Source organism: Maribacter sp. 1_MG-2023, from assembly GCF_030547005.1.
Lineage (GTDB): Bacteria > Bacteroidota > Bacteroidia > Flavobacteriales > Flavobacteriaceae > Maribacter.
The window spans coordinates 57,672-115,342 of record NZ_JAUOPN010000003.1 but is presented as its reverse complement, the minus strand read 5'-3'; the positions used below and the strand labels follow the sequence as shown (position 1 = coordinate 115,342).

Here is a 57,671-nt window from a genome sequence, read left to right as displayed (position 1 = left end):
CTTACGTATGAAGACAATCCTGATATTGCAGATGATGAGGTGACTTTTGTTTTTACGCGCTAAGAAAGAGCACGTCATTTAGAGTAGCTATTTTTAAATATTTCTTTTATAATAGCGTTTGTTAGCATAAACCCCAAATTATGTATAAGAAGAGTATTGCTGTTATCTGTTTGTTTACATTATTTACGGCTTGCGATAAGCTCGATGAGTTGACAAAGTTTGATATGGAATATAGCCAACGCGCTACCATACCTTCTTCGGCAGTAATTGATTTACCTTTCGATGTATTTACTGCGGAAATGGAGACGAATTCAGAATCTACTTTTGAAGTAAACGATACCCGAAAAGACCTTATTGAAGAAATAAAGTTGACCGAATTAGAATTGGTTATAATTTCGCCAGAAAGTACTGATTTCAGCTTTTTAAATTCGATAGAGGTATATATCTCTGCGGATGGATTAGAAGAAATTAGAATTGCAAGTTTAGACGAAGTTCCTGAAGATGCTGGTAATAAAATAACTTTAGATACCTCAGATGCAGATTTAAAAGAATATATTAAGAGTGATGAATTCAGTTTACGATTGAACACCGTTACCGATGAATTAATGAGTACGGACCATGAGTTGGAAGTAAATTCTACCTTTTTCGTCGATGCCAAAATAATAGGACTTTAATTTAATAATGCCTTAACGCAACTATTTGCTAAGTTGGGTATCTTGTAATTAGTTAAAAGTCTTCGTGCTATGGAAAGATATGCCCTTTTGTTCTTGTTTCTAGTTTTTCTTGCCTCTTGTGCTAATGACGATGACTTCGGTTTAGAGTCAACACAATTTGTATTTTCAGAACAAAAATGGGAGTTAACTCAAATGTCTGGCAGTTTTCAAAATTCAGAAACTACAGGCGAAGAAATGGAATGGCAAGAATATTATATTTTCTCACCAGAAGGTACTTTTGTAAAATCAAGAACTATTGGTGATGAGCTAGTTGAGGCTACGGGTAGTTTTGAGGTCGTAGAATATGAAAATGATCTTAATCACTACCTAGAACTTAATTTTGAAACCGGTAATGAACTAGCAGGTAATTGTACAGGTGATAGTAAAGAGCTTTTAATGTACAGAAATTCAACTATGATTTCTAGCCTGTGGATGGCGTGCGATGGACCTGGTTTAGATTATTCGCTTTCAAAGAAATAAATCTCTTATATTTTTAATTGCAATTCTTCAATTTCAGACTCCTTATTGCTATAGGTATTCACAAAAGTATTTTTAACCCTTTCAGAATTCAGAAAATAAGGTATCCAGATAGCAGAAGAAATAATGGCTTTAAAAATATCTGAAGTTGCTGTAGGGTCGGGAATATCGAATTGATTCATAAGAAAGCTTTCGATTAACGTAATACCCAAATTGCAACCATAAAATATGATCATCATTTTTGGGGCAGCTGTTCTTTTTTGTAAAAACAAGAGTATGGTTAATACAGCGAATGTTAAGAAGGTAAAATTATAGAAGAGCTCAAAACCTAAGTATGCTTCTAGCATTTTTGCATTTTCATAACCGGCATATTCGAAACCGTCCCAAATAGTTTTATCAAAATACCCATTTTGGTAAATATTATAAATGAGTATAACAGGTGTCAGAACTAAACCGATTAATGGAAGAATTAACCAGCCTCCAAATTCTTGTCCGGGTAAAGATGCTTCTTCGTCCTTTTTTGGGTTGTAGCTTTTGTAAAGTTTAATAGCGAAAAAGATGCTTAATGCAGTTGATAATAACATTATAAAAATGGATAACCAACTAATTCCCGACTCCGATTCGTTATCGCCATAGGTTAGTTGTAATCCAATTTTATCTCTAAGATCGTCATGTTCTTTAATAAATGATCGTGTATCGGCAGCTGGTATAACATCTTTCTTTAATTCATATTCATAATTTAAAGTTATCATGTTCCCTGTTTGCTTAATCGTCTTCGAAAAGCTGTAATAATCATTATCTATTTTGATGTCTTTTAAATTTAATGACCAAGGTTCTGGTAATAATATGCGTGTAGTTTGTGTAAAACTAAAAGGAGCTCCAGCACTATATGGCATTTCTCTTTCTAAAGAATTATTGTAGCTAATTAATCCGTCTAAGACTAGTGAATTGGTATCAAAGTAGATAGTTTCATCGTTTTCTATCGTGCTCCAAAGACCTTCAATATCATAGTATTCGTTTGTGGTAAATATATTTTCCCATGGTCTTGAGTCATCTAAATAAGTTACTTTTTCACTTGAAGAAATTGAAGGGTATAAACTACTATAGAAATTTAGATATTCTTTATTTATACTTTCTTCCTTATTGTTTTTAAAATAGGCTCTGGTATTATCTGCTCTACTGCCAAAGTATTCTGTTTTTACTTCAAATTTCGCGTCACCGCCAATTTTGTTTACGGTTATATCTTCAACAATTCTAATACGCGAATTAGTTTTGTGCGGTATCTTTTTTAATGCTGTACTACCCTCTTTTAGTAGTAGTCCCTTTTTATAATCGGGTGTGTATAAATGATAAAGGTTACCGCCTTGGCTAGAAATAGTAGGGTCTACGAAATACTCCTCACCGCCATGTTCGAAGTAGACAATACAATGGTCGAACATTAGGTGGCTAGGCAAAAATTTATCTAAATTTTCACTTGATTTTGTGTTGACCAAAATAGGAAAAGAACTAACACCTTGGTTTTGTAATAAAGTCGCCAGTAGTAAAGATTTGTCTTTGCAATCGCCGTATCTACGATCTAATACGACATCAGGTTTAGTAGGTTTAAAGGCTCCAATACCAGATTCAAACCCTAAATAGCGAATATCATCTTGCACAAACCTAATAAGCTTGATAATAACATCTTGTTTAGAATCTAGCTCTTTATCTATAGTTATAGGGTTCTTCAAATGTTCTTTAGGAAATTTGTAATATGGCGTCATTAACTCTACGACACTTTTCCAATTATTAAAGGTTGATACAGAAATACGCTTTTGTGAGTTATACCAATAAGGGGTGTTACTATCATAAGTTACATATTCACCACTATTATTTATCCAAGTATATTCTTTGCCTAAAGTGGTGTTATTTACTTTCGGTTCATTAGCGCCGTTAAACGTTTTATATGTGATGGGGTTGTTAGAATCGGTTAAAATTCTATTATAAACACTATTAACTGGTGTGGTATATTCCTCATAGATAAGGTTAGAATAATTGTCTTCATTTATGGGATTAAAACCTTTGATAGAGTAAGAATATTCAATGATGTCATCAACACGAATATCTGATAGGTTAATAACAGAAGTTAATGACCCGTCATATAGTGAACGTTCTAAATTGGTTTCTCTTTGAAAGGTGTTTATAAATGATTTTTTTAATTTATCAATGATTTCACCATTTCGAATAACTTGTGCTTTATGGAATTCTATTGTTTGATATTCTGGGTCGTAAGATGCGCTAATGTCAGACATTTCCTGAATACCATCACTATTCAAAATTTTAAAAGCATAGTGAACAAACTGTTCTTTTTTAATTAAATTATCTTGATAATCTAATAACAAGTACTTGTAGGCGCCTTCTTCTTTAGCGTCTTTTTTGTTTGTAATTGATATAGGAGTAACCCAATTAGGAGTTGAGGTTTTTTTTGCTTGTTGAGCGTTTGCGAAAAGAGATGCAAGTAAGAAAAGAAAGATATAAATATGAAGGCGCATTAATTCTTGTTTACGTTAAATATGGTATAAGTAAGAAATATCTTAAGTAAACAACGTAGCGCTTTTGTAAAACGTATAAATGTAATAACCTACAGTACCATCAAATTGCACCCTCTAATATCAGAATTATCGAATCTTCCGATAATTTCAAAAGTGCCGTCTTGGTTTATTTTACCTAAATCTTGAGTAGCGATAAAGGAGCAAGAATTGATATTTGCCAAATCGATTACATTGATTCCGCCAGACTTGCCATTGTTTAAATAGCTAAGTGGGTCTTCGGTATCTCGTACTAAAATCTTCATCCAAGCTGGGCAATCGAAAACGCCGTTTCCTTGAGAATATGCTTGCGATAAAAGTTCTGTCATTCCGTATTCAGAATGTATATTTTGAACTCCGAATCCTGTTGATAGTAATTGATGTAATTCTTGGCGTACAATTTCTTTTCTACGACCTTTCATACCACCAGTTTCCATAATAATGGTATTGTTTAAAGACATTTGGTATTGCTCGGTAAACTCAAGCAAAGCAAAAGAAACACCTATAATCAATATTTTAGTGTCCGTTTTTTGAAGCTCAAGTAGTAGCTCGTGCAGTTGTTCGTATTCATTTAAAAAGAAACCGCTTTCTGGGTGATGCGATTTTTTAATCAGATCATCGGCCATATAAATCAAAGAAGAGCCTGTACGTTCTAAATAGGATGGTAAAAGAGCAAGAACACAATAGTCGGCAATATCGCCGTAAAAGTGGTTAAAAGCCTTTAGGTAGCTCTGCTCGTATAGACTTAAGTCGGTAACAAAGTGCTTACTAGTTTCATTACCTGTTGTGCCGCTACTGGTAAATGTTATTTCTGGTGTATTGGTCGTGCTAAGAATTTCTTTAGACTTAAAGAATTCTATAGGTAAAAAAGGAATTTGTTCTAAAGTTTGAACAGCATCTGGTTTCACATTTAAATAAGTACAAAAATCGTGGTAGACTGCGTTGTTGTCGTATTGAAGCTTGAATATACGCAATGCTTGGGTTAGAAAATCCCCTTCTGTTTGTATATCAAAAATAGCATTATGCTTCATGTTCGGTACCAATTAAGGCAAAGGTACTGAACCAAATTATTTTAATTGTTTTGAGATGAACATATGTAGGTTATTTATTTCACCACTAGCTTACGGGTAATTGATTTTTCGTTTTCAGTTACTTGAACAACATAAACGCCAGGTGAAAGTCTAGATATATTCATAGCCTTTGCAGACAATTTTTCGGTTAAGACTAGCTCTCCGAATACATCATAAACTCTAACTTCTTTTATACTGTTTTTCTGTGTTGTTAAATAAACAACATCAGCAATTACTGGGTTGGGGTATAATTTGAATCCGGCAATTTCATCGTTACGTAGGTCGTTTATATCTATAGTGTCTTGGGCGTATAAGCCAACGGAGACTACCATAAATAGCATAAAGTAGATTTTCTTCATTTGATATTGATTTGGGATCAACACTTCAAAGGTATGGTTAAGTGTAACTTGAACACCGAAAATGTTGTGAAACCAAATTTTTTGTAGGTCAATGAGAAAGTCGAAGTAATTCGTCGTAAAAACGTGTAGTTAACCGATAGTGAATTTTAAAAATACCGAGAAAGAGAGAGGGAGTTATTACTTAACAATCAACTTACGTGTGCACATCTTGTTCTTTTCAAGAACACGCAATACGTAAACACCAGAGTCTAAATCAGAAAGATTCAATTCTTTACCTAAAATAGTAGTCTTCAATAATAATGTACCAAATACATCGTAGATGAAAATTTCTTTAGGTGCGTTAAGGTTGGTAGAAATATAAACTTTACCTGTAGTAACCGGATTTGGATACATACTAAAACCATCAATATCTCCATTGCTTTGGGTACTTTGTCCATAGCTGAAGGAAATAACAAAAAAGAAGATGATTAGGTAAAGGTGCTTCATATATAGCTGGTTACAAATGCTATGCCACAAATATAGGAATTTAACAGTCCTTTTTATTTTTGTAAGAGTAGATATTGTGAAAAGATCGATGAAATGCAATATAATCGATGAAATACACTATTTATGACCTTAACTACCTATTTTATTGTGGTTTTAAGTAGCGTGTAGTCTTTAATTGTAAGAATTATTCTAAACAAAAAAAGCCCGCAATTTGCGGGCTTTTAATTAAATTATAATCTTGTTATTTAGTTACCAGTTGCCCAAGTAAAAATTGCAACATCTACAGCAGTTCCATTAAAAACATCATCTTCAGCTGTAGTAAGTGCAGTCTCGTCAACAAGTACGTTAGCTAATGGACCGTTATCTTTCATATCAACGTTAGTTGTGTAACCAACTAGGCTAACATTTGTTAAAGAAGCTCCAGAAGTCTTTTTAAATTGTAAAGCAGTCCCTCCAACAGTTGATACAGCAGTAAAGTCAATTAACTTCGGATTCCCGTTTGCTTTATCAGCTTCAACCGCAGTAGAAAAACCTTCTTCGCTATGTAATACGTATGCCGTTGTAACAGTACCGTTCCAACCTTCTGTCCAGTCAATAGAATCATCTTGGTTGTTTTCGAAATACAAGTTAGTAGCAGAAACAGTTCCGCCAAAGAACTCAACTCCGTCATCTTCACCATCGATCATAGCAACATTGTCAATAGTTGTTCCAGATCCTACAGCGTAAAGTGTAAGTCCGTTGTACTGAGATTCAGCATCAATTTGAGCACCAGCATTCTTAATTATCAAGTAGCTAATTGAACCAGAATTATCATCATCAGTAGTACCACCATATTTGAAGTTTCCAACTTCAGCAGTTGCATCTACACCTTCAGTAGTAGTTGCATCGCCTAAAATCACTAATCCGCCCCAATCACCAGGGTTATCATTTGTAGAAGTCATAACTACTGGGTTAGCTGCAGTACCTTCTATTGAAATCATACCGCCTTTTTGTACTACAATATAAGTTTCAGTTTCGTCGCCAGACTCAACCTGAGCAGTAATTTTTGTGCCTGCAGGTATTGTAAGCGTAGCGCCATCTTCAACACTAAGGTTTTTAGATAAGAAGTAGTTTATACCTGCATCTAAAGTAAGGTCGCTAGTTAAGTTACCTGTTAAAATGCTGCTACCAACAGCTGCATCTGTATTAACCCAATCAAAAATTGCGATATCAACTGTTGCATTTGCATTGTAGCTAGTATCTGGGTTACCAGCTTCACCTTCTATAATTACGTTAGCCAAAGGACCATCGTCTTTCATATCAATTGAAGTTTCGTAACCACTCAAAGAAAGTCCGGTAATTGTCGCTCCAGAAGTCTTTTTAAATTGTAAAGCAGTACCACCTACTGTAGAAACAGCAGTAAAGTTAATTAGCTTTGGATTTCCGTTTGCTTTATCAGCTTCAACCGCAGTAGAGAAACCTTCTTTAGTATGAAGAACATATGCATTGGTAACAGTACCGTTCCAGCCTTCTGTCCAGTCAATAGAATCATCTTGGTTGTTTTCGAAGTATAAGTTAGAAGCAGAAACAGTTCCGCCAAAAAACTCAACACCGTCATCATCACCGTCGATCATAGCAACATTGTCAATAGTTGTACCTGAACCTACAGCATACAGCGTAAGACCGTTATATTGTGAATTGGCATCAATTTGAGCACCTGCATGCTTTATAATCAAATACGAAATTGAACCAGAATTATCATCATTTGTAGATCCACCATATTTAAAGTTGCCAACTTCAGCAGTTGCATCAACACCTTCGGTGGTAGTTGCATCACCTAATAATACTAGACCACCCCATTGACCAGGTTGACCACCTGTAGATTGCATAGTTACTGGAGCAGCAGCTGTACCTTGTACATCTATTTCACCACCTCTTTGTATGACAATGTAAGTTTCAGTTTCGTCACCTGTTTCAACAGTTGCGTTGATTACGGTTCCTGCAGGTATAATTAATTTAGCTCCGGCTTCAATACTATAATTTTTTTCTAATGAATAGGTTTTAGTCGCATCAAGTGTTCTTTCTTCAGTTAATTCTCCTGTTAAAACAGTACTTTCTTCTGGGTTTGTTACTTCGCAAGCAGTACAAGATCCACCACAATCTACTCCTGTTTCATCACCATTTTTTATACCATCGGTACAAGTCGGTGCTACAGCATCTGGTCCATTATCTGGATCATTATCATCACTGCTACAACTGGCAAAGGTAATAGCTGCTGCAAGAGCAAAAACTTTTACAAAATTTTTCGTTTTCAATTTCATAATAAACATTTTAAAAGATTAAAATTAAAGATTAGTGAGTATTGAGTGTTTCTAATTAGAATTTGTAATTAAGCCCTAAGCTTATTCCCATACCGGTAGAGTAAGAGCTAACAGTTTGCTCTAGTTCTATTTCAGTTACTGGGTTGCGAATTAATTGTGTTTGTTTTATTTCTGGATTTAATAAGTTTTTACCTGTAAGGCTTACTTTAATATGCTCACCAAATTCTTTACTGATTTGGGCATTTAAGACTACGAAACCATTTTCAACGATAGCGTCATCATAAAAGATGTCTCTATTGGTTTGGTCAGTAGGTACACCTAAAGAATAAATTTTGTCTGATGCATAATTTGCATTTATAGATGCCGCAAAAGGATTGTCACCAGCAGTATCATAATTTAAACTAGTATTGAAAATCCAATCAGAAGCACCTTGAAGTTCTGTTTTGGTAATACCTTTGTATTGAAAACTTCTTAGTAAATTACCTTCCTCGTCGTAAATTTCTTTTAAATCTTGTTGATGCCACATACGGGTTACATTAAGAACCATATTAAGGTTGTAGCCTGATTCTGAACCATCGTCATCGTTGTAAGTAGGCGTTACTAAATCTAATTTAGTTTCTGCTTCAAGACCAAAAATTTCAGCTTTCTCGCCAGAGTTGAAGTAAGAGAAGATACCTGCAGAACCTCTTTCTCTAACTCTGTTAATTGGGTCAGCTATGTCTTTATAGAATGCAGCAACAGAAACTAGTTGAGCCGCAGATGGAAAGTATTCCCATTTTAAATCTAAATTGATGTCTTTTGAAGCTATTAAGTCTGGATTACCTCTTGTTATTTGACCAGTAGGAGAAACATAGTTAAAAGGTGCAATTTCTTTAAATTCTGGTAATGTAATCGTACGGCTTACTGCTAAACGTAAAGCATTTAGTTCGTTAATAGTATACTTGACATTTAAGCTAGGATAGAAGTTACTGTAATCTTGATTGCTATCTCCTGTTCTAGGTGAAAGATTGCCAATGTCATAGGCCACTTTAATCTCATCTTTTTGAAAACGTAAACCAGCATCAAAGTTCCATTTTTCCAGACCTACATTGAAAGCGAAAAATGCAGCTTTAGACTCTAAAGAACCCAAGTAAATATCTTTTCTTTCATTATTTGCGTTAGAACCTAAAAGATTGATTTCTAATAATCCTGCATCAAAATAAGATTGACGAAAAATACTGCCTAAATCATCTATGGATGGTGGGTTAACCGCATTAGTGTTAACTTCTTCAACACCAACGAATTCAGAACTAAAATCACGTTCTTTATTTCTGTAAGAAACACCAAAGTTTAATTTGAAATTTTGCTTTTCCTCATCAATAATTTTTAATTCATCTTTTAAGTACGCACTGTATTCATTGTCTTCAATTTTTTGACTTGATTTACGTTGTTGAAACCCACCATTTCTACCAAGTTGAACAAGCGTGCCATCTGGATCAAAATTGACTTCGTTTCTAATTCTGTTTGGCTCATCGGCATTTAAAAGGTTATAACCCGCGGCCCAGTGCAGCGTATTTTTCTCACCAATTTGGTGTCTACCTATTAATTGTGTTACTAATAATCTGGTTTGTTTAGTGTTCTGGTCTCTAATGAATTGAAAAAGACCTTCGCTTGGGCTGGTTTCTTCAAAGATTGTTGCCTCGCCGTTACGACCTCCTTCAAAAACATTTTCATCTAGTTTGTTAACGAAAAAGGTGCTTGACTTAATTTTGTTCTTAGCGTTGGCTAAATAGGTAATATCTAACAAACCAGTGTTTACAATTTTCTTTTGATACATTGTTGCATCGGTAATTGAATCATCAATAAAGTTAGAACGGTATTGTCTAAAGACTCCTTCTCTATGCTCAAAAGATCTAGAATGAGAAGCTGTGAAGAATATAGCAAGCTTGTCGGCTATTTTCTTGCCAGCAGCAATTGACATAGAATAGTTCATCGGATTTTCTTGTCGTAAAGTATTCCAACCTTGCTTGGTAATTAATTGTTGCGTAGTAAGGTTTTGGTCGTAGAAACCAAATGTTGTATTTTTTGAATTTGGTGATATTCTGAAATTATCATAAACTCCGCTTTTTATAACGTTTGAATTTACACCACCAGAAACCCCAATTGCAAGTTCACTAGAACCAGCTAATTCTCTAGAAGTAATGTTAACATTACCTGAAGCTTGATCAGCAGATCCATCTACTCCGTACGTTTTACTGATACTTACGTTTTGAAGAACACGAGTAGGAAATAAAGAAAGGTCAATGTTCTTTTTATCAATATCGTCAGAAGGTACAGGAAGACCATTTAATGTAGAAGATAAATATCTATCACCTAATCCTCTAACGAAAACATCTCCGGAAGCTTCACTGCTAGATACACCTGATATTTTTGTAGTGGCTGTAGCAGCATCAGATACTCCAATTTTAGCTAGCTCAACGGCACCAATACTTTCTTTAATTTCGATAGCTCTTTTTTGATCTAGTAATAACGCTGTCTCAGAATCTTTGCGAGCTACTGTAGTTACGGTAACTTCATCTAAAGAAACACCTTGAGATGCACTTAAGGGAACATCTATAGTTGTTACCTTACCTGCTATAACTTCAACATTTGGTATTTCAACTGTTTCGTAACCTAAGTAACTAAAAGATACGGTATATGTACCAGGCTCAATAGCTGATATTTCATATAAACCATCAAAATCAGAAGTGGTTCCTTTAGTAGTACCTTTTAATAATACGTTGGCAAATGGTAATGGTTCGTTGTTTAATTCTTTATCGGTAAGTGTTCCAACAATGCTTCCTGTGTCTTGTGCACTAGAAATAATAGAGATAAAAAGGAATGTAAAAAATAGTAACTTGTTCATTAGATATATCGATTCTTTAATCAGCGGCAAAGAAACAGAGAGGTTGTAATGTTCGGGTTAGATCCATGTTAAACATTTATTTTGTTAATGTTATGTAAACGTTACTACATTAAATCAATGTTAAGTGGCGTTACAGTAATAGTATTATCTTTACTTTTGAGCGAATCAATCTAATTTGAATACCATGAAAAAGAAGGACATTAAGATACTCTTAGTTGATGATGAGCCAGACATTCTAGAGATAGTGGCCTACAATTTATCTGCCGAAGGGTACGATGTGTACACCGCTAAAAATGGTGCCGATGGTGTAGCTAAGGCAAAAAAGAAAATGCCACACCTTATTATACTAGATGTAATGATGCCAGAGATGGATGGTATTGAAGCTTGTGAGATTCTAAGAAGAACTCCTGGTATGGAAAATACTATTATTACCTTCTTAACAGCCAGGGGAGAAGATTATTCTCAAGTAGCCGGTTTTGATGCAGGTGCAGATGATTATATTACAAAGCCTATTAAACCAAAAGTGTTGGTTAGTAAGGTGAATGCACTACTAAGACGAATTAAGAATGAAGAAAACGCTCAAGAAGATATAACTCAGGTAGGCGATATCATTATTAATAGAGAAGAATATAAGATTGTCAAGAAAGGTAAAGAAATCATTTTACCAAGAAAAGAATTTGAACTTCTAGCTTTATTAACTTCAAAACCTAGTAAAGTATTTAAAAGAGAAGTGATTCTTGATAAAGTATGGGGTAATGAAGTGGTTGTCGGTGGTAGAACCATTGATGTGCATATTAGAAAGCTTCGCGAAAAAATTGGAGAAGACCATTTTAAGACCGTTAAGGGAGTAGGATATAAGTTTGTACTCTAAATGGCTGCAAAAGTTCGTTCAAGAAAATCATATCGTTTTGCGTTTCGATCATCGCTTTATATTGTAATAATTGGCATAGCTGTGCTAGCATTATTACAATGGCGATTTAGTACTATTAATTGGAGTATTCTGCTATTTGCAGCGTTGTTCTTTTTTATTATTTCTTTTATCACTTTACAATTAAGAATTGAAAAATTCATCTACAAACGAATCAAGAAAATTTATGACGATGTAGAGTTGTTAGAATCTAGTACTATACTCTCGTACCCTGTTACTACTGACATGAGAACCTTAACTGCGGAAATTGAAAAATTTGCGAAGGATAAGAAAATTGAAATAGACACCTTAAAGATTCGTGAAGAATATCGTAAAGACTTTTTAGGTAATGTTTCTCATGAGCTTAAAACACCTTTATTTACTGTTCAGGGGTATCTAGAAACTTTGTTAGATGGTGCAATTGACGATAAAAATGTTCGTAAGAAGTATTTAATACGAGCCAATAAAGCGGTAGATCGATTAATTTATATTGTAAAAGATTTAGATTTAATAACCAAGTTAGAAGTTGGGCACCTTACTCTTGAAAAGCATTCGTTCGATATTATAGATTTAATACAAAGTGTATTCGACCTGTTAGAGATGAAAGCGGCCAAGAAAAATATAACCTTGACTTTCGATATGGAATATGTTGATCCCATATTTGTTTTTGCAGATAAAGAAAAGATACAACAGGTGCTAACAAATTTATTGGTCAACTCCATTAAATATGGTAATGACAATGGTACAACCGAAGTAAGTGTAGAAGACTTGGTCAAGAATAAGGTAATTGTAAGAGTAACTGATAATGGTGAAGGCATACCTGCGGTTCATATTCCTCGACTTTTTGAACGTTTTTATAGGGTAGATCAAAGTGGTAGCCGTCGCGAAGGTGGCTCTGGCCTGGGTCTAGCCATTGTAAAACATGTAATTGAAGCACACGGTGAAAAAATTTATGTAGAAAGTGCGGTAGAGGTAGGATCGGAGTTTTCTTTTACGCTAGAGAAAAGTATCGTTCAAATAGAGGAAGTACAATAATCGCTAACCCTCTCTTTTTTCTTAGATTTGCCACAGTTTAGATGTAATAATTGTGGGAAGTAAAAATAAATTAAAGAGATTTCAAGAAAACGAGACGTTTTCAAACGTAATTCAACCAACAAGAGAAGAAGTGGTAGGCGGTTTTCCGTTGAAAGGAAAGTGGAATACCCATTTTAAGAATGATAACCCTATTGTCTTAGAATTGGGTTGTGGTAAAGGAGAGTACACCGTTGGTTTGGCGAAAAAATTTTCGAATAAGAATTTTATCGGAATTGATATAAAAGGCGCCCGATTCTGGAAAGGAGCTAAAGAGGCTATTGAAGGAGATTTACCAAATGTTTGTTTTATAAGAACTCAAATCGAATTGGTAGATCATCTTTTTGGTAAAGAAGAGGTATCTGAAATTTGGATCACCTTCCCAGATCCACAGATAAAATATAAGCGTACCAAACACCGTATGACCAATGCTGTATTTTTAGAGCGCTACAAACAAGTACTAAAACCTGAAGGAACCGTGAATCTTAAAACAGATAGTGAGTTCATGCATGGGTATACGTTAGGTCTACTTCACGGTCTAGGGTTAGAGGTGCTTTATGCCAACCATGATGTGTATAAGAATGAGGGTAGCCCTAAAGAAGTTTTAGAAATACAGACTTTCTACGAAAATCAGTATCTTGAAAAAGGAAAGCCTATTACTTTTATTAGGTTCAAGGTAAACTGATTCAATGCAACAATTACCTATTTTATTTGTATTCACTTTTGGTGCGGCCTTCTTCGCATCACTACCCCCTGGTTTGCTGAATTTAAATGCAGCAAAGACAAGTGTAGAAAAGGGAAAAACAAATGGAATAATTTTTGGTTTGGGTGTAGCACTAGCTGTTATGCTACAAACATATGTTGGGGTACGGATTGCAAAACTAATATCTAGAAACCAGCATGTAATAGAAGTATTGCTACAATTGGCATTAGGTATCTTTTTTGTACTGGCAATTGTCTTTTTTATAAAGGGTAGAAAGCAAGAGAATAAGCCATTAATACTTACCGAAACCAAAAAACGAAATAGTTTTTCTAAAGGAGTGTTCTTGGCACTTATTAATCTTTTGGCGATACCTTATTATAGCGGATTAAATACGGTTTTTCACTCTCAAGGATTTATGACCTTCAAAATCATAGATGAGGTTTTGTTTATTCTGGCAGCAGGCAGTGGTACTTTTCTTGCCATGTATTTATATGTGATCTATTTTAATAAGTGGGAGCATAAAACAACGTCGTTCTCTAAGAACAGTAATTTTATTTTAAGCGGATTAATGGTATTGTTATTTGTAATTACCGCTTTTAGATTGTTTAATTAAACGGATGTAGCTGATGAAACCTGAAAATGAGAATTTCTTTGAAAGAGTATATCAGGTAGCGCGGTTAATACCAGAGGGGCGTGTAACATCTTACGGTGCAATAGCCAAATATTTAGGTGCGGCCCGCAGTGCAAGAATGGTAGGTTGGGCAATGAACGCATCGCACAATATGGATGATATTCCTGCGCATAGAGTAGTCAACAAAGCCGGATTACTTACCGGTAAACATCATTTTGACGGCACTAATCTCATGCAACAATTGTTAGAAGGTGAGGGAGTAGTAATTAAAGACTTGCAAATAATTCAATTAGAAAATTACTTTTGGGATCCATTTACAGAGCTCAAAGCAGAATTATAGCGCTATTGAAATGTTAGGGTAAATGTTGTCTTTTCAGTAGATACTACCCTAATTGACCCACCGTGCATTCGCATAATCTGCTTGCTTAAGCTTAAACCGATTCCTGTTCCAGTATTTTTAGTGGTAAAAAACGGAACAAATATTTCATCTAATAACTCCGCAGAAACCCCAGGGCCGTTATCGGTAACCGTAATATATTTTTTACCCTGCACATCTTCTTCAGCTTTTATAATGATGCTACCCTCATCTTGACTTTCAAGCGCTTGTTGGGCATTTTTGCCAAGGTTTAAAAGTATTTGGGTAATCTGTTTTTCGTCAATATAAAGTTCTAGTTTTTCAGGTTCAGATGATACTTCTAAGGTAATATTATGTCCGTTGGTATACTCTTGCAATAACAACCGAACTTTTTCTAAAATCTTGCTAGCGGGTATTAATTCTCGATCAGGTTCAGGTACACTTAAAAATGTGCGGTAAGACTGTACAAAACTCATTAAATCATTTCCTTGTTCTTTGATAACCTCCAAACCTTTTGCCGAATTTTTTATTTGAAGTTCTCCAAATTCTTCGGGCGTAGAAAGCACATTTCCTTTTTTAAAGTATTTTAAGATAGACTCAGAAATAGAAGTAATCGGAGTAATGGTATTCATGATTTCATGGGTTAGAACACGAATTAGTTTCACCCAAGAATCAGTTTCTTTATCATCTAATTCTTTTTGAATATCATGAACAATGACCAATAATAACTGCTTACCTTCAATAGCAATTGGCGTACACTTTAGAGTCAATTCTTTTTTACCTCGTTCATTTCCTAAAGAATATAGCGTGCTTTCAAAAGGCTCTAAAGATTCAAATAGACTATAGAGATTAGGGTCTATTTGCTTTAATTGCTTAACATGATTTAAGGGCCTGTAATTTAATAAGTTTTGTACCGTGGGGTTCGCATATAAAATATGCCCCTTGTCATTGACAGTGAATATTCCAATATCAGCTTGTCTCAATATTTCTTGATAATACTGCTCTTGTGCCTGTTTTTTTACATGAATATCTTGAATCATACCATTCAACATATTTAAGCTTTGGTTGAGTTCTTCAATAGATTTTACACTCAATTTTTCTGGAAAACGTAAGGTAAAATCTTCATTCTTTATGGCATCAAAGAAATAAGCAATTTTTCTATTGGTCTGATTCACGTAATGTATGAGTCCGTATGTCTGTCCTATAAAAACGAGACTAAAAATAACACTGAGCAGGTAATGTTCTTTAAAAAACAGAAATGCGGTGAGTAGTGCACAAACGGCTATCAGAATGATTCTGAAAACAAGCTGATAGTATATACTTTTGCTGACCATTATTTACCCGATTTTTTAAGTTTATTGTAAAGCGTTTGTCTCGAAATACCCAATTGATCGGCAGCAGCACTGTAATTTCCTTCATGGTCATTTAATGCTTTATTGATCATCACCAGTTCCATTTCTTCAAGAGTTTTTGGTCCGCCTTCAATGGTTACCGTAGTTTTGGTGTCCAATAGAAAATCGGTTGGTTTTAATACATTTCCTTCAGAAAGTATAACCGCACGCTCCATGGTATGCAAAAGCTCTCTAACATTACCAGGCCAAGGGTATGTCATTAATTTCTCTTGTGCAGATTGATTTATTTTTAAGTTGGGCTTACCGTATTTGTTGGCGAATTTTTTCAAGAAGAAATCTGATAATACTAACACGTCATTATCTCGATCTCGCAATGCAGGTACCTGTACTTGTATGGTGTTTATTCGGTATAAAAGATCTTCACGAAACAATCCGTCAGAAACCATTTGTTCTAAATTACCATTAGTAGCACATATTAATCTAATATCAACAGTGATAGGCTTGTTTGATCCCACACGTACAACAACCCTATTTTGAATAACAGATAATAGTTTTGCCTGCATTTGTAAAGAAAGGTTACCAATTTCATCTAAGAAGAGTGTACCGCCATTGGCAGCTTCAAACTTACCTGCGCGGTCATCTTTAGCATCTGTAAAAGACCCTTTTACATGACCAAAAAGTTCACTCTCGAATAAATTCTCTGATATGGAACCCATATCTACCGAGATAAAAACCTCGTTATTTCTAGACGAAGATTTATGCAGTTCGCGAGCGATTAGTTCTTTTCCTGTACCATTCTCGCCAGTAACTAAAATATTTACATCTGTTTTGGCAACTTTCTGCACGAGGTTTAAAACACTGTTCAACGCTTTAGAATTCCCGATAATGTAATTTGAATTCTGATTGATAACCTGCTTCAAATTACTCTCTTTCTGTTTGAGATGCTGTACCTCTTTCTGCGACTTTCTAAGCTCGTAGGCAGATTTTACGGTAGTTAATAGTCGTTCGTTGTTCCAAGGTTTAAGTACAAAATCGGTAGCACCTTCTTTAATTGCTTCTACAGCAAGTTCTACGGCACCATAAGCCGTCATCATAATTACCGATATATGTGAAGCTTTCTTTTTTATCTCTCGTAGCCAATATAAGCCCTCATTGCCGGTATTCACTCCCGCAGAAAAATTCATATCTAATAATATGATATCAATTTCCTGTAGGTTAGGGAAAGAGGTAAGCAGGTTAGGGTTCGATATTGTTTGTACACTTTTATATTCAAACTGTAATAATATCTCTAAAGCGCTCAATACACTTTTGGTATCATCTACTACAAGTATTTTAGCATCTATCATGGCAACAATCTATTAACTGATTTAAATCTACACATAGAAGTTTATATTTTCATGGTAGTGTAAAAATTTTTGACATTATCTGTACAACATTTTTACACTGGTAAAATATGTATAATTTTTATTAATATGTAAGTGCTTGATAATCAATAAATTAAAATTATGGCACGCATATAGTATGGAGAATGGCATACCAATAAAGAAATGAATCAAAAATTTATAATAACGATACTTTTACTTCTCTCTATTTGGGGGTCTATAATGGCTCAAGATAGTAGTTGGACATTAGATGAATGCGTGTCTTTTGCATTAGAACATAATTTGCAATTAAACGACTTTAAGTATACCAACCAATCAAATAGAGAAACGTACAGGCAATCTGTTCGTAATTTATTGCCTTCAGTAAATGCATTTTCTAGTTATCGAGTTAACAATGGTAGAGCAGAAGATCCCAATACAGGTACATATGTAAATCAAGATTTTTTCTCGAATAATTATTCATTAGAATCGTCTATAGACTTATTTCAGGGGTTTCAGAAAATCAATGCGATAAAAGCATCTAAGTTGTTGTTAAAGGCGACCCAAGAAGAAGTATTACAACAAAAATATTTATTGGCATTTAGAGTGATGCAAGCTTTTTATGATATTCAGTTTTTTGATGGTCTTGTAAAAATATCAAAGGAACAACTGAATGTATCGCAATCTAATTACAACTTAGTAGAAAGACAGGTAGAATTAGGATTGAAAGCTGGTGCAGATTTGTATGAAGCAGAATCTTTACTGTTGACAGATGAATTAAATGTTACCCAAAGTAAGAATCAGTTGGCTGCTGCGAAATTAACATTAATTCAAGAAATGAATTTGGAGAATACGTCAGAGATAAATATTCAAAAAGATTTACAAGAAATAGTGTCTGAAGTTAAGAGTAAAGAAATGAAATCAGATTCTGTTTATAAAGAAGCAAGGGAATTTATTCCAATGATAAAAGCACAAGAATTTAGAACGGAAGCAGCTAAAAAACAAGTAGCGGTTTCAAGAGGTAGATTATACCCTTCACTATCATTCTTTGCGGGTATTGGAACAGGGTATTTCGAAACTTTTAGAGATACATTAGGTAATACCTTACCATTTAGAGAGCAGTTTAGAGATAATACCTCACAATATGTTGGTGTCAATTTAAATGTACCTATAAGTAATGGTTGGTCTGCAAGATCTAGACTAAAGCAATCTAAAATAGAAAAGATGAGAGCAGAGAACAATCTAAAAACACAAGAACAAGAGCTGTTTCAAGCTATACAGAAACTGGTACAAGATTATAATTCTTTACTGGTAGAGTTGATGCAAAGCAATCAAAAAGTGGAAGCACAAAATCTTACATTTACTATTGCTCAAAAACGATATGAGAAAGGGCTTATCAACGCTTTAGAGCTTTTTACGGCCAAGAATTTATTTGCTGGTGCACAGAATGAAAATTTACAGGTAAAGCTTCGTTCAGAAATTAATAAAAGCACATTAGATTTTTATCGAGGATTAACAGTATTTGATATTCAATCTAACTAGCCCTTAAAAGGGGTCAGTAAAGAGTAGGCAAAAACGAAAAATGAATTACGAATAAGATGGACATAAAATTAGAAAAGAAAAAAGGACTAAAGTTAAAACATTACGGCTACATCGCATTAGGTGCGTTGTTGCTATTGGTGGGCTATCAATTATTATTTGCAAGTTCCGTATCGACTTTCAGAACAGAAAAAGATAAGCTATCCATTGCTGAGGTTTCTGCAGGTAAATTCGATGACTATATTACTATTAACGGTAGTGTTGCACCAATAGCCACAATTTATATGGATGCCTATGAAGGTGGACGTGTAAGTGAGAAACTTATAGAAGAAGGTGCCATGGTAAAGAAAGGTGATATCATTTTGAAGCTAGAGAACATGAATTTGTACGAGCAGATTTTGGCTAGCGAAAGTAACTTAGCTTTAAAGCAAAATGACTTAAGGTCAACCAAAATGAGTTTCGATTCTAGACAGGTAGAAGGCAGAAGATCATTAGCGACGGCAAGCACAGACTTACAACGTTTGAAAAGAAATTATGAGCAGAACAAAGCCTTGTTCGATGATGAGCTAATTTCTAGAGAAGCATTTCAGTTATCAAAAGAAAATTATGAATTATCTCAAAAACAACATGAAATTATTAAAGTACAAACTGTGCAGGATGATGAATTACGCTCAACATCATTAAAAGGTTTGGATACAGATTTAGACCGTATGCAAAAGACTTTGGGTATGGTTTACCAAAGATTAGATCACTTAAATGTTCGCGCTCCTGCAGATGGTCAATTAGGATTTTTAGATGCCGAAATTGGGCAAAGTATAGCACAAGGGCAGCGAATAGGGCAGATTAATGTACTTACTGATTATAAAATAGAAGCAGAAATCGATGAGCATTATATTGATAGAGTGAAAAGAGATTTGGTTGCGGTTTTAGAGCGTAACGGAACAGAATTTCCATTGCGATTACGAAAGGTATATCCTGAGGTAAGAAACGGTAGGTTTAAGGTTGATTTAGTGTTTACCGATAATAAGCCAGAGACCATTCGTTCAGGTCAGAGCTACAACATTAAATTACAATTAGGTGAATCTAACGATGCGCTTTTGTTACCAAAAGGAAGTTTCTTTCAAAGCACTGGCGGACAATGGATTTTTGTTGTGAATTCTGATGGTGGAGAAGCCATTAAAAGAAATATTAGAATAGGAAAGCAGAATTCTAGATACTATGAAGTATTAGAAGGCTTGGAACCTGGAGAAAAAGTAATTACAAGTAACTATGATAATTTCGGCGAAGCCGAGAGAATAGTATTAAAATAGAAAACCAACTGTCACATCTGAGAATTCTCGGTGTCATTATAACAATCAAAATAGCAGGAATATGATAACCATTACGAACCTTAAAAAAAGTTTTAGAACAGAAGAAGTAGAAACCTTGGCATTGAATAGTGTCAACCTAAAAGTAGAAGATGGAGAATTTGTTGCCATTATGGGGCCGTCAGGTTGTGGTAAATCTACCTTATTGAACATTATTGGTATGTTAGATAACCCTACCGATGGCAGCTACAATTTTGCCGGTAATGAAGTTGGTGGGTTAAAGGAAAGTCAGCGTACACAATTACGTAAAGGTAATTTGGGTTTCGTTTTTCAGAGTTTTAATCTTATCGATGAACTTACAGTTTTTGAAAATGTAGAGCTACCGCTGATCTACTTAAAAATGGGTAAAGCGGAGCGTAAAGAAAAAGTAATGAAAGTACTAGAGCGTATGAAAATTGCGCATAGAGAAAAGCATTTTCCACAGCAACTATCAGGCGGTCAACAGCAACGTGTAGCTATTTCAAGAGCGGTAGTAACCAATCCAAAATTAATACTGGCAGATGAGCCAACTGGTAATTTAGATTCCAAAAACGGAATCGAGGTGATGAACCTATTAACAGAATTAAACCAAGAGGGAACCACCATAGTTATGGTAACACACTCAGATAGAGATTCGCACTATGCGCATAGAGTAGTAAACCTATTCGATGGTCAAGTAGTAACCGAAAGTCAGAACCGAGCAATCGGAGCCATGATGTAGCGAAGTTTATTCATCAATCAATTATTGGTTCCGTTCACTGAGCGGAGCAGAAGTGAAGATAACTAATCAACCAAAAACCGAACCAACCAAGCTTATCTCTTAATCACGGATAATAGAAGTGTCATCAATCACATAAAACGGGAATCATGTATAGAAACCATCTTAAAATTGCTTGGAGAAGTTTAAAGAAAGATAAACTCTTTGCCGCCATAAAAATTGGCGGCTTTGCTGTTGGTATAGCAGCCTGTCTTTTAATTGCATTATTCATTCGCAATGAGGTGGGTTATGATCAACACTACGCCAATAAGGATCAAATGTACCGTGTAGTGCTAGAAGGTATGTACAAGGGTGAAGTAATGAAAAGTACACACTTTCAGTTACCTTTTGCAGATGTCTTGCAAAGTGATTTTCCTGAAATTATGAAAGCGGGAAAAGTAAATACTACAGGAATATTTGGAGCCGGTAAACGTGGTATTCGTTTAGCTGACGAGAGCCAAAATAACCTCGAAGACGGATTTTTACTTGCAGACCAAGAAGCATTTGAGATACTAGATGTGAAGTTAGAGCAGGGCAATCCGAACACGGCATTGGCAAATCCGAAGAGTATAGTAATCTCAGAATCTAAAGCGGCAAAATATTTTAAGAATGAAACGATTATAGGCGAAACAATCATTTTAGATAATGACGCTAGTAAACCGTACACCGTTACAGGTGTTATGAAAGATGCGCCCAAGAATTCGCATTTAGAATACGATTTTTTAATTCCCATTGAAGACACCAATGCAAGTTGGACCAATCAGAACTACTTTACCTATGTATTAGTAGACCCCAATACAAATGTTCAACAATTAGAGAAAAAAATGGTTTCTATTGTTGAAGATTATATCATTCCTGCACAACGAGAAAGAGGGCGTGCGCCAGATTTTATTGATGTGCTAAGAACCATGGAGTATAAACTTCAGCCTATCACAGATATTCACTTGTATTCAGATATTAAAATGGCAGATGGTCTTAAGCATGGCGATATTAGATTCGTTTGGCTCTTTGCGGCTATTGCCGGTTTTGTACTACTATTAGCAGTAATCAATTTTATTAATCTTTCTACAGCAAAATCAGCTAATAGAGCAAAAGAGGTAGGCCTAAGAAAAACCATTGGTGCCTATAAAAGTAATTTGGTGGTGCAATTCATGACCGAATCTATCTTGTTCAGTTTTGTATCATTTATACTTGGTGTTTTATTGGCTTGGGCATTATTGCCAGCTTTTAATACTATCGCATCAAAAACAATTGAAATGCCTTGGGCTATATGGTGGTTTATACCTGTTGTTTTGATTTTTGCTCTTTTGGTTGGAGCATTGGCAGGGCTTTATCCCGCATTATATTTATCAGCATTTAAACCCGTAAATGTTCTAAAAGGTAGTTTAAGTATAGGTAGTAAGAGTGGGAAATTAAGAAGCGGATTAGTTATTTTTCAATTTACTACATCGGTAATCTTGATTATAGCCACGTTGATTATTTATCAGCAAATGGACTTTATTCTTCAAAAAGAATTGGGTTATGATAAAGAACAAGTGGTGATACTTGAGGGCACCGGAGTATTAGGGAATAGTGCAGAAAATTTTAAAGAGCAGTTACTACAACTACCACAGGTAAAGGCAGCAACTATATCCAACTATTTACCAGTAGATGGTGGTAGTAGAAATGGAAATACCTTTAGAAGAGAAGACGAAGGTAATGAAGGTAGAGGCATACCCGCTCAAATTTGGAGGGTAGATTATGATTACATTAAAACATTAGGTATTACGCTTAATACCGGTAGAGATTTCTCTAAGCAGTTTGCATCAGATTCATTGAATTCCATCATTATAAATACCAATATGCAAAGAGAGTTAGGTTTAGAAAATGCAGTTGGCAAAGAGATTAATAATAATGGGCAGATGTTCAAAGTAATAGGCGTAGTAGATGATTTTCATTTTAAGTCCTTAAAAGAAGATATTTCTTCCTTGTCATTGGTAATTGGCAAAGATTTAGGGTCTATATCACTGAAATTGGAGAAAGGGAATGTAAACCAGGCATTAGAATCTATACAAACTCTTTGGAATAAAAATGTTCCAAACCAATCTATAAATTATAGCTTCTTAGACCAAGAATTTAGTCGTATGCATGATGATGTAGAGCGCATGGGTAAGATATTCAACAGCTTTGCATTATTTGCCATATTGGTGGCGTGTTTAGGGTTGTTTGCCCTATCTGCATTTATGGTAGAACAGCGTAAAAAAGAGATTAGCATACGCTTGGTATTAGGTGCGCCATTTAAGAGTATCTATAAGTTGCTTACCCTAGATTTCATGAAACTTATTTTAGTATCTATCATAATAGCTGTGCCGATAGGGTGGTATATGATGACCCGATGGTTACAAGACTTTGCTTACCATATTACCATTGGTTGGGGAATATTTCTAGTAGCAGGTTTAATTGCATTGACCATCGCAATACTGACTATAAGTTATCAATCTGTAGGTGCGGCATTGATACAACCATTAAAAAGTTTACGGAAAGAATAATTCATCATCAAAAACGAGAATCATGTTCAAAAACTATATAAAAATCGCTTGGAGAAACCTTTGGAAGAATAAAGGGTATTGCATGCTTAATATTTTTGGTTTGGCAATAGGTATTACCTGTGCGGCAATGATTCTACTTTGGGTAGAAGATGAGGTAGGTTATGATCAAAATTTTGACAAGCAAGATGTAGTGTATTATGTACCTACCAACCAACAATACGAAGGTGAATGGCGTACATTTTTTCAGGCTACTCCTGGTCCGTTAGCTGAAGTATTAAAGCAAGAAGTACCAGGAATAGTTGGGTCTGCTAGAACAAAAGGAGAAGATTTTTTATTTCAGGTAGGAGAAACTTCTATCAATAAATTTGGACGATACGCAGACCCAGATTTTTTAAGCATGTTCAGTCTCTCATTTGTAGAAGGTAATTTAGAAACGGCTTTTAATGATGTAGATGCCATTGTCATCTCACAAGAGACGGCTAACCAGTTATTTGGCGAAAATACATCTGCAATTAATAAAGTAATTAAAATAAATAATGAAACAAGTTATACCGTTTCAGGAGTTTATGAAGATTTACCACACAATATCACATACAGTTTTGATTGGGTTGTTCCTTTTGAGCGCTTTGCAAAGGATAATGAATGGGTAAAAGAATATGGTGCTAATTTTTCAGACACTTTTGTGGAGCTTTCTCCAGAAGCAAATTTTAATGTTGTCAATGAGAAAGTAAAAGCAATACTTCCCATGAAAACGGAAGATGACGAAACCATAGCATTTTTATTTTCTATGAAAGACTGGCATTTAAGGTCCGCCTTTGAAGGAGGTAAAAATATAGGAGGTAAAATAACTTATGTAAGGCTGTTTAGTCTTATTGCCATTATTATTTTATTGATAGCCTGCATCAATTTTATGAACTTGGCAACTGCTAGAAGTGAAAAAAGAGCAAATGAAGTAGGTGTACGAAAGGTATTAGGCTCAGGAAGAAAAGGGCTAATAGCTCAGTTTATGGCAGAGGCGATAATAACTGCCGCCTTATCTGCCGTATTGAGTGTGCTGTTATTAAAATTACTGGTGCCACAGTTTAATATGATGATAGATAAACAGCTTGATTTTAGTTTGTTCAATTCTGTTCATGTTTTGACATTACTAGGCATCACACTGGTTTGTGGTTTTGTTGCGGGTTGGTATCCGGCATTCTACTTGTCTTCTTTTAAACCGGTAGATGTATTGAAGGGGGCACGAAAAACAAAAGGAAGCGCATCATTTATCAGAAAAGGACTCGTAGCTATTCAGTTTGTAGTTTCCATCGTGTTTATAATAAGTACCATAATTGTTTACCAACAAGTACAACATGTAAAAGGGCGCGATTTAGGGTATGATAAAGAAAACTTAGTCAAGATACCTGTGAATGGAGATATCATTAAAAACTTCAAACCTATTGAAGAAAATATGAAGTCTTCAGGAATGATTGAAAGTATTGGACTTATAAATTCTGATATTTTATCAGGCGGAAATAATACATCCGGATTAAATTGGCAAGGCGGTGTAGATACTGAAGATGTACTGGTATCTGTACGAGATATTACAGCAGATTTCTTTAATACCACAGGTATGAAAATTATTGAGGGTAGGGGATTCAGTAGAAACCCAATAAAGGATAGCACCAACCTATTGGTTAGTGAATCCTTTGCAAGATTAATGGGTGAAGGCAGTGCCATTGGTAAAACAATAGAGGAAGATTATTTTATAATTGGTGTTGTTAAAGACTATTTATATGATGATATGTACGGGTCTAGTGATCCGGTGATATTTTTTAATGACCCAAGCCAAGGGCGTTTTATGTATGTAAAGGCGAAGTCGGGCGTAGCAACAACAGCGGCATTAGCTAGTATGGAAGCATCATTAAAAAAGTTTAATCCCGCATTTCCTTTTGAATATGAATTTGTAGATGACACCTATAATGCCAAGTTTAAAAGTGAAAAATTAATAGGAAACCTTTCTCAAATTTTTGCGCTTCTTGCCATATTAATTTCTTGCTTAGGTTTATTTGGGCTATCTGCCTTTACAGCTGACCAACGTAGAAAAGAAATAGGAGTTCGTAAAGTATTGGGGTCTAGCATTACAGGAATAGTAGGCTTGTTGTCCAAAGATTTTATGCGTTTGGTATTCATGGCAATAGTCATCGCCATACCTATTGCCTTTTTTTTAATGCAAAACTGGTTAGAAGGTTTTGCTTATCGTATTTCTATTAATGCTTGGTCGTTTGTCATAGCTGCAATAGTCGCAGTTTTTATTGCCTTATTGACCATTAGTTTTCAAGCGTTCAATGCAGCTAGGGTTAATCCTGTAAAAAGTTTACGAACAGAGTAAATTGAGTTGTCAAATATTTGAACATGATTTGTCCAAATATTTGACACTCAATATTTAAAATATTATGTAATTACCTGAAAATCAATAAATTAATTTACTGGCATGAAATTAGAATTTGATAAGCAGTAATCAAGCATCAAAAAACGAGAACCATGTTTAAAAACTATCTAAAAATCGCCTGGAGGAGCTTAAAAAAGCAAGCCTTTTTTACTTTTCTAAATACATTCGGACTAGCCATTGGTATGGCAGGAGCATTAATTATATCGTTATATATCAACGACGAGCTTAGTTATGATAAAATGTTTGCCGATGCAGATAGGATTTATCGAATAGATTCAGATATAAAATTTGGAGGGGCGGAAATTAAAGCAGGTGAATCTGCAGCACCAATGGCAGAAACCTTAAAAAGAGATTATCCACAAGTGGAATCTTCAGTTCGTTTTAGAACTGTAGGTGGTGCGTATGTGAAAAAAGTTGGAGGAAACAGAAGTGCCAAAGAAAACCATATAACCTTTGCTGATTCTACAATGTTTGAATTCTTGGGGATTGATTTAATTGCTGGTAATGCTAAAACAGCATTAACGGGCATAAATTCGTTAGTGCTTACTAAAACTGCCGCAGAGAAACATTTTGGTTCTACAGATGTTATTGGTCAGAATTTATTGTTGGATAATACTGATACCTATACGGTAACCGGAGTGATTGAAGACATGCCTAAAAATTCTTACTTCAATGACTATAGTGTGTTTTTGGCAATGGCGGGCAACGTGGCATCTAGAGAAGATAATTGGGGTGGAAATAATTATTTCACATTTATAAAACTAGTACCGGGAACCACAGCAAAAGATTTTGAAGGACCTTTGCAGGGCATGTTAGAGCGGTATATGTTGCCATGGGCTCAAAAATATTTTCCGGGTATGACAGCAGAGTCCTTTGCGGCATCTGGTAATTATATTAGGTACCAGACGATGGCTTTGACCGATATTCATTTGCATTCAGATAAAAGCTCAGAAATGAATGCAACAAGTAGTATTCAAAACATTTACATCTTATCTTTTATTGGGCTTTTCTTAATAATTCTCGCGAGTGTAAATTTCATGAATTTATCTACTGCACATTCGTTAAAGAGAGCCAAAGAAGTTGGGGTAAGAAAGACCTTAGGGTCCAATAAAATGAATCTGGTTTTTCAGTTTTTAACAGAATCAGGTTTAATAGCATTTGTGTCTTTGTTAGCGGCACTAATAATTACATTGTTGGCTTTGCCTTTTTTTAACAGCTTTACGGGTAAAGCAATTTCAATTCCTTTTACTCAGCCTTTATTCTGGTTGGTGTTGTTGGTATCAACCTTGTTGCTTGGGCTATTTTCAGGAAGTTACCCAGCATTTTTTATGTCAAGATTTACTGCTGTTAAAAGCTTAAAAGGTGGTAGTGCAGAAAGTGTAGGTAATGGTAGGGTACGTAATGCCTTGGTAATATTTCAATTTTCAATTTCGGTATTTCTTATCATAAGTACCTTGGTGGTATTTCAACAATTAAATTACATACAGAGCAAAGATTTAGGCTTTTCTAAAGATAAAGTACTGTTAATTAACGATATAGGGGCTATAGGTTCTAAGACCAAAGCTTTTAAAGAGCAAATTGCTAATATGGGTTATGTGGAGAGCGTTACGTTAAGTGATTACTACCCAACACCTTCTTGGAGGTCAGATAGTTCGTTCTTTGAAGAAGGTGCAAGAGATCAAGAAAGTGCCATTCAAATGCAAGAATGGGCCGTAGATTCAGATTACCTAAAAACTATGGAAATGGAAATAGTTGCTGGGCGAGATTTTAATCCGCAATATGCATCAGATTCTACGGCAATGATAATAAATGAAGCTACGTTGCCTATTATTAATGTCACTGCAGAAGAAGCTTTAGGTATGCGAATATCTGAAGAAATAGATCAAGAAAACCCTACCTACTATACTATAATCGGAGTGGTCAAAGACTTTCATTATACATCGTTGCGTAATAACATTGGAGCACTAGGTATGCAACTTAATTCAGATGCCGAGAATATGGCGGTAAGAATTAACGGTGGAGACTATGAAAATAATATTTCAGCAATAGAAAATACATGGAACGCCATGGCGCCTAATCAACCTTTCGATTATGGTTTTATGGACGAAGCCTTTAATACCACCTATGAAGCGGAACAAAAACTGAGTCAGATATTTTTCATTTTTACTATGCTGTCCATTTTTATTGCTTGTTTGGGGTTATTTGGATTAGCTGCCTTTAATGCTGAAAAGCGTACAAAAGAAATCGGTGTTAGAAAAGTGTTGGGGGCTACTGTAAGTCAAATTTCTTACCGACTTACGGTAGATTTTCTAAAATTGGTGGGTGTAGCTATTGTAATTTCTTTGCCCCTAGGTTGGTTCGCCATGAATAAGTGGTTAGAAGATTTCTCGTACCGCATTGAAATCGGTATCGGCATTTTCGCTTTGGCAGCAGTATTGGCAATTGTAGTAGCTATAGTAACGGTAAGTTATCAAAGTATAAAAGCGGCAGTTGTAAATCCAGTAAAGAGTTTACGATCGGAATAGCCATTTTACAGGTGGTAATTAGTCGTTTTAGGTTGATACTTTGAGTAGTGTAACATTCTGATTTTTAATCGGTCTTTGTAAATATATTGTACATCTTTTGTCAAAATATTTTACACTCAACATATTGGTGTTTATTATAAAAAATTGATAATCAGTATTTTGATAGTGTGGCACGAATTTAGACTTAAGTTTTAGGTCATCAATCAACAATCAATTTTTAGCATAAGCTAATCATCAATCAAAAAACGAACAATCATGTTTAAAAACTATCTGAAAATAGCTTGGCGAAATCTCTTAAAGAACAAAGGATATACGTTTATCAATGTTGGCGGATTAGCCTTAGGTATGGCAGTAACCTTAATCATAGGGTTATGGATACAAGATGAGCTTTCGTACAATCGCTATTTTAAAAATAAAGATAGTCTTGCTCAGGTCTTTCAATCACAAACTTTTAATGGAGAAACAGGTACAGGACCTGCAATACCTAGACCATTAGAAAAAGGCTTGCGAGACGGTTATGGCGATAATTTTAAGCATTTGATTATGTGCTCTTGGACTAATGATCACTATCTAAAATATGGTGAAAAAAATATTTCTAGACCTGGCAATTATATGCAAAAAGCTGGTATAGAAATGTTTGGTTTAAACATTATAAAAGGAGAAAAAGACGGGTTAAGAGAAATTAATTCTATCATGCTTTCTGAATCTACAGCAGATGCTCTGTTTGGTAATGAAGACCCTATTGGCAAAATAATTACGGTAAGTAATGAACATAAGATGAATGTAAGTGCTGTGTATAGCGATATACCGGTAAACAATTCTTTTAATGATACCGATTTTGTAATTCCGTGGAAAAAGTATTTAGCCAATAATGAATGGATACGAAATGCAGAAGATCAATGGGGTAACAATTCATTTCAGATGTTTGTACAATTGGCAGATAATGTAACTTTTGATAAAATAAATAGTACGATCAAGAATGTAAAGAAAAACCTAAATGAAGATACAGCGCAATTCAATCCTCAGATATTTCTTTTTCCGATGGAGGAGTGGTATTTACGTGGCAATTTTGAAAATGGAAAACAAGTAGGAGGTCGAATTAAGTATGTTTGGCTTTTTGGTATTATTGGGGCTTTTGTACTGCTTTTGGCATGTATAAATTTTATGAATTTAAGTACCGCAAGGTCAGAGAAAAGAGGTAAAGAAGTAGGTATAAGAAAATCAATAGGGTCACAAAGAGGACAGTTAATTTATCAGTTTTTAAGTGAATCTTTTATAGTTGTATTATTTGCTTTCATAGTTGCTATTTTACTAGTGCTACTCTCATTAAACGGCTTCAATGAGCTTTCTAAAAAAGAGATTGTATTTCCTTGGGGTAATGGAGTTTTTTGGGGAGTTTCACTACTATTCATTTTGTTTACATCATTGTTGGCGGGTAGTTATCCGGCATTATATCTTTCATCCTTTAAGCCAGTAGATGTTTTAAAAGGCACCTTTAAAACCGGAAAATATGCAGGTTTGCCTAGAAAAATATTGGTTGTGGTTCAGTTTACGGTTTCCGTGGCATTTATTATTGGTACTGTAATAGTCATGCAACAGATCAATTTTGCTAAAAATAGACCTGTAGGGTATGATAAAGAAGGTTTAATTCAGGTGCCGACATTCAGTCAAGATTTTGTTGGTAAGTATGATTTAATGCGTACTGAATTTTTGGGGTCAGGTGCAGTGATAGAAATGTCAACATCTAGTAGTCCAACAACTCAAATATGGTCGAATAGAGGAGGTTTTACTTGGGAAGGAAAGCCAGAAGGTTTTCAAGAAGATCTAGCTTGGACAGAAGTGTCTCCAGAATACGCAAAATCGCTAAATATGAAAATAGTAGAAGGAAGAGATTTCTCTAGAGATTTTGCTACAGATTCTTTGGGGGTGTTAATTAATGAAACTGCTAAGAAATATTTGGGAATGGAGAATCCGGTAGGTCAGTTATTAAGAGATGATAATGAGGAAGACCCTAATCCGCCATTAAAAATAATAGGTGTTGTACAAGATATGATTACCCAATCACCCTATGAACCAGTAAAACAAGGAGTATATGTGTATGATAGAAATGACAATGCTAGTTATTATAACATGAGGTTGAACCCTAACCAAAGTGCTACCCAGAACATAACTACCATACAAAATGTATTTAAAGAGCACTTTCCAGATATCCCATTTGAGTATGATTTTGTTGATGGGGAATATGGAGAAAAATTTGCATCTGAAGAACGTATTGGAACACTCTCTGGGGTATTTACAGCACTTGCAATATTAATAAGTTGTTTGGGCTTATTTGGCTTAACGTCATTTGTGGCAGAGCAGCGAAAGAAAGAAATAGGGGTAAGAAAAGTTTTGGGAGCCTCTATTTTTAATGTTTGGAATATGTTATCTAAAGACTTTTTAAAATTGGTAATTATCTCTTGCTTTATAGCGGTGCCCATAGCTTATTTTGTAATGAACGGTTGGCTACAAGAGTACCCATATAGAGTAATTCTAAAATGGTGGATTTTCGCCATAGCCATAGTAGGTGCTATGTTTGTGACCCTTCTCACCGTTAGCTTTCAAGCTATAAAAGCAGCAAAAGCGAATCCCGTAAAAAGTTTGAGAACCGAGTAATACAACCAACCATGCTAAAAAACCACCTAAAACTATCGCTTCGTAATCTGTGGAAAAACAGATTGCTCTCCTCATTAAATCTATTAGGTTTAAGTATCGGTATTGGTAGTGTGTTGACATTGCTGTTTTCAGTGTATGCATATTACGTAGCAGATGCTAATATTCCTAACCAAGAAAATATAGTGTATTTAAAAACGCACTTAACAGATGGTAATAGCTACAATGAAGTTACTTACCCTTTATTAGATAAAATTCTAAGCACTTCTCCCGAAATAAAGGCAGGTACACACATGCATGGCTGGGGTAATATTTGGTTAGAGAGCGATAATAAAGAATTTCAAAAGACAACTACGTATGCCGATCCAGAGTTTTTCGAAGTATTCGGGTTGCCTTTAAAATATGGAAATCAGAGTGATGCCTTAATAGAGAAATATTCTATTGTTTTAACTGATAAGGTAAGCAAGCAATTATTCGGAGAAGAGAACCCAGTTGGTAAAAATTTAATAGCTGCAGATACTTTAAATCTCAACATTACTGGGGTTTTAGAACCTATTAGTCCGTATTCATCATTTAGGCTAGGGGTATTGTTACCGAATACGATTTTAGAAGATAATCCGATATTTATTAGACAAACAAATTGGGACAACAGTTTTTCGCCCATATTCTTAAAGCTAGATGAAAAGGCAGATGTTTTGCAATTTCAAAAGAAAGTAAATCAACTGGTAGTAGAAAATTATGCCGATCCTAGAACCATTTCAAGAATTGAATTGATGCCATATGAGGAGATGCGAATGGATACCGTTCCCGTTGCTAAAATTATAATTAACGGAAATATCGCAGCAGCTTTTTTTGTACTGCTTATTGTGCTAGTTAATTTGTTGAACTTGAATACTTCTACTATGTTTCGTCGTACAAAAGATATAGCGGTCAGAAAAATATTAGGAGGTACTAAAAAAGGAGTGATAGTACAGTTTTGTCTTGAAAATGGAATATTGGTTTTATTATCAATTTTAATCTCTGGCGGACTCTTTCTTGGTGTTTTGTTACCGAAAATGAATGATGTTTTTGGAGCAGATTTTGGTGAAATTAGTTTCAGTTTTTCAAATGATTACCCTGTAATTTTAGGTGCTATAGCCTTGGGGATATTGGTAACTTTAATTGTTGGTGTTTTACCTACTTTAAGATTCATATCATTACCGATTTCAAAGGGAATTAAAGGAAAAATAGATTCCGCAAAGAGTAATTTTCTACTTCGAAATTCCTTTGTCATTTTACAATTTACCATTGCTATCCTTTTCATTTGTGTTGCCATTATTCTCAATAGTCAGATCGGGTTTATGAAAAGTGCAGATTTAGGTTTTGATAGAGAAAATGTTATCGCAGCGAACATAGATTTAGATTATAAAAATATAGATGCTGCAAAATCTAGCTTCAATGCGCTGTTAGATGAGTTAAAAGCTAATCCGTATGTAGAAAATGTTAGTGCTAGTCAGGCAGTACCATCTGACTATTATTTTAATTACAGTACGTTTTATGACCCAAATACAGATGTAGATGTTCGTATTCGTCGCTCATATGCAGATGACGGTTATCTAAAAACTTTGAAAATACCAATGGCTTTAGGTAGAGATTTTGATGCCACCTTAGATAATAGTGAAAGTAAGTCGGTTATCATAAACCGCAGCGCCATGAAGGCATTCGGATGGACGTCAATAGAAGGGAAGCGCTTAAATTATAGAAATGATGATTCTGACGGTTTCGCCATTGTGGGCGTTATGGAAGATTTCAATTATCAAGATTTACAAAACTCGGTAGAGCCTTTGGTACATTATTATAACGATGAGAAAGATTTAGCACATCACAGGTATTTATCTGTTCGAGTCATGGAAGGGAAAGAAAAAGAAATTCAGAATATAATGAATGCTGCTTTTTCTAAAGTGAATTCTCGAAAGAGCTTTTCTCAAGAATTGTTGAGTCAAAAAGTGAGTGGTCAATATAGGCTTATAGAAGGTATGTTAAAGACGGTTAATGTGGTTGCCATGATGACCATATTTATTTCATGTTTAGGCATGTTCGGTCTAATATCATTTATGGCAAAAAGAAGGATTAAAGAAATAGGTATTCGAAAAGTTTTAGGTGCCGGTGTACTTAAAATAGTAGTATTACTGTCAAAAGATTATATACTGTTAGTCGGTATAGGTGCATTAATTGCTTTTCCTATTGCTTGGTATGTAATGAATGCTTGGTTGGGCAGCTTCGCCTATAGTATTTCTATACAATGGTGGATGTTTGTTTTGGCAGCTGTAATCGCCATTTTAATAACAGCATTTACATTGGGTATACAAGCAGTGAAATCAGCAATGGTAAACCCTGTTAAGAGTTTGCGAACAGAGTAGTGAAAAGTCATCAAATAATCAAAAACGAGAACCATGTTTAGAAACTATTTAAAGGTAGCTTGGAGGAATTTAATTCGAAACAAAAGTTTTTCGGTATTGAATATCGTCGGACTCTCAATAGGATTAACTGTTTTTACGCTAATTGTCCTTTGGATAAATTTTGAATTAGGTTTCGATAGATTTCATGAAAACCAAGAGCGTATTTATGAAGTAAACAATCAATATGCTATAGAGGGAGAAATTTGGACATGGAACTCCACGCCAAAAGCAATGGCACCGGCTATTAAAAAAGATTACCCAGAGGTAGATTGGGTGTCTAGATATTATTATGATACACCTTTTTTATTTTCTGTAGATGAAAAGCGAATTAAGGCAACAGGTACAATCGTAGATCCAGATTTCTTACATATTTTCAGCTTTCCATTGGTACAAGGAAATATTGAGAGCGTTTTAAGCGACGTAAACTCCGTAGTAATTACAGAGACATTTGCAAAGAAGATATTCGGTGATAAAGACCCTATTGGTGAACTGGTTAAAATTGACAATGCCGATAGTTTTAAGGTTACGGGTGTATTAAAAGACTTGCCAGATAATACCGACTTTACTTTCGAGTTTTTAGTCCCGTGGGATTATCTAATTCAAAAAGACTGGGATGATAATAACTGGGGAAACAACTCGGTTGCTACATATGTTAAGCTGAAAGAAAATGTTGATTTTAATAACTTTTCGGCGAATATTAAGACCCTACGTAAGAATTATGATAAAGATTCGCCAGATATGGAAACGCTATTGTATCCATTTTCAAGAACCTATTTATATTCAGAATTTGAAAATGGAAAAGAAATAGGGGGAAGAATAGAGTTAATACGAATGTTCGGTTTTATAGCAGCTATAATATTGCTCATCGCCTGTATTAATTTCATGAATTTAAGTACCGCCAGAAGTGAGAAAAGAGCCAAAGAAGTAGGCGTTCGAAAAGTGATGGGAGCTCCTAAAAAGTATTTGATATATCAGTTTTTGGGTGAATCCATGTTGATTTCTTCAATTGCAGCACTACTCGCTTTTGTAATCATACTTTTAGTATTACCCTCATTTAGTAATTTGGTAGGTAAAGAACTCTCTATAGATTTTACAAGTAAAGCGTTTTGGTTATCTGCTATAGGTATTATTTTATTTACGGGAATGTTGGCTGGTAGTTACCCTGCATTATACTTATCTGCATTTAAACCATCTGCAGTATTAAAAGGAACATTTCATAAAGCAAATACATTAATTACACCTAGAAAGGTATTAGTTGTGGTTCAGTTTTCGGTAGCTATTATTTTAATTACCGCTACATTGATTATTACGCAACAACTAGAAAAAGTGCAGGATAGGCAGTTGGGTTATGCAAAAGATAATTTGATATACACTTTTATAGAGGGTGATATTGAAAAGAACTATGGTGCATTAAGGGAAGAACTTTTGAAATCTGGCGCTGCCACTTCAGTAACTAAAACAAGTTCTCCAATTACTGAAAGTTGGAGCAATACTTGGGGTATAGAATGGGAAGGTAAAAAGGAGAATGATAAAACAATCATTTTAAGATTGATGGCTGATGATGCCGTTGTCAAAACCTTAGGTCTGGAACTTTTGGAAGGAAGAGATATAGATCTGCAAAAATACCCTACTGATTCTACCGCAGTAATTTTAAATGAAACGTCGGTTGCATTAATGGGTTTTGAGGACCCAATTGGTGAAATTGTAAACGATAATGGCAAAAAGTGGCATGTAATAGGTGTCGTAAAAGATTTTGTCTTCAATTCCCCTTTTCAGAAAATTGAACCCTTGGTTATTGAAGGGGCAAAAGGTTGGTTCAATGTCGTTCATATGAAATTGAATGAGGCAAATACCACAGCAAATAATTTGGCTACGATAGAGCGCGTGTACAAAAACTATAACCCAGAGTATCCATTTAATTATGACTTTGTAGATGGCGAGTATGCCAAGAAATTCAGTGATCAACAGATAACGAGCAAGCTTGCCGGACTATTTACTTTGCTGACCATTTTAATTTCTTGTTTAGGTTTATTTGGTTTGGCAAGTTACATGGCAGAAAATCGAATTAAAGAAGTAGGTATTAGAAAAGTATTAGGTGCTTCGGTTGGTACTATTGTAACGCTATTATCAAAAGACTTTTTAAAACTAGTAGGTATTTCTATTTTAATTGCAATACCTGTTTCGTGGTATTATATGTCTAATTGGTTAGAAGATTTTGCATTTAGAATAACTATTTCTTGGTGGGTTTTTGTAATCGCCGGAGTATTAACACTGGTAATCGCTTTAGTCACGGTAAGTTTCCAAGCCGTAAAAGCAGCAAGGGCAAACCCGGTAAAAAGTTTACGAACGGAGTAATATAAAAGTCATCAATCAATCAAAATGTTAATCAAATCATGTTTAAGAATTACATAAAAATCGCTTGGCGAAACTTGTTTAAGAATAGGGTATTTACTGCTGCAAATATCGTTGGACTTACTTTAGCATTTGCGGTGGCGTTGTTGTTGACCATGACAGCTTTATTTGAGTTGTCTTATGATCAATTTCATGTAAATAAGGCATCTACCTATCAAGTGTATTATTCAAACCAGACACCAAAAGGTTCCGATATTTCTACAGCTAATCCGGTGCCTTTTGCTCCTGCTTTAAAAGAAGAGGTGCCAGGTGTAAAACATATATCAAGGGCATTGAGTGAAAATGCGCTAGTGTCTTACGGCGATAATGATTTTAATTTAGATGCCGAGTATGTAGATGCAGATTTTTTTTCCATTTTTAGTTATCCAACACTTGCGGGCAATAACAATAAACCCATACAAGATCAAAACTCAATAACCCTTACAGAAGAGGCATCTAAAAAGTTATTTGGTACTACAGATGCTATAGGTAAAACGGTGAAGGTGCTCATAGGTAAAGACGAGAAACCATTTAAGGTTTCAAGCATTCTAAAAAGCATACCAGATAATAGTAGTGTTAGTTTTGATATTGCTATCCCTTTCGATAGTCATTGGGAATACAAAGAGAATATAGATATTTGGGATGCTCGTAATCATCCAGTATATGTTCAATTGGAAGACGGAGTATCTAAATCTCAGTTTGAAAAAAGTACGGTAGATTTCACTTTACTGCATAACGAAGAGTTAATAAATAATATGAAACGCGATGGCGCACAGCCAGATATTAATGGTAATTATGCTCAACTAGGTTTGTTATCATATATCGACAAACGCTTTGCGAATTTTAATTCTGGGGTATTAAATGTAAAAAGAACTTTCCCGTATATGATTCTGGGTATTGCCTTTTTAATCATTTTCATAGCCTGTGCCAATTTTGTCAACATGAATATTGCTTTAGGCGAAAAACGTTTGAAAGAAATAGGCATGAGAAAAACATTAGGTGCTGTAAAAGGGCAACTTTTTGGTCAATTTTGGTTAGAAAGCCTATTGGTGTTTGCCATAGCAATTGTTTTAGCATTGGTGCTATCTAACTTGCTTATAAATCCATATAAGACCTTATTTAATACAAATGCAACTTTTGCGAACTTAATGACACCAACAATTCTTGGTAGTTTTTTGTTAGGTATATTATTAGTGACTTTGGTTACCGGTGGTTACCCTGCTTTATTGTTAAGTAAGCTAAATACCTTAAAAGCTTTGAAAGGCAAATGGGAATTGGGTAAAAACGGAGTTAGAAATGCGTTGATTGTAGTGCAATTTGTAATTGCAATTGTATTGATAACGGGCACTTTGGTTTTTCAAGGTCAAATTCAATTTATGAGAAATAAAAATCTCGGATTCAATAAAGAACAAGTAGTATCAATACCATTAAACGGAAAGAAAGATAGTTATCGCGTGGTAGAACTTTTAAGAAATGAGCTGCAGGGTAATGGTAATATTTTAGCCGTTAGTGGATCAGACAATAATTTAGGGCGTGGTAAAGACGGTAGCATCTCTAGCAGTGTTTTGGGTTTTGAATATAAGGGTAGGATTGTACATAGCAATGTGCTTACGGTTGATTATGATTATGCAAAAACCTTAGATTTACAGTTGGTAGAAGGTCGTATGTTCAGTAAAGAATATAGTGCAGATAGCTTAAGCATGGTTATTAACGAAGCAATGGTGAAGGAGTTGAATGAAAAAGAAAATCCGTTAGCGACAAGAGTATATTTTGATGAAGATTCTGTAGCGTATAATGTCATTGGAGTATTAAAAGACTTTAATCATCAAGATGTTAGTAAAAGTATTGAGCCATTAACCTTTTTTCTAGATAGAGATTACGAGTTGTATTACGCTTACGTAAAAGTGGCACCTGCAGATATGGCAAAATCCTTCGATGCAATAAAAAATGCATGGCAAAAAATTGAGCCTAATGCTGAGTTTCTGGGGTCTTTCTTAGATGAAAATATAGATAGAACATTTAGGCGAGAAAAAACAATGGCAACCATTGTTACGGCAGGTTCTGTTCTAGGTATTGTGCTTAGCTGTATAGGTTTGTTCGCTATGTCGCTATTGGTTGTTGCTCAACGAACAAAAGAAATAGGTGTGCGTAAGGTAATTGGTGCAAGCACATCGTCAATAACCATATTGTTAACCAAAGATTTTTTGAAATTGGTGGGTATAGCGTTTGTTATAGGAACACCCATTTCATGGTATGTTTTAGATCAATGGCTTCAAGATTATGCATTCAGAGTACCGTTAAGTATCTGGTTTTTTATTGGTGCGGGATTGTTAATTGCTTTATTGACAGTTGGTGCAAGAACCATGAAAGCAGCAGCGGCAAACCCAGTAAAAAGTTTAAGAACAGAGTAATAATAAAGATTTAACAAACAATCACTAATCAACTAATTCACTATATAAAATGTTATTACAATTAAGAAATATTTTCAAATGGGTACAGCTAGGCGGTCAACGTATTTTTTTGTTGAAGGATATTAACTTAGAAGTTCAAGAAGGGGAGTTCATTTCAATTATGGGTCCGTCGGGATCAGGGAAGTCTACTTTACTTAATGTTATCGGTATGCTAGATACTTTTGATGAAGGAGAATATGACTTTTTGAACGAATCGGTTCATTCTTTAAAAGAGAAATATCGCTCTAATTTGTATAAGGAGTACATAGGTTTTGTATTTCAATCATATCATTTGTTAGATGATTTAACGGTAGAAGAAAATTTAGAAATGCCTTTGTTGTATAAAAAAATAAAGAGCTCTGAGCGCAAAGCTTTGGTGGCTGATATGTTAGATAGATTTAGTATTGTAGGTAAAAAAGACTTGTTTCCTACGCAGTTGAGTGGTGGTCAGCAGCAGTTAGTAGGTGTAGCCCGTGCATTAATTGGTAAGCCGAAATTAATATTGGCAGATGAGCCGACCGGTAATCTAAACTCGCAACAAAGTGAAGAAATAATGCAGCTTTTTAAGAAACTAAACAAAGAAGAAGGCGTAACTATTATTCAAGTAACACACTCCGAAAAGAATGCAGCGTACGGTTCAAGAATCATCAACCTTTTAGATGGCAGAAAGATTTAGTCTTGAAATATGTAAAATGACACTTCGATTGCTGTCGAGAACTTATTTATTAGAATATAATTTACGAATGTCAGTTCGAGTGCCCCTTATTCAATTTTTTCATTGAATAAGAGGTGTACTTCGGCTGAGCTCAGCAGAACTATCGAGAACCTTTTGAAAACAAATAGTTTCCTTCTCAATTGAAATTGCTTTATTCCAACAACCAACAACCAACAACCAACAACCAACAGCTAATCCGTATACCCTTCAGGATGCATTTCGTCAAACTCAGTTTGATCCTGAAAAGCTTTTGCTAACAAAAGAATGCTCGCTTCATCGTACAGGTTACCAACTAAAGTAATACTCGTAGGGTGTTTTTCTTTGTCCAGACCAGTAGGTATAGCTATTACAGGGTGGCCGGTAAGGTTGGTGATAATTAATTGTCGATTCCCAAAAGTTGGGGATATAAGCACATCATAGTTTTTCATGATAGCCTGCATTTTTTCAATAAGCACTTGTCTATGTCGGTTGGCTTGTATGTATTCTACTGCAGGTATAAAACGTGCTTGCCGTAGGGAGTTTGCTCTAGAGCGTTGTGTTTGTTCTACCATTTTATCCACTTCTTCTGCACGTACCATGTCATCAAAGAAAGCACCCGCTTCTGCTCTTAGAATAACGTCAAAACTATTATAGGGTACATCTTTCGGTAGTTCCACTTCGGTTAGCGTTAGCCCCATTTCTTTAAAAGTCTTCAATGCCTTTTCAAGGTTGTCTTTACTTAAAGAGGTGTCTTTTTCAATATCCTTTTTTAGGTATCCAATTCTTAGCGATTTGTAGTTTTTTTGAGGTTCGAATCCGTCAGGGTAATCTGTGGTCATTCCGTCCTTTGGATCTTTACCTGTAATCACGCTATATACAATAGTACAATCTTCTGCACTTCTAGCCATTGGACCTACTTTATCCATAGACCAACTTAAGCTCATTACCCCGTGTCTACTAACTCTACCATAAGTTGGGCGTAAACCTGTAATTCCGTTTCTATTACTTGGCGATGTTATGGAGCCCAACGTTTCTGTACCCAAAGCAAAAGGGACTAATCCTGCTGAGGTTGCAGATCCAGAACCTGCAGATGATCCTGTGGCACCTTGTGTGGTATCCCACGGATTTTTAGTTTTTCCATCGAACCAAACATCTCCCCTTGCCAAAGAACCTGATACTAATTTTGCAACTAATACTCCACCTGCATCTTGTAATTTTTGAACCACGGTTGCAGTCATTTCAATTTGTTGGTTACGGTATGGTTCAGCGCCCCACGTTGTTTTATAACCTTCGACCGCTATTAAATCTTTTACGCCGTAAGGTATGCCATGCAAAATTCCGCGATAGTTCCCAGCAGCCAGTTCGGCATCTAAATCTTTGGCTTGTTCCAATGCCATTTCTTCTGTGATGGTAATGGTACATTCTAAAACCGGATTATATTTTTTTAATCGGGCTATAAAGAATTCGGTTAGTTCAAGAGAACTAATTTTATGACTTTTAATAAGAGATGCAAGTTGGGGAATGGAGTAAAAAGCAAGGTCAGCTTCTTTGTTTGGTAGTTCTACGTTATCGGCAATTTTCCATTCAGGGAATCCCGCTTGTGCTTTTGGGGTGAAGTTTAGGGGTAGGGGATTAAACTGTATTGCAGGTACGACGTCGTTATCTAAGGTGTATTTCCGCAAGGTATCAAAACCTTCTTTATTCCTTTTTAGATAGGGGTATAGGGTGTCAATATATTTTTTATCGAAATCTAATCCCACTAATTTTTGGGATCGTTTTACATCCTTTTTAGAGAATTCATTTTTTGAACTAGAGCAGGATGTAATGAGTAGGAAAGTAAAGAGACCAAGAAATGAAAATAAAACTATTCTTTTGGTATTGTGGTACATGAGTTGCGTTTTAAAGAAGATTCTAAAATACGGTTTTTAGATAGTTTATTTCTGTCTGTAAATCATAAATAATAGAGAATTGAATTTCTGTTAATAAGAGGTTTTAATTATAATGGCATCTTCATTTTCAATACGCTAACTTCATAATCTAACATCTAAGGATTATCTTTGTTGTTTAGAATGAATTTATATAATGAAGATAGATAAGAAGGATATTTTAAAGGCATTGGAACATATTACCGTTCCTGGGGAAGGTCAAAACATGGTAGAAAGTGGTGCAGTTACCAATATCCAAATTTTTGGCGATGAGGTTGAGGTAGATATTACTATTACAAACCCAAGCCTACAAGCACGTAAAAAGACTGAGGTAGAGATTTTAAAAATTATTCATAAAGAAGTTTATGAAAAAGCGAAAATTAAAATCAATGTTAAGGTCGATGCTCCTGCTGCAAAGCCGAAAGTAAATGAGATAAAAGGTAAAGCAATACCAGGTATTTCTAATATTATAGCGGTAGCCTCTGGTAAAGGTGGGGTAGGTAAATCTACCGTAACAGCTAACTTGGCAGTTACTTTGGCAAAAATGGGCTTTAAAGTAGGTTTGTTAGATGCCGATATCTACGGACCATCAATGCCCATAATGTTCGATGTCGCTAATGATAAACCACTTGCAGTAAATGTAGATGGTAAATCTAAAATGAAGCCGGTAGAAAGTTATGGCGTTAAACTATTATCAATTGGCTTTTTTACACAAAGAGATCAAGCTGTAATTTGGAGAGGACCAATGGCTTCTAAAGCACTGAATCAAATGATTTTTGATGCACATTGGGGCGATTTAGACTTTATGTTGATCGATTTACCACCAGGTACAGGCGATATACACTTAAGTATTATGCAAGCCTTACCAATAACCGGAGCTGTTGTAGTGAGTACACCACAAGAAGTTGCACTTGCCGATGCTAGAAAAGGTGTGGCAATGTTTCAGCAAGACTCTATAAACGTACCTGTTTTGGGAATTGTAGAGAATATGGCATACTTTACACCTGCAGAGTTGCCAGATAATAAATATTATATTTTTGGTAAAGAGGGTGCAAAACACCTTGCGGAAGATTTAAATGTACCTTTTTTAGGAGAAATGCCATTAGTACAAAGTATTCGTGAAGCTGGTGATGTTGGTAGACCAGCAGCATTACAAACGGCTACACCGGTAGAAAAAGCATTTGAAGAATTGACAAAAAAGATTGTCAGTGAGGTAGTTTCTAGAAATGAAACATTACCGCCTACAGAAGCAATTAAGATTACAACGATGGCGGGTTGTTCGCCTGTTAATAAAAAATAGATATGACATCAGCAGAACTAAAATTAAATGTTGAAAAAGCATTAGAAGAAATCAGACCTTTTTTACAAAGTGATGGTGGTGATATTACATTAGTTTCTATTGATGATGAATCTTCTGTTAAAGTAAGGCTAGAAGGTGCTTGTGTTGGGTGTAGTGTAAATCAAATGACCCTAAAAAGTGGTGTTGAAATGACGATAAAAAAATACGCGCCACAGATACAAGAAGTTATTAATATTGCAGGTTAAATCCTGATAATTGTCATAATTTTTAAGACGATAGATTGATAATTTTGAAGGGTATTACAAAGAATTGAAGTAATGATTAAGACCGATATATTGATAATTGGCGCGGGACCTACGGGTCTTTTTGCCGTTTTTGAAGCAGGACTCCTGAAGCTAAAATGCCATTTAGTAGATGCTTTGCCACAGGCGGGCGGACAGTGTTCTGAAATTTATCCTAAAAAACCTATTTATGATATCCCTGGTTTTCCAGAGGTGTTGGCGGGAGATTTGGTAGATAATTTAATGGAGCAAATAAAGTCTTTTCAACCAGGGTTTACTCTAGGTGAGCGTGCAGAAACAATCAAAAAATTAGATGACGGTACATTTGTAGTAACCACAAATAAAGGTACTGAGCATAATGCGCCGGTTGTTGCTATAGCTGGTGGATTAGGGAGTTTTGAGCCAAGAAAACCATTGTTAGATAATTTGTCAAAATTTGAAGATAACGGTGTAGCTTATATGATCAAAGATCCTGAGGTGTATCGTGATAAGAAAGTAGTCATAGCCGGTGGTGGAGATTCTGCCCTAGACTGGAGTATTTTTTTAGCTGATGTAGCCTCTCAAGTAACTTTGGTGCATAGGAGAAACGAATTTAGAGGTGCCCTGGATTCTGTTGAGAAAGTTCAGGAATTGAAAAATTCAGGAAAATTGAACTTGATTACCCCAGCAGAAATTATAGCTCTAAATGGAGAAGAGAAATTAGAATCTGTTTTAATCAGAAAGATTTCTGATGCTAAGGAAGAGATTACTTTAGAGGTAGATAACTTTATTCCTTTATTCGGACTCTCTCCAAAATTAGGTCCCATTGGCGACTGGGGATTAGAGATAGAGAAAAATGCTATTAAAGTAGATACGTTCGATTATCAAACCAATATTCCAGGAATATATGCCATAGGTGATGTAAATACATACCCAGGCAAATTAAAACTGATTCTTTGTGGTTTTCATGAGGCAACGCTAATGTGCCAAAGTGCTTTTCAAAAAATTTATCCAGATAAAAAGTATGTCATGAAATATACTACCGTAGGTGGTGTAAGTGGTTTTGACGGAACCAAAAAAGAAGCGCCAAAAGCAGTAGTAAAAGCGATTGAATAAATAAACTAAAATGTCATCCTGAGCGCAGTCGAAAGGCTACAACGCTATAAGTTTGAAAAATTATTATTGAATGACCGATATCAAAATAAAAATAACTGACCGCGATGGAGTGTTGCACGAGATAGATGCCCCAACGGATATGAACATGAATCTAATGGAAGTAGTTCGTTCATACGAATTAGCACCAGAAGGTACAATTGGTATTTGTGGCGGTATGGCTATGTGTGCTTCATGTCAATGTTATGTGTTGTCAGATACTGAACTTCCAGAAATGGGTGATGATGAAGAAGCTATGTTATCTGAAGCATTTAATGTAAAAGATAATTCACGTTTAGGTTGTCAATTACATATCACTGAAGATATGGACGGGCTAGAAGTAGAGCTTGCACCAGAAGAGCTATAAACGGCATTGCGAGGAAACTAGATTTAATTGAGCTTGACGAAGCTATCTGCTGAATTAATTTTAAAAGCTCGTGTTACTCTATGTTTGAAAATAAATTTTTAATTTCCAAAAGCCAAAAGCCAAAAGCCAAAAGCCAAAAGCCAAAAGCCAAAAGCCAAAAGCCAAAAGCCAAAAGCCAAAACCCAAAAGCCAAAAGCCAACTTATATCCTAGCCTGGTACGTAAACAAGTTATGGTATCTGCCTTCTTTTGCAATCAACTCTTCGTGAGTGCCTTGTTCTGCAATACGTCCATTTTCAATAACTAAAATTTGATTTGCTTTTCTAATAGTGCTTAATCTGTGGGCAATGACGAAAGTTGTTCTTCCTTTGGTAAGTTCGGCTAAGCTCTTTTGAATTAAAGCTTCACTTTCGGTATCAAGGTTAGAGGTAGCTTCGTCAAGAATTAGTATTCTAGGGTTTGCTAAAACCGCACGTGCGATAGCAATACGTTGTCGTTGTCCGCCAGATAATTTTACGCCGCGTTCTCCAATAACCGTATTTAATCCTTCTTCAAATCTATCTGTAAATTCATCAACGTAAGCTGCTTTGATTGCGGCTTTTAACTCTTCTTCAGAAGCGCCTGGTCTAGGAAAAAGGATGTTTTCTCTAATAGTACCTTCAAATAGAAAATCGTCTTGTAAAACAACACCCAAGTACTGTCTAAAACTGGTGAGGTCAACTTTTGATAAATCCGTTCCATCAATGGTAATCTCCCCCGAATCAGGATTCAAGAAACTAGCTGCCAAACCTGCGATTGTAGATTTCCCTGAGCCAGAACTACCAACAAGTGCTATGACATCGCCAGATTTTGCTTCAAAACTGATGTTATGTAAAACATCTTTGTCTTCTTCGTAGGCAAATGATACATCATTGAAAACCATATCACCTTTAATGTTAGAAAGCGTAATAGTTCTATCTTTTTCATCAGATTCAGAAACCTTGTTCATTAACTCTTCAGTACGATCTAAACCGGCTAAAGCTTCTGTTAATTGGCTACCTATATTACTCATTTGAACAATTGGTGCTACCATTAGGGCAAGAAGAAAAGTAAACTCAAAATACTCACCTGTGGTTAATTCTCCCTGCATCATTTTGTAACCGCCAAAGCCCATCATAATACCTGTAGTTGCCAAGCCTAACAAGAAAGTAGAAGCGCTGGTCATAAATGCCGTAGCTGTTAAACTCTTCTTTACATTTTGGTATAATTTATCTACACCCTCTTCAAAAACCTTACTTTCTTGCTCTTCGGCATTAAATCCTTTTATAACACGAATACCACCAAGGGTTTCTGTCAATCTTCCTTTTACTTCCGCATTTATTTTTCCACGTTCCCTGAAAACAGGTCTTATAATTTTAAAAGCTTTCAGTGCGATCAGTGCAAAAAGAATAAGGGGTACAAAAGTCAATAGTGTCATTGTAGGGCTAATTCTAAGTAATAAAATTAGAGAAACTACGGCGGTAATTGTACCACCTACAAGCTGCACGAGTCCGGTGCCTATTAAGTTTCTTACACCTTCAACATCACTCATAATTCTAGAAACTAAAGAGCCTGATTTTGTATTGTCAAAAAAGCGAATAGGTAGTGAAAGTACCTGTTTTTGTACTTGAGATCGCAATTCAGAAATCATGAACTGCGCCTGAATACTTAGTACTTTAGTTAATAAGAAAGACATAACTGCCTGCACTAAAAAAGCAAAAATTACAACAGCGACCAATATTTTTAATAGGTCGTAATCTTTATTGGGTACAATATCATCTAAAAAATACCGTAGCGACACCGGAGCAACAAAACTTGATGCTTTACTAATTATAATGAGTAATAAACCTAGCAAAACCAGTTTTCTACGCGGCCATATAATAGTCTTAAATGCGGTTAGGATACTTACTTTTTTTTCTGCCATATCTGTTTAATTTTCTACTGCCTTGTCGAGCGAAGTCGAGACTAAAAGACAACAAGTCGCAAGTTACTTCAATTCTAAAGTTTTACCGAATCTAGAATAGGTTTTGATAATCACTATTTGTGTCAATAAAGGTTTTTATATTTGAGTATCCTGATTACCGACCGATGCTTAAAAAAATTATTTTCTTTTTTCTGTTAGTTACGTTTTACGCGAATGCGCAAGACCAATACTATGAGTTACGAGATTTTGTAACTGATAGTGCAGGTATTTTCACTTCAAGTCAGGTATTAGAATTAAATAACCGATTAGTTGAACTGGAAGAGAAAACTACAAATCAGTTAGTGGTAGTTACGATTGAAGAATTAGGGTATGATACTATTGAAACCTATGCAAATGCGTTATTCAACCAAAACGGGATTGGTCAAGAAGGTAAAGATAATGGGCTATTGATTCTATTCTCAGAATTAGATAGAGAAGTTAGAATAGAAGTTGGCTCTGGATTAGAACCGTACATTACAGATGCCGTTGCCTCAAGAATTATTAGAAATACGATGATTCCTAATTTTAAAGAAGAGGCGTATTTTACGGGTATTAACGAGGCTAGTAATCAGCTTATAGAGTTTCTTGATAATCCAGAAGCACTTGACGAGTTTAAACAAGAAATTGAAGACGAAGAAAGTAATAACCAGCTTATAGGCTATATATTTCTTGGGTTCTTTCTTTTGATTTTTGTCGGCGTAGGCGGTTTTTTCTTTTATAGAAGTTATAAGAATATCATTGAAGTTTTTCGTGGAATGCTCATGGGTAAACTTGGAGTATTACCAGGATTGTTTATGCTGATTGCAGGTTCATTATCATCTCTATTCGGTTTGGTTTTTATGCTAGCTCCAGCAACTGTTGCTTATAGTATACTTACATCTAGTCAATCTATAATGGGAGAGATTGTAGATAATCCAAAATTATTATTATGGGTATTACTTCCATTTTTTGGTATTGCTGTAATCATTGCTTTTATAAAGCTAAAGCTATCAGGTAAAGACGATTTGAATATATCTTGGGTCAAAAATGACAAGTCTTATTACAGAAAAACATTCTCTTCTTCAGGCACACATTCTTTCAGTTCGGGTAGTAGCTCTTCTGGCAGTAGTTCAAGTTTATTTTCCGGTGGCGGAGGAAGTTCTGGTGGTGGTGGATCTAGCGGTAGTTGGTAAAAATCAAGTACATTTATACATCTCAAGAATTTATTAAAATAGTAGCAATGAACAGAATTATTTATTTGTTGGCATTTGTATTGGTTTTATCATGTAAGACTAATAAGCCAGAGAAGGGTGAAATTGAAAAATGGGAAGCTCATGCTGCGAATGTTGAAATAATACGAGACGATTTTGGAGTGCCCCATATTTATGGTAAGTCAGACGCCGATGCTGTTTTTGGCTTGCTATATGCGCAGTGCGAAGATGATTTTAATCGCGTGGAGCAAAATTACATTTGGGCGACTGGTAGGCTGGCAGAAGTAGATGGTGAAGAAGCTTTGTATAGTGATTTACGTGCGAAGCTATTTATGACAGAAGAAGAGGCTAAAGCAAATTATGAAAAGAGTCCCGCTTGGTTGAAAGAATTATGTGATGCCTTTGCCGATGGGGTTAATTATTATTTATACACGCACCCAAAAGTAAAATCGAGATTGTTGACTCATTTCGAACCGTGGATGCCGATGTATTTTAGTGAAGGATCTATTGGCGGAGATATTGAGCGTATTTCAACAAAGAAGATAGCTGCTTTTTATGAAAGTGATATGGAATTGCCGAAAATGGAGGCGATAAAGCTAAAAAAAGAAAAAGAAGTAGAAGAACCACAAGGGTCTAACGGTATTGCTATTTCAGGTAAGTTAACCCAATCTGGTAATCCATTATTATTAATCAATCCTCATACCTCGTTTTATTTTAGGGGAGAAGTTCATGTAGTTTCTGAGGAAGGATTAAATGCTTATGGAGCGGTAACGTGGGGTCAGTTTTTCGTTTACCAAGGATTCAATGAGAAAACAGGGTGGATGCATACATCAACATATACGGATGTTATGGATGAATTTAAGGAAACGATTATTAAGAATGATGATAATTTATTCTATCAATATGGAGAAGAATTACGACCTGTACAATCATCTGAGATAGTGTTGAAATATTTGGATGGTAAAAAGTTGAAAGAGAAAAAATATCTGGCATATAGAACCCACCACGGACCAATAACTCACGTTGCCGAAGGGCAGTGGACAGCATCTGCCATGATGTGGGAACCGGTAAAAGCATTAGAGCAGTCCTTTATACGGTCTAAGCAAAGCGGCTATAAAGGATTTCGGGAGATGATGGATATCCGTACCAATTCAAGTAATAACACCGTGTATGCAGATGCTGAAGGAAACATCGCTTATTTTCATGGTAATTACGTTCCAAAACGAGATGTTCAATTTGATTATACAAAACCGGTTGATGGTAGTAATCCTAAAACTGATTGGCAAGGCTTACATTCCGTTGATGAAAATATCTTAGTTCTTAATCCAGAAAATGGGTGGATACAAAATTGTAATTCTACACCCTATACATCAGCTTTAGAATTTAGCCCTAAGAAAGAAGATTACCCAAATTACATGTCTAAAGACCAAGAGAATTTTAGAGGGGTTCATGCAATAGAATTATTAACGGATAGAAAAGGATATACGGTAGATAGCTTAATTCAATTAGCGCATGACCCTTACTTGCCAGCCTTTGAAGCGTTGATACCTGGTTTGGTGAAAACTTATTATTCTAATAACGACCAGAATCCGAAGTTAAGGGAACCAATAAAGATCCTCGAAGATTGGGATTATACCACAGGCGAAGATCAAGTAGCTATGACTTTGGCACATTTTTATGGTACTGCAATGGGTAAAAGAGCAAAACACCCAGAGAACATTAGTGATATGGAACGAATGACCTATTTCGGTACACATACAGAAGAATCGTTGAGAATTTTTGAAGAAGTAATCGATCAGTTAACAGCTGATTTTGTGACATGGAAAATACCATGGGGAGAGGTCAATAGATATCAAAGAATTACAGGAGATATCGTTCAGCAATTCGATGATACAAAGCCTAGTATTCCTATTGGTTTTGCTTCAGGAAGGTGGGGAGCATTGGCTGCTTATGGCACGCGTTATACCACAGAAGGGGCAAAGAAAATATACGGTACCAGAGGTAATAGTTTTGTAGCAGTTGTAGAATTTGGAGAGAAGGTGCAAGCTAAAAGTATGTTGGCTGGCGGACAAAGTGGATATCCTTCTTCACCACATTTTGATGATCAAATTATTAGATATAAGAATGTAAATTGGAAAAAAGTTCCTTTTTATCGTGAAGATGTTTTGAAAAGGGCAGAAGAGACTTATGTACCTGGTAAACGATAATTTTAAAGGTGAATAAAAGCAGAACAGTTCTACATTGATTCTTTTGTAACAATCAAGGTTGCTTTAGAACCTGCAGATAATAACCATTTATTAGAATAGATTAATTCACCTTTGTCATTGTAAACATCTACCTGTGCGGTATTCGGCGCTGAAGAACCATGGTTTAAAGCTTCGAAGTCTAAGCGATTAAAACCATCTTGTAAATCAACATTAATACCTTTGAATGCACCTGTTAACAAAAGGTTCTGTTCAACAACCATATCGTTCATATATATTTTTACACGATCGCCATCTACATATTCATGATCTCTGCATACTATGCCTATAAATTTTCCGCTACTCTTTACATCGCCTAGATATTGGTCTGCAAAATACTGACCAGAACCACCTAATCGTTCTCCGGGACCAATGCGTGGATCTATTTTCATACCTGCACCTGCTTGTACCAATTCTTCATCGCGTAACATTTTTACAGGGTTGGGTGTTGTCATATCTACACTGGGCTGTTCTTTAATTAAATTAGGCATATTAAGAACAGATCCCTTATTTGGAGCACCACTAGAATTAATAGGGTTTACCTTATCAATCTTAAGCGGTTTTGATGTAGGTAAATCTGTTTGAGCAGAGACCTTAATCGCAGCAAAAGAGAATAAAATAATAAAAAGAAAAAAAAGTTTTCTCATCGAATATTAAATATGATGAAATAAAGATAACAAATACCCTGCCATGGGTACTTAAGGCTTCGTTAAAAAACTGTCGATTGAACTGTAATTCGTTGAAATGTTTGTTCTGACGGACTTAATCAGAATCTTCTTCTTGTTTTTGCTCGGTTTTGATAAAATTGCCGTTGATCATTTTTTCTTCTTCATATATAACATTTGATATGCCTACCATAAATGCAGCAATGAGAAGTATTAGCTTTCTTTTTAACCAAAGAAAGGCTTTGTTTATTTTTTTGAAATACATAATAGTGATGATAAATGGTGAATACTAGTTATCATATGTGTACGCTTGGCACACATTAAAATAGCTTCAGAAGCTATGTTCTATTATGCGATTCTTTGATATTTAGAAGTGATTGTTTTACAAAGAAAAACAGCATTGTTTATGGAAGATTGGTAGACTAAGTGGTTATCCTTTTGAACGCTTATAGCTTGTTTGGTGCTAATACCGTAATTTTTAGATAAAATGATAAAAGCAATATAAACGTCGGCAATAGAAGAGATAAATGCAATACTGTTAATTTCATACGTCGCAGCATTGTTTTCTGAATGTTGGGCATGTTGAGAAGGAGCGTATGAAGAAATTTCAAAATTAGCATGCGTAGTATGCCTATAATTAAGATTACAGTGCTGTACTGTAAGTCCGATTAAAAGACATAACGATACTAAATATGTACAAATCTTCTTCACTAAACTATTTTAAATTTCGTCTTAGAAAGTTAATGAAATTTCCGTTCATAATTTTCTCAATGTCCGGTTGCGTATAACCTCTATCTTCTAGTAATCCTATAATTTTCTGTAAATCAGCAATAGTATCGACATCTGCGGGGCCTTGTTCTGTTCCGAATCCGCCATCAAGATCAGAGCCAATACCAACGTGATTTGCGTTACCAGCCAATTGGCAAATATGGTCGATATTATCTAGTGTCTGCTGTAGACTTACGTTTGCAGATTGCGGAGTAGAAACACCTCTTTCCCAAGTTGGTGTCATCATCCAGGCATCTAAGACCACACCGATAACCCCTTTTCTACCAATGATTTCCTTTAACTGCTCATCGGTAAATTGTCTATGATGATTTACTAATGCTCTACAATTATTATGGCTTGCCCAAAGTGGTCCGTCATAATTCACCATCGTTTCCCAAAAACTTAGGTCGCATAAATGGGTGACATCAAGTATAATACCTAGTCGTTGAATTTCTTTAAGAAGCTCTCTTCCTTTAGTTCCGATGCCGCCTACTGAATTTGTTCCGTGAGCATAAGTACCCGGACCATAATGTGCCGGACCAATAGCTCTTAAGCCTGAATCATAAGCTTTCTGAAGGTATGAGATATCAACGATAGAATCTGCACCTTCAAGACTAAGTAAATAGCCAATAGGCTTCTTTTCTTCGTCCGTTTTCCAAAGTGCTAAGTGCGCATCAAGTTGGGTTTTGTTGGTAATCTGAACCATTTCACCGGCATCTTCCATGCTTTTATACCACGCTAGCTGCCCTTGGGTATGCGCCCATGCCTGTTGGGGCGATTTCCATCCCTGCAGGCTATTGTCTTTATGCACATAACGAGCAATTTGCGTCGCCATACAGAGTCCGACATTCCCCTTTCTCATCGCATCTAAAGAAACGGTATTAGTACCACGGCCAGGTTTATCGGTTAAACCCTGTTCACTTTTTCTAATTTCATCAATAGACCAAGTCAGGTCGCGATTCCAGTCCATGGCATTCATAGAAAGGTCTAAATGGGCATCGAATATAATCATGATTAAATAGTAGTTTTTTGTGTTCTGGCGGTTACCGGCCAATAGTCGATAACGGCTTTATCTTTTATCACTGTAAGTGTGTCGTATTTTGCAACAGTTGGGCAAATATGCTTAGGTATGGCATAATGAACATCACCCACTTCTGGGATAGTCAGATCATCATACTCTACCACTAAATGCTCTTCAGATTGGCTTATTTGTTTACTGTGTTTTAAGTCTAAAAATTCAATTCTAGGAAAGGGCATTTCAGGAGCAACCGATTTATGACCAAGATCGAAACATAGAATACCAGTAGTTGGTTTGCTTACTATTCTTGTAAACAATATTGCAGCTGGTAAAAAGCCCATTTCTGGAAATAGATTTCCATAACCAGAATCCCAAAGAAGTGTTGTTCCGGGGCTGGTATCAACATTTTGGCGTTTACAGTGAAAAGGAAACGTTGGTGAACCGCCAACTACAATTTTTGGGCTAGGTATGTTTTTATCTTCAATACTTTTCTTTAAGTCGATTACCGCTTCGAAAGCTGTATTACAATCTTGCTCTCTAAGGGTAACATCTGTATTGCGCAAATTACCATCGTAAACGTGAAGTCCTTCTGTAATTAAGTATTTATTCTCATATAATTGAGTATACAATTCTAAAGCATCGTGGTCTGGTATGATTCCTGTTCTGTTCATACCATTATTAATATCTACCCAAAGCGGAATTTTAATGTGATGATATTTTGCAAGTTCACTAAGAATTTTAAGTGTTTTAGAATTATCTACAATGGTCGAGAATTTGGTGCTCGGGTATTTTTTAATCAATTCAATAAAACGCTTTGCGTTTGCACCAACGGGTTGCATTGCTAATAATACGTCAACAGCATCGCAGTCACCAAGTAGTTCTGCTTCAGCAATAGTGGCGCATTTGAATTTTTGAATTCCGCGCTCCATCTGCATGTTGATGATATTGGCATTTTTATAGGTTTTTACATGCGGACGTAGCCGATTTACATCACCAATCATAGAAATCATCAAGTCGATGTTATGTAGAATTCTATCTGGATACACCAATAAGGAAGGAGAAATAACTCCGTCTGTTTTATCTATAGAATACCAATTTTCGTTTGCCATAACTGTTAATGATGTAATTCGAAATGAGCCTCAATTTCAACAGGAATTCCACCGGGTAAAATCATACCAACAGCACTACGAACACCTACTCCATTATCGGGTCCGAAAATATCAGCCATGAGTTCGCTAAAACCGTTAATGACCAAAGGTTGTAGACCAAAATCAGGAGTGGAATTCACCATCCCCAAGGTTTTTACAATTCTTTTAATTTTATCGATATCTCCAAAATGAGTTTGTATCGTAGAAAGCATGGTTAATGCAACTTGCCTTGCGGCAACTTTAGCCTCTTCCATAGTCATATCATGACCGGCTCTACCAACAATCAATGAACCGTTATTTTGCATAGGGCCCTGACCAGAAATATATAGAAAATGGTCAACGACTAAAACAGGTTTGTATAACCCTGCAGGAGGTGGAGCAGGTGGTAAAATCAATCCCAATTCTTTAATTTTTTCAGAAGGTTTCATGTGCAATTTTTTAAATATTAAATAAATGTATTAATAATAAGAACACCTATCAATCCCATAACGCCAACGGTTGTTTCCATCACGGTCCAACTTTTTAAAGTGTCTTTAACCGATAGATTAAAGTATTCTTTAAATAACCAGAATCCGCTATCGTTAACATGAGATAGCATTAAACTACCAGACCCTATCGCCAAAACCATTAATTCAGGACTAGCCCCTGTACCTTGAACAAGTGGTAGCACGATACCTGCAGCGGTTAAACCAGCTACAGTCGCAGATCCAACACAAACCCGTATAATCGTAGCGATCAACCAAGCTAATATTAATGGTGAGATTGATGATTGCTCTAATATTCCACCAATATATTCGCTTACACCGCTATCTATTAATACTTGTTTTAATGCGCCAGAGCCAGCAATAATAAGAAGTACCATGGTTATACCGGTAATTGCACTACCAACAGAATCCATGACCTCTTTCATACTTTTTCCTTGACCTAAACCTAAAGTGTAAATAGCAACTAAAACGGCAATAAGCATGGCAATAGCTGGGTTGCCCATAAAAACTAAAATCTTGGTAAGAAAGAAATCTGCAGGGAGTAAAAGCTGAGCTAATGCAGCAACTGCAATTAGGATAACAGGTAAAAGTGCACTGATTATGCTATTCGCCATACTCGGCATTTCATCTTCCTTTAAAACTACAGGGTTTAAAAATTCTTTAAGCGGTGTTGCGTTAATTCCTTTTAAGGTTCTTGAAAGTAATGGTCCGGCAACGATTATTGCGGGTATCGCTACTATGATTCCGTATAACAGTGTTTTACCAATATCGGCATTAAACATAGATGCAAGAGCTGTTGGTGCTGGGTGCGGAGGTAAATAGCCATGTGTTACCGATAAAGAAGCTAGCATTGGTAAGCCTACATATAAAAGAGGTAGACCTGTAGCTGCTGCAATAGTGAAAACAAGAGGAACTAGAATTACAAAACCTACAGAGTAGAACATGGGTATACCAACAATGAAACCGGTCAATACAACCGCCCATTGAATGTTCTTTTTCCCGAATTTCTCTACCAATTTTGTGGTAATGCGTTGTGCTGCACCACTATCGGCAACCAACTTACCTAGCATGGCACCAAGGCCTAAAATAATGACAAGAAATCCTAAAATATTACCGATACCTTTTTGAATGGAGTCGACCACACTAATGGGTTCCATACCCTCGGCAATACCAACGAATAAAGAGACGATGATAAAAGTGATAAAGGCATTTAGTTTGAATTTTGCAATGAGAAGAAACAGGAGTAGAATTCCTAGAATAACGATAAATAAAGGCATATTTGAATTGAGTTAGTTTAGTTGATTCTCTAAATATACCATAAAAAAAAAGCTCATCATATTTAAACTAAACATGATGAGCTTGAACTAAAAAAAAGTTATTATTTATCAGTTATTTCTGGTGAAATAGCTTTGTAAACTATTCCGGCTAAAACAGCTCCAACAATAGGTGCTAGCCAAAATAACCAAAGTTGATCTATAGCCCAACCACCAGCGAATAAAGCCTGACTTGTACTACGTGCAGGGTTTACCGATGTATTTGTTACAGGGATACTTATTAAGTGTATTAGTGTAAGACAAAGTCCAATAGCCAAACCGGCAAATCCTCTTGGTGCTTTTGTATAGGTAGAACCTAAAATAACAAATAAGAACATAAACGTCATAGCTACTTCTATGATTAAAGCAGAAGTCATGCTGTATCCACCAGGTGAATGTTCTCCGAATCCGTTAGATGCAAATCCGCCTAAAACGTAATCTGATTTACCCGAAGCAATAAGAAAAAGTATGGCCGCACCAGCAATACCGCCCAATACCTGAGCAACGATATATGGCAAAACGTCTTTACCATCAAAGCGTCCACCTACCCAAACACCAATTGTTACAGCTGGGTTTAAATGACAGCCAGAAATATGACCTATGGCATATGCCATAGTAACTACGGTTAAACCAAACGCTAAAGCGACACCGGCAAAGCCAATACCTAATTCTGGATAACCTGCGGCAAGTACGGCACTACCGCAACCACCTAATACCAGCCATAATGTGCCGATAAACTCTGCAATAAATTTTTTCATTTTTATAAGGTTTAATTGATTGTACTTATTAAGAAACCATTTTTTTGATAAAGTCACAATTAATTCAGTAATTTTTTAATGAATTTAAAATAAAATTGACTTGTAAAGAAGGTATTCTTATTAAAATAGTTTTATTGGTACATATTTAATAATTGTCAGGAAAGCACTGTTTGAGATAGTGAAGCGTTTTTTAGCTTATTTGTTTTCGATATAATCTTTTAGTTTCTGCGGACCTTCTAATAAAATACGAACTACTCGTAATGTGCCGTCATCAGTAGTATTTATTTGCCACTTTATTAATGAAATACATCCTTTTTCAATTTCAATACCGGTAATACTTCTTGGGTGAACACAGCTTCCATCATTAAAAAGAGGAATATCACCAGGCTCAGGAAAACGTGGTCTATGGGTATGACCTACAACGGTAATTTTTAAGTCATTTTTTAGAATCCATTTTTTTGTGCGACGTTCTACTTTAATAAGTTCTGTATAGTTTTTAGCGGGCGAAGTTGGGTCGGCGATACCCCAAACTTGTAAGGGCTTCCAAAGAATACGTACCAAAAATCGTCCCCAGCGCCAAAAAGTGTAGTTCCACCAATCTGCTTGATGCCCATGGGTAAGAAAGACCTCTTGTTGGGTTTCTTTATTTTTTAAAATAAGCGCCTCATGATATTTTATGCCTTCAAAAAGCGATTTGTCTTTGTCGTCTATAGGTTCAAAATAACTAGAAAGATGTTTTTTAACATAGGCTTCATCTTTGTAGACCATATCATGATTGCCCCATATCATATGCAGTTTATGCTCTAAATGAAATTGTTTTAATAGCTTAAATACATTTTTATGAGCTTCAAAAATAGACTCGAAATGAATGTTTTCCCAAAGTTCATCGCCATCACCAAGTTCGCAATAATCAAATCCTTCAGCATAGTAGAATTTTAGCGCATGATAATAGATGTTTCTATTGTTGGCAAATTCATCGGCAAAACTGTTGTCTCCTCTATGGCAATCGCTAAAAAGTATGAATTTTGAAGAGTCGTCAAACGGAATAACTTTAGCATTATTGTAAGCTCTTGTAAGTCTACTATCCGATGACATGGGCTATTTTTCGTTAAATATCCGAAAATCCAGTCAACCATAGGGCTTAGAGCCTTAAAAAACTTGGTATATTTTGTAACTTTACGCCCAATTAGTAGACTAACTCAACCATGGGAAAGCAGGAGAGAAAGATAATGCCGGTTAAGCACCTCATAAGTTTTGAAAAACTTCTAGAGAAGTATGATGAACATTTGAAGGGTGATGATCCTTTTTTGGCGGCTACTGCTGAACGAATTTTGTCTATTGAAAAAGGTTTTCCTGAACTGCGTAATGGTTTTTCAGATTTTACTTTATTAGAGACAAATAAAGATCTCATTAATCATATTCTACAAGATACATTTACAGAAGCTTTAAGTGGCAACGAGATAAAGGTAGCAACGTTGCCTTATCAAGATATGATTATAAAGTCATCTAAACGTTTTCAAAAAATTATTGAAGAAGCAGGTGATGATTATGTGCCAGAGTTAAGAAATGTTGGGGATGATATGGATTATATCATGAGCTGCGTAGTGGTGTTGAATTATTACTATGGTTATCATTTAGATTTTAGTCGCCCTTATTTTTATGATATTCCAGATGCAAATGGTGTAATGCGCCATTATCGTATTTTATATAATGCCGATTTTATTGACATTATTCCTACAGAGAAAGCTAAAGAGATTACTCAAGAAGATGTAGATGAATTATTGGCTAGCCCAAATGATATAAAACTTTGGATGGAAAAGATTCCGCCAGAGAGTTTTATATCCAAAGGTTTTGTAATTGCCAATTTGTTCGATGTAACTATGGAACAGGCAATTTCGAATATTAAGTCAAAATTGATTTCTAAGAATACAATACAGCCTACAAATTTCATGCACGATTTGCAGGAAACTTTTAAGTCGTTTTTTAGATTACCGAATATTAAAGTAGGTTTTGCATCTTTTGATGCTATGAAAAATGAGTTTGAAGAAGTTGCAGGTATGGGCTTTGAAAGTTTTCTTTTAGGAGGGGAGCATCATATGAACTGCAAGTCTGCTT

Annotated in this window: 45 protein-coding genes (2 of these 45 cut by a window edge); 26 read left to right on the top strand and 19 right to left on the bottom strand. The window is 35.5% G+C overall.

The window, feature by feature from the left end; translation table 11 throughout:
* The 3 genes from Q4500_RS05035 to Q4500_RS05025 form a co-directional block, all read left to right on the top strand.
* Window positions 1-63, top strand: partial view of a hypothetical protein gene (locus Q4500_RS05035; RefSeq protein ID WP_303598639.1) — the 3' portion only. Its footprint begins 321 nt before the window's first position; the window shows 63 of its 384 coding nt (coding positions 322-384); its start codon lies beyond the left edge, outside the window; the stop codon is at window positions 61-63.
* Window positions 64-140: 77 nt separating this feature from the next.
* A complete protein-coding gene (locus Q4500_RS05030) occupies window positions 141-674 on the top strand; it encodes a hypothetical protein (protein ID WP_303598638.1) in 534 nt (177 codons plus the stop codon).
* Between the two features lie 69 nt (window positions 675-743).
* A complete protein-coding gene (locus Q4500_RS05025; protein ID WP_303598637.1) occupies window positions 744-1,193 on the top strand; it encodes a hypothetical protein in 450 nt (149 codons plus the stop codon).
* Window positions 1,194-1,198: 5 nt separating this feature from the next.
* Here Q4500_RS05025 and Q4500_RS05020 read toward each other — a convergent pair whose 3' ends face one another.
* The 6 genes from Q4500_RS05020 to Q4500_RS04995 form a co-directional block, all read right to left on the bottom strand.
* Complete coding sequence (locus Q4500_RS05020; RefSeq protein ID WP_303598636.1) at window positions 1,199-3,718, bottom strand: DUF3857 domain-containing protein; 2,520 nt, start codon at window positions 3,716-3,718, stop codon at window positions 1,199-1,201.
* An 89-nt stretch (window positions 3,719-3,807) separates the two neighbouring features.
* Window positions 3,808-4,785 carry an acyl transferase gene (locus Q4500_RS05015; protein WP_303598635.1) on the bottom strand — a complete coding sequence of 326 codons (978 nt, stop codon included), beginning with the start codon at window positions 4,783-4,785 and terminating at the stop codon, window positions 3,808-3,810.
* Between the two features lie 74 nt (window positions 4,786-4,859).
* Entirely contained in the window at window positions 4,860-5,183 is a 324-nt protein-coding gene (locus Q4500_RS05010; protein ID WP_303598634.1) for a T9SS type A sorting domain-containing protein, read from the bottom strand.
* A gap of 177 nt (window positions 5,184-5,360) precedes the next feature.
* Window positions 5,361-5,669 (bottom strand): T9SS type A sorting domain-containing protein, encoded by a 309-nt coding sequence (locus Q4500_RS05005; protein WP_299322013.1) that lies wholly within the window; start codon window positions 5,667-5,669, stop codon window positions 5,361-5,363.
* A gap of 245 nt (window positions 5,670-5,914) precedes the next feature.
* A complete protein-coding gene (locus tag Q4500_RS05000) occupies window positions 5,915-7,969 on the bottom strand; it encodes a hypothetical protein (RefSeq protein ID WP_303598633.1) in 2,055 nt (684 codons plus the stop codon).
* A 55-nt stretch (window positions 7,970-8,024) separates the two neighbouring features.
* The gene (locus tag Q4500_RS04995) at window positions 8,025-10,853 is read right to left on the bottom strand and encodes a TonB-dependent receptor (RefSeq protein ID WP_303598632.1); all 2,829 of its coding nucleotides are present in this window, start codon (window positions 10,851-10,853) and stop codon (window positions 8,025-8,027) included.
* Between the two features lie 184 nt (window positions 10,854-11,037).
* Here Q4500_RS04995 and Q4500_RS04990 point away from each other — a divergent pair, with 184 nt between their 5' ends.
* From Q4500_RS04990 to Q4500_RS04970, 5 genes are read left to right on the top strand one after another with little or no spacing between them, the layout of a single operon-like run.
* Window positions 11,038-11,724: a response regulator transcription factor gene (locus Q4500_RS04990; RefSeq protein ID WP_303598631.1), complete on the top strand. Its 687-nt coding sequence runs from the start codon at window positions 11,038-11,040 to the stop codon at window positions 11,722-11,724.
* Window positions 11,725-12,795: a cell wall metabolism sensor histidine kinase WalK gene (locus Q4500_RS04985; protein WP_303598630.1), complete on the top strand. Its 1,071-nt coding sequence runs from the start codon at window positions 11,725-11,727 to the stop codon at window positions 12,793-12,795. It abuts the gene before it with no gap.
* Between the two features lie 52 nt (window positions 12,796-12,847).
* Window positions 12,848-13,516 carry a tRNA (guanosine(46)-N7)-methyltransferase TrmB gene (trmB, locus tag Q4500_RS04980; RefSeq protein ID WP_303598629.1) on the top strand — a complete coding sequence of 223 codons (669 nt, stop codon included), beginning with the start codon at window positions 12,848-12,850 and terminating at the stop codon, window positions 13,514-13,516.
* Window positions 13,517-13,520: 4 nt separating this feature from the next.
* Window positions 13,521-14,147, top strand: a complete 627-nt coding sequence (locus tag Q4500_RS04975) for a LysE family transporter (RefSeq protein WP_303598628.1) — start codon at window positions 13,521-13,523, stop codon at window positions 14,145-14,147.
* A gap of 13 nt (window positions 14,148-14,160) precedes the next feature.
* Window positions 14,161-14,505: an MGMT family protein gene (locus tag Q4500_RS04970; protein WP_303598627.1), complete on the top strand. Its 345-nt coding sequence runs from the start codon at window positions 14,161-14,163 to the stop codon at window positions 14,503-14,505.
* 2 nt (window positions 14,506-14,507) lie between these two features.
* Here the strand turns inward: Q4500_RS04970 and Q4500_RS04965 are convergent, their stop codons facing one another.
* Together Q4500_RS04965 and Q4500_RS04960 are read right to left on the bottom strand one after the other, a co-directional pair.
* On the bottom strand, window positions 14,508-15,854 hold the full coding sequence (locus tag Q4500_RS04965) for a PAS domain-containing sensor histidine kinase (RefSeq protein WP_303598626.1): 1,347 nt from the start codon (window positions 15,852-15,854) through the stop codon (window positions 14,508-14,510).
* The gene (locus Q4500_RS04960; RefSeq protein WP_303598625.1) at window positions 15,854-17,218 is read right to left on the bottom strand and encodes a sigma-54 dependent transcriptional regulator; all 1,365 of its coding nucleotides are present in this window, start codon (window positions 17,216-17,218) and stop codon (window positions 15,854-15,856) included. The genes Q4500_RS04965 and Q4500_RS04960 overlap by 1 nt, the downstream gene beginning before the upstream one ends.
* A gap of 201 nt (window positions 17,219-17,419) precedes the next feature.
* Here Q4500_RS04960 and Q4500_RS04955 point away from each other — a divergent pair, with 201 nt between their 5' ends.
* From Q4500_RS04955 to Q4500_RS04905, 11 genes are all read left to right on the top strand, one after another.
* On the top strand, window positions 17,420-18,775 hold the full coding sequence (locus Q4500_RS04955; protein WP_303598624.1) for a TolC family protein: 1,356 nt from the start codon (window positions 17,420-17,422) through the stop codon (window positions 18,773-18,775).
* A 56-nt stretch (window positions 18,776-18,831) separates the two neighbouring features.
* The gene (locus Q4500_RS04950; RefSeq protein ID WP_303598623.1) at window positions 18,832-20,082 is read left to right on the top strand and encodes an efflux RND transporter periplasmic adaptor subunit; all 1,251 of its coding nucleotides are present in this window, start codon (window positions 18,832-18,834) and stop codon (window positions 20,080-20,082) included.
* 61 nt (window positions 20,083-20,143) lie between these two features.
* The gene (locus tag Q4500_RS04945; protein ID WP_303598622.1) at window positions 20,144-20,839 is read left to right on the top strand and encodes an ABC transporter ATP-binding protein; all 696 of its coding nucleotides are present in this window, start codon (window positions 20,144-20,146) and stop codon (window positions 20,837-20,839) included.
* 146 nt (window positions 20,840-20,985) lie between these two features.
* Window positions 20,986-23,403, top strand: coding sequence for an ABC transporter permease (locus Q4500_RS04940; RefSeq protein ID WP_303598621.1), 2,418 nt, complete (start codon window positions 20,986-20,988; stop codon window positions 23,401-23,403).
* A 22-nt stretch (window positions 23,404-23,425) separates the two neighbouring features.
* Window positions 23,426-25,774: an ABC transporter permease gene (locus tag Q4500_RS04935; RefSeq protein ID WP_303598620.1), complete on the top strand. Its 2,349-nt coding sequence runs from the start codon at window positions 23,426-23,428 to the stop codon at window positions 25,772-25,774.
* 152 nt (window positions 25,775-25,926) lie between these two features.
* Entirely contained in the window at window positions 25,927-28,359 is a 2,433-nt protein-coding gene (locus tag Q4500_RS04930; RefSeq protein WP_303598619.1) for an ABC transporter permease, read from the top strand.
* A gap of 255 nt (window positions 28,360-28,614) precedes the next feature.
* On the top strand, window positions 28,615-31,014 hold the full coding sequence (locus Q4500_RS04925) for an ABC transporter permease (RefSeq protein WP_303598618.1): 2,400 nt from the start codon (window positions 28,615-28,617) through the stop codon (window positions 31,012-31,014).
* 11 nt (window positions 31,015-31,025) lie between these two features.
* A complete protein-coding gene (locus Q4500_RS04920; RefSeq protein ID WP_303598617.1) occupies window positions 31,026-33,410 on the top strand; it encodes an ABC transporter permease in 2,385 nt (794 codons plus the stop codon).
* 33 nt (window positions 33,411-33,443) lie between these two features.
* Complete coding sequence (locus tag Q4500_RS04915; RefSeq protein WP_303598616.1) at window positions 33,444-35,804, top strand: ABC transporter permease; 2,361 nt, start codon at window positions 33,444-33,446, stop codon at window positions 35,802-35,804.
* A 38-nt stretch (window positions 35,805-35,842) separates the two neighbouring features.
* Window positions 35,843-38,251, top strand: coding sequence for an ABC transporter permease (locus Q4500_RS04910; RefSeq protein WP_303598615.1), 2,409 nt, complete (start codon window positions 35,843-35,845; stop codon window positions 38,249-38,251).
* A 49-nt stretch (window positions 38,252-38,300) separates the two neighbouring features.
* Window positions 38,301-38,966: an ABC transporter ATP-binding protein gene (locus Q4500_RS04905; protein ID WP_303598614.1), complete on the top strand. Its 666-nt coding sequence runs from the start codon at window positions 38,301-38,303 to the stop codon at window positions 38,964-38,966.
* Window positions 38,967-39,196: 230 nt separating this feature from the next.
* Here the strand turns inward: Q4500_RS04905 and Q4500_RS04900 are convergent, their stop codons facing one another.
* A complete protein-coding gene (locus Q4500_RS04900) occupies window positions 39,197-40,873 on the bottom strand; it encodes an amidase (protein WP_303598613.1) in 1,677 nt (558 codons plus the stop codon).
* Between the two features lie 193 nt (window positions 40,874-41,066).
* Between Q4500_RS04900 and Q4500_RS04895 the strand changes: the two genes are divergently transcribed.
* The 4 genes from Q4500_RS04895 to Q4500_RS04880 all read left to right on the top strand — a co-directional run bounded on the left by Q4500_RS04895 (window position 41,067) and on the right by Q4500_RS04880 (window position 43,988).
* Entirely contained in the window at window positions 41,067-42,209 is a 1,143-nt protein-coding gene (locus tag Q4500_RS04895) for an Mrp/NBP35 family ATP-binding protein (protein WP_303598612.1), read from the top strand.
* Between the two features lie 2 nt (window positions 42,210-42,211).
* Window positions 42,212-42,454, top strand: coding sequence for a NifU family protein (locus tag Q4500_RS04890; RefSeq protein WP_303598611.1), 243 nt, complete (start codon window positions 42,212-42,214; stop codon window positions 42,452-42,454).
* Between the two features lie 72 nt (window positions 42,455-42,526).
* Window positions 42,527-43,585, top strand: a complete 1,059-nt coding sequence (locus Q4500_RS04885) for an NAD(P)/FAD-dependent oxidoreductase (RefSeq protein ID WP_303598610.1) — start codon at window positions 42,527-42,529, stop codon at window positions 43,583-43,585.
* A gap of 70 nt (window positions 43,586-43,655) precedes the next feature.
* Entirely contained in the window at window positions 43,656-43,988 is a 333-nt protein-coding gene (locus Q4500_RS04880) for a 2Fe-2S iron-sulfur cluster-binding protein (protein WP_027065921.1), read from the top strand.
* A 201-nt stretch (window positions 43,989-44,189) separates the two neighbouring features.
* On the opposite strand, the gene Q4500_RS04875 is transcribed toward Q4500_RS04880, so the two are convergent.
* A complete protein-coding gene (locus Q4500_RS04875; RefSeq protein ID WP_303598609.1) occupies window positions 44,190-45,929 on the bottom strand; it encodes an ABC transporter ATP-binding protein in 1,740 nt (579 codons plus the stop codon).
* A gap of 164 nt (window positions 45,930-46,093) precedes the next feature.
* Between Q4500_RS04875 and Q4500_RS04870 the strand changes: the two genes are divergently transcribed.
* Window positions 46,094-47,140, top strand: coding sequence for a YgcG family protein (locus Q4500_RS04870; protein ID WP_303598608.1), 1,047 nt, complete (start codon window positions 46,094-46,096; stop codon window positions 47,138-47,140).
* Between the two features lie 47 nt (window positions 47,141-47,187).
* Window positions 47,188-49,365: an acylase gene (locus tag Q4500_RS04865; protein WP_303598607.1), complete on the top strand. Its 2,178-nt coding sequence runs from the start codon at window positions 47,188-47,190 to the stop codon at window positions 49,363-49,365.
* Between the two features lie 29 nt (window positions 49,366-49,394).
* Here the strand turns inward: Q4500_RS04865 and Q4500_RS04860 are convergent, their stop codons facing one another.
* From Q4500_RS04860 to Q4500_RS04820, 9 genes are all read right to left on the bottom strand, one after another.
* Entirely contained in the window at window positions 49,395-50,048 is a 654-nt protein-coding gene (locus tag Q4500_RS04860; RefSeq protein ID WP_303598606.1) for a hypothetical protein, read from the bottom strand.
* A 115-nt stretch (window positions 50,049-50,163) separates the two neighbouring features.
* Window positions 50,164-50,331, bottom strand: a complete 168-nt coding sequence (locus tag Q4500_RS04855) for a hypothetical protein (RefSeq protein ID WP_303598605.1) — start codon at window positions 50,329-50,331, stop codon at window positions 50,164-50,166.
* Window positions 50,332-50,414: 83 nt separating this feature from the next.
* A complete protein-coding gene (locus tag Q4500_RS04850) occupies window positions 50,415-50,777 on the bottom strand; it encodes a hypothetical protein (protein WP_303598604.1) in 363 nt (120 codons plus the stop codon).
* A 4-nt stretch (window positions 50,778-50,781) separates the two neighbouring features.
* A complete protein-coding gene (locus Q4500_RS04845; protein WP_303598603.1) occupies window positions 50,782-51,846 on the bottom strand; it encodes a dipeptidase in 1,065 nt (354 codons plus the stop codon).
* Window positions 51,847-51,848: 2 nt separating this feature from the next.
* Window positions 51,849-52,961, bottom strand: a complete 1,113-nt coding sequence (locus Q4500_RS04840) for a D-TA family PLP-dependent enzyme (protein WP_303598602.1) — start codon at window positions 52,959-52,961, stop codon at window positions 51,849-51,851.
* Between the two features lie 5 nt (window positions 52,962-52,966).
* Entirely contained in the window at window positions 52,967-53,434 is a 468-nt protein-coding gene (locus Q4500_RS04835) for a RidA family protein (RefSeq protein WP_303598601.1), read from the bottom strand.
* 11 nt (window positions 53,435-53,445) lie between these two features.
* Complete coding sequence (locus Q4500_RS04830; RefSeq protein ID WP_303598600.1) at window positions 53,446-54,762, bottom strand: gluconate:H+ symporter; 1,317 nt, start codon at window positions 54,760-54,762, stop codon at window positions 53,446-53,448.
* Between the two features lie 101 nt (window positions 54,763-54,863).
* Complete coding sequence (aqpZ, locus tag Q4500_RS04825; protein WP_303598599.1) at window positions 54,864-55,556, bottom strand: aquaporin Z; 693 nt, start codon at window positions 55,554-55,556, stop codon at window positions 54,864-54,866.
* Between the two features lie 195 nt (window positions 55,557-55,751).
* Entirely contained in the window at window positions 55,752-56,651 is a 900-nt protein-coding gene (locus Q4500_RS04820; RefSeq protein ID WP_303598598.1) for a metallophosphoesterase, read from the bottom strand.
* A 110-nt stretch (window positions 56,652-56,761) separates the two neighbouring features.
* On the opposite strand from Q4500_RS04820, the gene Q4500_RS04815 reads away from it, so the two are divergent.
* A protein-coding gene (locus tag Q4500_RS04815) for a GAF domain-containing protein (RefSeq protein ID WP_303598597.1) crosses the window boundary here: on the top strand, window positions 56,762-57,671 show its 5' portion. The gene runs 1,463 nt beyond the window's last position; only the first 910 of its 2,373 coding nucleotides appear in the window; the start codon lies at window positions 56,762-56,764; its stop codon lies off the right edge, out of view.

Coding starts and splice junctions, on each gene's coding strand:
- Q4500_RS05030 (WP_303598638.1), top strand. CDS start 141: ATGTATAAGAAGAGTATTGCTGTTATCTGTTTGTTTACATTATTTACG.
- Q4500_RS05025 (WP_303598637.1), top strand. CDS start 744: ATGGAAAGATATGCCCTTTTGTTCTTGTTTCTAGTTTTTCTTGCCTCT.
- Q4500_RS05020 (WP_303598636.1), bottom strand. CDS start 3,718: ATGCGCCTTCATATTTATATCTTTCTTTTCTTACTTGCATCTCTTTTC.
- Q4500_RS05015 (WP_303598635.1), bottom strand. CDS start 4,785: ATGAAGCATAATGCTATTTTTGATATACAAACAGAAGGGGATTTTCTA.
- Q4500_RS05010 (WP_303598634.1), bottom strand. CDS start 5,183: ATGAAGAAAATCTACTTTATGCTATTTATGGTAGTCTCCGTTGGCTTA.
- Q4500_RS05005 (WP_299322013.1), bottom strand. CDS start 5,669: ATGAAGCACCTTTACCTAATCATCTTCTTTTTTGTTATTTCCTTCAGC.
- Q4500_RS05000 (WP_303598633.1), bottom strand. CDS start 7,969: ATGAAATTGAAAACGAAAAATTTTGTAAAAGTTTTTGCTCTTGCAGCA.
- Q4500_RS04995 (WP_303598632.1), bottom strand. CDS start 10,853: ATGAACAAGTTACTATTTTTTACATTCCTTTTTATCTCTATTATTTCT.
- Q4500_RS04990 (WP_303598631.1), top strand. CDS start 11,038: ATGAAAAAGAAGGACATTAAGATACTCTTAGTTGATGATGAGCCAGAC.
- Q4500_RS04985 (WP_303598630.1), top strand. CDS start 11,725: ATGGCTGCAAAAGTTCGTTCAAGAAAATCATATCGTTTTGCGTTTCGA.
- Q4500_RS04975 (WP_303598628.1), top strand. CDS start 13,521: ATGCAACAATTACCTATTTTATTTGTATTCACTTTTGGTGCGGCCTTC.
- Q4500_RS04970 (WP_303598627.1), top strand. CDS start 14,161: ATGAAACCTGAAAATGAGAATTTCTTTGAAAGAGTATATCAGGTAGCG.
- Q4500_RS04965 (WP_303598626.1), bottom strand. CDS start 15,854: ATGGTCAGCAAAAGTATATACTATCAGCTTGTTTTCAGAATCATTCTG.
- Q4500_RS04960 (WP_303598625.1), bottom strand. CDS start 17,218: ATGATAGATGCTAAAATACTTGTAGTAGATGATACCAAAAGTGTATTG.
- Q4500_RS04955 (WP_303598624.1), top strand. CDS start 17,420: ATGAATCAAAAATTTATAATAACGATACTTTTACTTCTCTCTATTTGG.
- Q4500_RS04950 (WP_303598623.1), top strand. CDS start 18,832: ATGGACATAAAATTAGAAAAGAAAAAAGGACTAAAGTTAAAACATTAC.
- Q4500_RS04945 (WP_303598622.1), top strand. CDS start 20,144: ATGATAACCATTACGAACCTTAAAAAAAGTTTTAGAACAGAAGAAGTA.
- Q4500_RS04940 (WP_303598621.1), top strand. CDS start 20,986: ATGTATAGAAACCATCTTAAAATTGCTTGGAGAAGTTTAAAGAAAGAT.
- Q4500_RS04935 (WP_303598620.1), top strand. CDS start 23,426: ATGTTCAAAAACTATATAAAAATCGCTTGGAGAAACCTTTGGAAGAAT.
- Q4500_RS04930 (WP_303598619.1), top strand. CDS start 25,927: ATGTTTAAAAACTATCTAAAAATCGCCTGGAGGAGCTTAAAAAAGCAA.
- Q4500_RS04925 (WP_303598618.1), top strand. CDS start 28,615: ATGTTTAAAAACTATCTGAAAATAGCTTGGCGAAATCTCTTAAAGAAC.
- Q4500_RS04920 (WP_303598617.1), top strand. CDS start 31,026: ATGCTAAAAAACCACCTAAAACTATCGCTTCGTAATCTGTGGAAAAAC.
- Q4500_RS04915 (WP_303598616.1), top strand. CDS start 33,444: ATGTTTAGAAACTATTTAAAGGTAGCTTGGAGGAATTTAATTCGAAAC.
- Q4500_RS04910 (WP_303598615.1), top strand. CDS start 35,843: ATGTTTAAGAATTACATAAAAATCGCTTGGCGAAACTTGTTTAAGAAT.
- Q4500_RS04905 (WP_303598614.1), top strand. CDS start 38,301: ATGTTATTACAATTAAGAAATATTTTCAAATGGGTACAGCTAGGCGGT.
- Q4500_RS04900 (WP_303598613.1), bottom strand. CDS start 40,873: ATGTACCACAATACCAAAAGAATAGTTTTATTTTCATTTCTTGGTCTC.
- Q4500_RS04895 (WP_303598612.1), top strand. CDS start 41,067: ATGAAGATAGATAAGAAGGATATTTTAAAGGCATTGGAACATATTACC.
- Q4500_RS04890 (WP_303598611.1), top strand. CDS start 42,212: ATGACATCAGCAGAACTAAAATTAAATGTTGAAAAAGCATTAGAAGAA.
- Q4500_RS04885 (WP_303598610.1), top strand. CDS start 42,527: ATGATTAAGACCGATATATTGATAATTGGCGCGGGACCTACGGGTCTT.
- Q4500_RS04880 (WP_027065921.1), top strand. CDS start 43,656: ATGACCGATATCAAAATAAAAATAACTGACCGCGATGGAGTGTTGCAC.
- Q4500_RS04875 (WP_303598609.1), bottom strand. CDS start 45,929: ATGGCAGAAAAAAAAGTAAGTATCCTAACCGCATTTAAGACTATTATA.
- Q4500_RS04870 (WP_303598608.1), top strand. CDS start 46,094: ATGCTTAAAAAAATTATTTTCTTTTTTCTGTTAGTTACGTTTTACGCG.
- Q4500_RS04865 (WP_303598607.1), top strand. CDS start 47,188: ATGAACAGAATTATTTATTTGTTGGCATTTGTATTGGTTTTATCATGT.
- Q4500_RS04860 (WP_303598606.1), bottom strand. CDS start 50,048: ATGAGAAAACTTTTTTTTCTTTTTATTATTTTATTCTCTTTTGCTGCG.
- Q4500_RS04855 (WP_303598605.1), bottom strand. CDS start 50,331: ATGTATTTCAAAAAAATAAACAAAGCCTTTCTTTGGTTAAAAAGAAAG.
- Q4500_RS04845 (WP_303598603.1), bottom strand. CDS start 51,846: ATGATTATATTCGATGCCCATTTAGACCTTTCTATGAATGCCATGGAC.
- Q4500_RS04840 (WP_303598602.1), bottom strand. CDS start 52,961: ATGGCAAACGAAAATTGGTATTCTATAGATAAAACAGACGGAGTTATT.
- Q4500_RS04830 (WP_303598600.1), bottom strand. CDS start 54,762: ATGCCTTTATTTATCGTTATTCTAGGAATTCTACTCCTGTTTCTTCTC.
- aqpZ (WP_303598599.1), bottom strand. CDS start 55,556: ATGAAAAAATTTATTGCAGAGTTTATCGGCACATTATGGCTGGTATTA.
- Q4500_RS04820 (WP_303598598.1), bottom strand. CDS start 56,651: ATGTCATCGGATAGTAGACTTACAAGAGCTTACAATAATGCTAAAGTT.